Source organism: Kocuria sp. LUK, assembly GCF_021012935.1.
In the GTDB taxonomy this organism is placed as follows: domain Bacteria; phylum Actinomycetota; class Actinomycetes; order Actinomycetales; family Micrococcaceae; genus Kocuria; species Kocuria flava.
Genome location: NZ_JAJMZI010000007.1, coordinates 112,837 through 170,144 on the forward strand (window position 1 = coordinate 112,837; position 57,308 = coordinate 170,144).

Below are 57,308 nucleotides of genomic sequence, written 5' to 3' on the forward strand. Positions count from 1 at the left end.
AGGGTGCGCAGCAGCCAGTCCAGGGCCAGCTCGTAGCCCTGCGCCCCGGCCCCGGCGATGACGGCGTCCGCCTGCAGCGACACGTAGGAGGTGTGCCGGAACGCCTCCCGCCGGTGCACGTTGGACAGGTGCACCTCCACGACCGGCAGCTCGGCGGCCTCGAGGGCGTCGTGGACGGCGATCGAGTAGTGGGTGAGGGCCGCCGGGTTGATCACGATCGCGGCCCCCGCCGTGCGGGCCTCCTGGATCAGGTCCACGAGCACCCCCTCGTGGTTGGTCTGGTGGAAGGCGACCTCCCACCCGGCGGCGCCCGCCCGGGCGCGCACGGCGGCCTCGATGTCGGCCAGCGTCGTCGTCCCGTAGACCTCCGGGCGGCGGGTGCCGAGCAGGTTCAGGTTGGGGCCGTTGAGCACGTAGATGGGTCTGCGCATGCCCCCGATCCTGCCAGAGCCCCGCCCCGGACGCGCCGGAGGGCGGGGAACCGGCCGGTTCCCCGCCCTCCGGGCGGTCCTGCGGGGCCTACTCGGCCAGCGAGTCCACGATCTGCTGCATCACCGTCTGGTCGGCGAGGGTCGAGACGTCGCCGACCTCGCGCTCCTCGGCCACGTCCTTGAGCAGGCGGCGCATGATCTTGCCCGAGCGGGTCTTGGGCAGCTCGGGGACGATGAGCACCTTCTTGGGCTTGGCGATCGGGGAGATCTCCTTGCCCACGTGCGCGCGCATCTCCTCGGCGAGCTCGGCCTTGTCCCGGCCCTCGGCCTCGGCCTGGTCGGAGAGGATGACGAACGCGATGACCGCCTGGCCGGTGGTCTCGTCGGTCGCGCCCACGACCGCGGCCTCGGCGACCGACGGGTGGGAGACCAGCGCCGACTCGATCTCCGGGGTGGAGAGGCGGTGGCCCGAGACGTTCATGACGTCGTCCACGCGGCCCAGGATCCAGACGTCGCCGTCGGTGTCGCGCTTGGCGCCGTCCCCGGCGAAGTACATGTCGCCGAAGCGGGACCAGTAGGTGTCCACGTAGCGGTCGTCGTCGCCCCAGATGGTGCGCAGCATCGCCGGCCACGGCTCCCGGACCACCAGCAGGCCCGACTGCTCGTTGCCCAGCGGCTTGCCCTCGTCGTCGACCACGTCGACCTTGATCCCCGGCATCGGCACCTGCGCGGAGCCCGGCTTGGCCACGGTGACGCCGGGCAGCTGGGAGATCATGATCGCGCCGGTCTCGGTCTGCCACCAGGTGTCCACGATCGGGCAGCGGCCGCCGCCGATGACGCGGTGGAACCAGGTCCAGGCCTCCGGGTTGATGGCCTCGCCCACGGTGCCCAGCACGCGCAGCGACGAGAGGTCGTACTCGGCCGGGATCTCCTCGCCCCACTTCATCATGGTGCGGATCGCGGTGGGGGAGGTGTACATGATGCTCACCCCGTACTTCTGCACGATCTCCCAGAACCGGCCGCGGTGCGGGGAGTCGGGGGTGCCCTCGTAGATCACCTGCGTCGAGCCGTTGACCAGCGGCGCGTAGGCGACGTAGGAGTGGCCGGTGACCCAGCCGACGTCCGCGGTGCACCAGTAGACGTCCGTCTCCGGCTTGAGGTCGAAGACGTACTTGTGGGTGAAGGCGCCCTGGGTGAGGTAGCCGCCCGTGGTGTGCATGATGCCCTTGGGCTTGCCGGTGGTGCCGGAGGTGTAGAGGACGAACAGCGGGTCCTCGGCGCCCTGCTCGGACGGGGTGTGCTCGGTCGAGGCGGCGTCGACGACGTCGTGCCACCACACGTCGCGGCCCTCGGTCATCCCGACCTCCGCCTCGTTGCGGCGCACCACGAGCACGTGCTCCACCGAGGAGCCGCCCCGGGAGAGGGCGTCGTCGACGGCGGGCTTGAGCATCGAGGGCTTGCCCCGGCGGAAGGAGCCGTCGGCGGTGACGACCAGCTTCGCCTGCCCGTCCTCCACCCGCGAGCGCAGCGCGTCGGCGGAGAAGCCGCCGAAGACCACGGAGTGGATCGCGCCGATCCGGGCGCAGGCCAGCATCGCGATGACGGCCTCGGGGATCATCGGCAGGTACAGGGCCACGCGGTCGCCCTTGACCACGCCGAGGTCCGCCATCGCGTTGGCGGCCTTCGAGACCTCGTCCTTGAGCTCGGCGTAGGTGTAGCTGCGGCTGTCGCCGGGCTCGCCCTCGAAGTGGATGGCGACCCGGTCGCCGTTGCCGGCCTCGACGTGGCGGTCCACGGCGTTGTAGCAGGCGTTGAGGGTGCCGTCCTGGAACCACTTCGCGAACGGGGGGTTCGACCAGTCGAGGACCTCGGTGAAGTCCTTGGACCAGGTCAGCAGCTCGCGGGCCTGGCGGGCCCAGAAGTCGGTGCCCTCCGCCTCGGCCTGCTCGTAGAGCTCCGCGCCGGCGTTGGCCTGCGCGGCGAACTCGCGGCTGGGGGCAAAGGTCGTGGTCTCGACAGGAGCGGTCTCCGATGCCATCTGGCGTCCCTTCGTCGTGGCGCGCCGCGCACGGGCCGGAGCGGTCCCCGGCTCCGTGTCGCAGCTCACAGAATGTCGCTTTTCACCCTAGACGATGGACCGGGGCGCTTCCACAGCGGCCACGCCGCACGGGGTCACGGAAGCCGCCCGGCGGGCCCCGCCTAGAATCGGGGGCATGGCCGCCGCGACCCCCGTCCCCCCGCCCGCCCACCTGCGCGCCGTGGACCCCGCCCGGGCCCGGGCCGGGGCCGCGCGGCGGCGGCGGACCGGCGCCGCGGAGACCCCGCTGGCGCGCAAGCGCCGGGCCCGCCGGATCAACGCGGTGCTCGCCGAGGCCTACCCCTACGCGGTCGCCGAGCTCGACTTCGAGAACCCCTACCAGCTGCTCGTGGCCACGGTGCTCTCCGCCCAGACCACCGACGTGCGCGTCAACGCCACCACGCCCCGGCTGTTCGCGGCCTGCCCCACCCCCCGCGCGCTCGCCGAGGCCGACGAGGCGCAGGTGGAGCAGATCGTGCGCCCCCTGGGGTTCTACCGGGCCAAGACCCGGGCGATCCGCGCCCTCGCCCAGCGCATCGTCGACGACTTCGACGGCGAGGTCCCCGGCCGGCTCGAGGACCTGGTGACCCTGCCCGGGGTCGGGCGCAAGACCGCCAACGTGGTGCTCGGCAACGCCTTCGGGGTGCCGGGCCTCACGGTCGACACCCACTTCGGCCGGCTCGCCCGCCGCTTCGGCTGGACCGGGGAGGAGGACCCGGTGAAGGTCGAGCGCGACGTCGCGGAGCTGTTCGAGCCCCGCGACTGGACGGACCTCTCGCAGCGGCTCGTCTACCACGGGCGCCGGGTCTGCCACGCCCGCCGCCCGGCCTGCGGGGTCTGCCCGGTCGCCGACCTGTGCCCCTCCTACGGGGAGGGTCCCACGGGCACGGCCGAGGCGGCCGCGCTGCTGAAGTACGAGTTCGCCCCCGGCCGCGAGGCGCTGCTCGAGGGCTACCTCGCCGGGCGCACCCGGGCGCAGCTGCGGGCCGAGGGCTGGGAGCTCGCCCCGTGAGCCCCGCCCACGACGCCTACCAGGACCTGCTGCGCGTGGCCCGCGACGGCCACCTGCTGACCATGGAGGACCGGGAGCCCTGGCGGATCGGGCGGATCGAGCCGGACTACCGCCGCTCGGCCGTGCTCATCCTCTTCGGCGCCCTCGACGAGCTGCCCTCCCGGGCCCGGGGCGGGACCGAGGGCGTGGGCCGCGACCTCGACGTGCTGCTCGTGCAGCGGGCCGCGACGCTGCGCTCCCACCCCGGCCAGGTGGCCTTCCCGGGCGGACGCCTGGACCCGGAGGACGGCGACCCCGAGGAGCGCCTGGACCTGCCCGGCGGGACGGTCAGCGCCGCCCACGTGCGCGCCGCCCTGCGCGAGGCCGAGGAGGAGACCGGTCTGGACCCGCGGGGCGTGGAGGTGCTCGGCGCCCTGGCCCCCGTCCCGCTGCCGGTCTCCAACCACCTCGTGACCCCGGTGCTCGCGTGGTGGCACGAGAGCTCCCCGGTGGACGTGGTCGACCACGCCGAGAGCTCGCTGGTCTTCCGGGTGCCGGTCCTGGACCTGCTCGACCCCGCCAACCGCCACTACGCCGGGGTGACCCGCGGGTCGCAGACCTACCGCTCGCCGGCGTTCACCGTCCCGGTGCCGGGCACCTCCGGCACGGTCACCGTCTGGGGCTTCACCGGCGTGCTCCTGGACCGGGTGCTCACCGCCCTGGGCTGGGCGGTGCCGTGGGACACCCGGCGGGTGCTGCCGGCCCCGCTGTGACCAGGGCCGCCGTCGCCACCACCGGCCGGGCGGCGCGCCGGGCCCCGGCGCGTCCGGGGGGCCCGCGGCCACTACCGTGGGAGCTCCCCCGACCCATCCGAGGAGGTGCCCGGTGAGCCCGTCCGACCCCGGCCGGCCCCCGCTGGCCGAGCAGCTCAGCGCGGCCCGCCGCCGCCGCGGCCTGTCGGTGCGCGCCCTGGCCGCCGCCTCGGGGCTGCCGGCCAGCACCATCCAGGGCTGGCTCAGCGGCGCGCACCTGCCCGGCCCGGGCCTGCGCCGCGAGTTCACCGCCCTGCTCGAGGCCCTGGGGCTGACCGAGGAGCGCCCCGCCGGGCAGTGGTGGGCGGACGTGGCCCGCGCCCGCACCCCGGCCCAGCCGGCGACGACCCCCTACGTGGGCCTGCGCGCCTACCGCCCCGAGGACGAGGCCCACTTCTTCGGCCGCACCGCCGAGGTCGCCGAGCTCGGCGAGCGCGTGCTGGCCCTGGCCGGCGCCCCGGGGCCGCGGCTGCTCGCCGTGGTGGGCGCCTCCGGGGCGGGGAAGTCCTCGCTGCTGGGGGCCGGGCTGCTCGGCCGGCTGCGCGCCCCGGGCGGGCCCCTGCACGGGTGGACCGCGGCGGCGACCACCCCGGGCCGGGACCCGGAGGGGCGCCTGGACCGGGCGCTCGACCAGGACCCGCGGCTGCTGGTCGTGGACCAGCTCGAGGAGCTGTGGACGGACTCGCAGGACCCGCAGCGGCCCGGGCGGGTCCTGGACCGGCTGGCCGGGGCGGCTCGCGACCGGGTGGTCGTGGTGGGCCTGCGCGCCGACTTCTACGGCCGGGCGAGCCGCCACGCCGGGCTGCGCGCCGCCCTGGAGCGGCCCGTGCTGCTCGGGGCGCTGGACCGGGAGCAGCTGCGCCGGATCGTCGTCGGCCCCGCCGAGGCCGTGGGCGCGCGCGTGTCCCCGGACCTCGTCGAGGTGATCCTGCGCGACGTCGCCCCGCGCGGGACCGGCCCCGACGTGGGGCTGCTGCCGATGCTCTCCCAGGCGCTGCTGAGCACGTGGGAGCACGCCCGCAGCCGGGAGCTGACGGTCGCCGACTACCACGCGGCCGGCGGGATCACCGAGGCCGTGGACCGGCGCGCCGAGGAGGTGCTCGCGGGGCTGGGCCCCGACGGGCAGGAGGCGGCCCGGGCCGTGTTCCTGGGGCTCGTGCGGATCGTGGGCGAGGGCTCCGCGCGCAGCACGGTGGTGCGCACCCCGGTGCCGCGCGACCAGCTGCCCGAGGGCGGGGAGGCCGTGGTCGAGCACTTCGCCCGGGCCCGGCTGCTGACCCTGGACCGGGACGAGATCCAGCTCGCCCACGAGGCGCTGCTCGAGCACTGGGCGCGGCTGCGGCGTTGGATCGAGGACAGCCGCCGCGACCTCTACGTCCGCCAGCAGCTCCAGCGCGCGACCCGCATGTGGCTGGCCAACGACCGCGACCCCCTGGCCCTGATCCCCCTCGGGCAGCTCGCGTCCTTCCGCGACTGGACCGGGGACCCGCGCCAGCAGGCGCTGCTGAGCCCGGCCGAGCGCGAGTACCTCGAGGAGAGCGAGCGCCACTACGACGACGCCCTCGAGCGGGAGCGGCGCAGCGCCCGCCAGATCGAGCGCAGCGGCCGGATCGGGCTGGTCCTGCTGGCCCTGGCCATGTGCGCGGCCGTGGTCGCCGGGGCCCTGTTCCTGCGCGCCGAGAACTTCCAGCACCTGGCCGAGACCGCCCGCGACGAGGCGCTCTCGCGCCAGACCGCCCTGGAGGCCTCCCGGATCCGGGCCGAGTCGCCGAACCTCGCCGCACAGCTCGGGCTGCTGGCCTCCCGGCTGGCCCCCACCCGGGAGGGGGCCTCCGCGCTGCTGGACTCGACCGCCGTGGCCGTCCCCGAGCGGCTGCTGGGCCCGGAGGGCGCCTCCCGCCTGGCCGCGCTCGACGACGGGTCCGTGCTGGCCCGCGCCGCCGAGGACGGGACGCTGTCCGTGTGGCGGGGCGCCGGGCGGCTCGCGGAGGACCGGGAGGAGCTCTCCGTGGTGGAGGGACGGCCCGGACTGCGGGACGTGGACCTGGTCCGGCAGGGGGAGCGGGTGCTCGCCGCCGTCGGCGGGGAGGGCCACCTGAGCCTCTGGGACGTCACGCAGGCCCCGGCCCGGCGCCTGGCCGCGCTCGAGGTCGGCGCCGGCACTCCCGTGGAGGCGGTCGTGCTCTCCCCGGACGGGGAGCAGCTGCTGGCCGGCGGCGCGGGGCAGGTGCTGCGCTTCGCCGTCGAGGACCCCCGCGCCCCCGTCCGGCTGCCGCCCCTCGAGCTCGCCGGCGACGGGGCCGTCCCCGCCCTGGCCGCGGGGGCCGACGGCACCGTCTACGCGGCCGGGCCGGGCGAGGCCGTCGAGCGCTTCGCGACCGGCGGCGACGGGGTGCGGCGGCTGGAGCCCCTGCCCACCGGGCGCCCCGTGCTCTCCCTCGACGTCGACGCCGACCGGCTCGCCGCGGGCCTGGCCGCCCGCGAGGTGCGGCTGTTCACGCTGGAGGAGGACGGCCGGGCGGAGCCGGCCGGCTCCCTCGACGGCTTCGACAGCTGGGTCAGCGACGTCGACCTCGTGCCCGGCGGCGAGCGCATCGTCTCCGCCAGCTACGACCAGCGCGCCTACGTCCACCGCCTCCCGGACCGGACCCGGGTGGAGGTCTACCCGACCCCGGCGCGCGTCACCAGCGCGGTGGGCCGCGGCGACACCGTGGTCACCGCCTCCCAGGACGGGGCGACGCGCGCCTGGGACCGGCACGGCCCCGTGGTCCACCGCCGTGACGAGCCGGTCTACCAGCTCTCCGCCGACGAGGACGACACGCTGCTGAGCGTGGTCGGGATCGGGGAGGACGTCATCACGCTGCTGGACCTCACCGGGCACCGGCCCCGCGAGCTGCCCGCCCCGCGGGCCCCCGAGGGGGAGCGGCTGTGGTTCGCCGGCGCGCTCGCCCCCGACGCCTCCTTCCTGGTCGGCGGCACGGAGGACGGCGACGCGCTCGTGTGGCCGCTGCGGGAGGGCCGGCCCGGGGAGCCGGTGCGCGTCCCGGCCGTGGACGCCGGGGTCACCGGCGCCCGCACCACCCAGGACGGCACCACGATCGTGGTCTGGTCCGAGGTCGGCACCCGCATCGCGCTGCTCGAGCGCGAGTCCTCCGGGGCCGTGCGCCGCACCGCGGAGCTGCCCGTGGCCGGGACCGAGGCCGCCGGCTTCTCCGCCTCGGGCCGGGTGCTGGCCACCGCCGACGGCACCGGCGACGTCGTGCTGTGGGACCTGACCGGGCCGGAGCCCCGGCGGGCGGCGACGCTCGAGCTGGACTCCATCGTCACGGCCCTGGCCTTCGCCCCCTCCGGGGAGCGCGTGGCCGTGGGCACCGAGAGCGGCAGCGTCGAGCTGTGGGACCTCGCCGACCCCGACGCGCCGCGGCGGGAGTCCTCGTCCGCGGACGCGCTGTCCTCCGTGAAGGGGCTGCGCTTCTCGCCCGACGGCGAGGTGCTGGCCGGGGCGGCCGCGGACCGCTACGTGTGGCTGTGGCGCCCGGGGCAGGACGGCGGCCTCGAGGTCGTGGGCGCCCTCTCGGCCTCCGGGGACCGGATGAACGACGTCGAGTTCCTCGGCGACCGGCTGCTGGCCACCGGCGACGACGGCGCGGTGCGCGGCTGGATCTTCGGCGTGCAGCGGGCCGCCGAGCACATCTGCGCCACGCGCGGGGACCCGATCACCGACGAGGAGTGGCGCCGCCACGTCCCCGGCGCCGACCCGCGGGCGCTGTGCTGAGGCGCCGGGCTCACTTCGCCTCGGCGTAGGAGCCCACGACCGCGACCGTCACCGGGAACTCCACCGGGATCCGGCCGAAGACGATCCGGCCGGCCTGCGCGGCGGCCTCCCGCACGAGCCGCGCGGCCCGGTCGGCGTCGGCCTGCGCGCAGTGCAGCACGATCTCGTCGTGCAGGAAGAACACGAGCCGCGCGTCCAGGCCCCCCCGCACCAGGGCCGTGCGCAGGCTCCCCAGCCAGCACAGCGCCCACTCCGCGGCCGTGCCCTGGACCACGAAGTTGCGGGTGAACCGGCCCTGCGCGCGCGCCAGCGCCCCGGCGCGGCGCTCGCCCTCGGCGGTGCCCGTCTCCCGCTGGGCGGCGTCCCACTCCGGGCCCGGGGGCGGGGACCACCGGCCCAGGTGGGTGCGGACCTGCCCGCCGGTCTCCCCGACCCGGGCGGCGCGCTCCACGTAGTCCACGGCGCGCGGGAACATCCGGGCCAGGTGCGGCATCAGCCGCCCGGACTGCCCGGTGGTGGCCCCGTACATCGCCCCGAGCATCGCGAGCTTGGCCTGCGGGCGCTCGGTGAGCTCCGAGCCGCGCTCCTCGCCGAGGTCGGCGATCGCCTGGTAGAGGTCGCGCCCGCGGGAGGCCGCCGCGAGGGCGTCGTCCCGGGCGAGGGCCGCCAGCACCCGGGGCTCGAGCTGGGCGGCGTCGGCGACGACGAGCACCCGGCCGGGATCGGCGCGCACGGCGTCGCGCACCACGTGGGGGATCTGCAGGGCGCCGCCTCCGCGGGCGGCCCAGCGGCCGGTGACGACCCCGCCGACGACGTACTCGGGGTGGAACCGGCCCCCGTGCACCCAGGTCTCCAGCCAGTGCCAGCCGTTGGCCCCGAGCAGCCGGGCCTGCTTCTTGTGCTCGAGGACGGGCTCGACCAGCGCCTGCCGCCGGGCCGCCAGCGACGGGACCGACCGGGCCCACTCGACCAGCTCCCACTGACGGGTGCTCGCGACGTCGACCCCGGCCGCGCGCAGGGCCCGCAGCAGCTCCTGCGGGGAGTCCGGGTTGAGACCGGGCGCGTGCAGGACCTCGCGCACCCGCTCGACGGTGCGCTCCATCCGCTCGGGCCGCCGCCCCGGGGCCGGCTCGGGGCCGAGGGCCTCGGCGAGGATCCGCCGGTGCACGTCCTCCCGCCACGGGAGGCCCTCGTGCTGCATCTCCGCGGCGACCAGCGCCCCCTGCGACTCGGCGGCCAGCAGCACGGTCAGCCCGCGGGGGTCGGCGGCCCCGGCCACGGCCGCGAGCTGGGCCCGCAGCTCCGCGGCCAGCACCGCGGTCCCGGGCCCGGCGGCCCGGGGCAGGTCGAAGAGCCCCGCCTGCTCGGGGCCCGGGCGCGGGGGCGGCAGCAGCCCCGGCGCCTCGTCCGCGGGCAGCGGCTCGAGGACGGGGCGGTAGGGCAGCGGCCCGCCGGTCCCGGAGCCGTGGGCCGTGGCCGCGGTGGCGAGGACGGCCTGGACCAGGCGCAGGTCGTGGCAGCGCTCCACGCGCACCCCGGCGGCCAGCAGCCCCGGGTAGACGGCCGCGGTGCGCTCCCAGGTCCAGCGCGGCGGGGTCGTGCCCGCCTGCTGGGCGGCCGCCTCGTGCTGCGCGACGACGCCCGGCAGCCCGCCGGCGGGCACGGTGAGCTCGGCGCCGTCCGGCTCGCCCGAGCCGGTCAGCACCTGGAGCCGGTGCCCGCCGGCGGCCTCGTCCGCCGCCACCACGATGTGCATCCGCCCATTGTCCGGCACGGGTCCGTCATCACAGGCGCGCGCCCCGCCCCCGGGGGCCGGACTGCACACGGCTCCCGGGCCCGGGGTGCTCCCGGCGCCCGTCCACAGCCGGGTCCGGGCCCGCACCGGCCCCGGGCCCGCGGCCGGACAGTGGCCCCATGAGCACGAGCGCCGCCACCGCCTCCCCGTCCCGTCCCGCGGGCCCCGACCGGGCGCGCACCGTCCGGCTGACCAGCGACGACGAGGCCCTGCGCGGCGTCGTCGAGCACGTCTGCGCCGCCGCCGGGGCCCGGCTGCTGCCGGCCCCCGGGACCGGGGGCGCCCCGCCGGAGGGGGGCCCGGCCGCGGACCTCGAGCTGCTGGACGTCCGCGCCGCCGCGGGCCCGGCCCGGCCCGGCACCGTGCTGGTGGGCCGGTCCGAGGACCCCGGGCTGTGGGACCGGGCGGCCGAGCTCGGCGGGTGCCCCGTGGCCGTGCTGCCCGAGGCCGCGGGGTGGCTCGCCGAGCGCGTGGCCGGGGCCGACCCCGGGGCGGGCGGCGGTCCCGGCGGCGGGCGCGTCCTGGGCGTGCTGGGCGCGGTCGGCGGGGCGGGGGCCTCCACCCTGGCCTGCTGGCTGGCCGACGGCGCCGCCGGGGAGGCCCGCCCGGCCGTGCTCGTCGACGCCGACCGCGAGGGCTGCGGGATCGACGTGCTGCTGGGCACGGAGGAGCAGGACGGCCTGCGCTGGCCGGACCTGCTGCGCGTGGCCGGGCCCGTGCACGCCGAGCAGCTGTGGCCGGCCCTGGCCCGGACCGGGCCGCTGCGCTGGCTCTCGTGGGACCGCTCCCTCCCCGGGGACGGCCCCGCCCCCTACCCGGGGGTCCTCGAGGCGCTGCGCCGGACGGCGGGCCTCGTCGTCGTCGACCTGGGCCGGTGCGCCCCGGAGGCCGCGGCCACCGCGGCGCTGTGCGACGAGGTGCTCGTCGTCGCGCCCCGCACCGTGCGCGGGGTCCTCGCCGCCCGGCGCGCCGCGGCCCTGCTGGGCCCCGTCCCCGCCCGGCTCGTGCCCGCCGGGCTCGACGTCGCCGACGTCGACGACGCCTTCGCCGCCGCGACGACCGGGCTGGCCGTCGCCGGGCCGCTGCGCTTCGCCGGCTCCGTGCCCGGGGCCGCCGAGACGGGACGGCTGCTCGAGGCCGGCCGCGCCCGGCGCACCGCCCGGGACGTCGCACGCCTGCTGCGCGCGACGGGGGTGCTCGCGTGAGCGCCGGGGACGACGCGCTCCTGGCCGACGTCCGCGACCGCCTGCTCGCCCGGCCCGGACCGGTCACGGACGCCGACATCGCCGCGGCCGTGCGCGCCGGCGGGCGGGTGCTCGGCGCCGCCGGCACGCTGCGGGCCGTCCGCGCGGTGCGGGCGGAGCTCACGGGCCTCGGACCCCTCGAGCCGCTGCTGCCCGCCCGCGGCCTCACCGACGTCTACGTCAACGGCCCCGACCGGGTCTGGGTCGAGACCGCCGAGGGCACCCGGCAGGTGCCCTCGCCCTTCGCCGACGACGCCGAGGTCCGGGCCCTGGCCGTGCGCCTCGTGACCGCCGCGGGGCGCCGGCTCGACGCCGCCCACCCCTGCGCCGACGTCCAGTCCGCCGCCGGGTACCGGGTCCACGCCGTGCTCCCGCCCGTCTCCACCGGCGGCACCCTGCTCTCCGTGCGCTTCCGCAGCCCCGCAAAGCTGGGCCTCGAGGACCTCGTGGCCGCCGGGACGGTCCACCCCCGCACCGCCGAGCTGCTGCTCGGGGCCCTGCGCTGCCGGGCCGGCTTCCTGGTCAGCGGCGCGACCGGGGCGGGCAAGACCACCGTGCTCGACGCCCTGCTCTCGGCCTGCCCCGCCCACGAGCGGATCGTGCTCATCGAGGACGCCGCCGAGCTGCGCCCGTCCCACCCCCACGTGGTGGGGCTGCAGGCCCGGCACGCCAACGCGGAGGGGGCCGGGCGGATCGACCTCGCCGACCTCGTGCGCGAGGCGCTGCGCATGCGCCCCGACCGGCTGGTCGTCGGCGAGTGCCGCGGGGCCGAGGTCCGGGAGCTGCTCACGGCGCTGAACACCGGCCACGCGGGGGCGGGGACCGTCCACGCCAACTCCGCCGCCGCGGTCCCCGCCCGCCTCGCGGCCCTGGGCGCGCTGGCCGGGATGAGCCGGGAGGGCGTGGCCCTGCAGGCCGCCAGCGCCCTCGACCTCGTCGTGCACGTCGAGCGCTCCGGCGGGCGGCGCGAGGTGCGCTCCCTGGAGCTGCTGCGGGAGCGCGACGGCGTGCTGACCACGGTGCCCGCGGCCGTGCAGACCGGGGCCCGGCTGGAGCCGGGCCCCGGGTGGGACGCCCTGTGCCGGCTGCTGGACCGGCCCCTCCGGGACGCCGCCGAGCCCGCCCCGCCGGACCGGGGGCCGCGGGCGTGAGCGCCGTGCTGCTGGGCTGCGCCGTGCTGGGCTGCTGCCTGGGCGCCGCCGTGCTCGCCGGTCCGTCCCGGCGCAGGCTCCGTCCCGTCCCGGCCGCGGCGGGGGAGCCCGGGCCCGCCCGCCGGCTGCGGGACCGGCTGCTGCGGGACCCCGCCGCCGAGGCCGCCGAGTGGCCCGCGCTGCTGCGCCGGCTCGCGGCCCTGCTCGAGGCCGGGCGCTCCCCGGCCGCCGCGTTCGAGGCCGCGGGACCCCCCGCCGCGGCCACGGCCACCGCCCGGCACGTCGGCGGCCTGTGCACGGCCGTCGCCGCCGCCGCCCGGCTGGGCCTGACCGTCTCGGCGGCCCTGGCCGCCGCTCCCGCCCCGGCACTGGGCCGCCGCGACCTCGACCGGCGGGCGGTCGCGGCCACCGCCGAGCTCGCCCTGTGCTGGGACGTCGCCGAGCGCACCGGCGCCCCGCTCACGCAGCTGCTCGGCGGGCTGGCCGGCGCCCTCGAGGCGGAGATCGACGCCGAGGCCGCCCGCACCAGCGCCCTGGCCGGGCCGCGCTCGACCGTGCGGATCCTGGCCTGGCTGCCCGTGCTGGGCCTCGGCCTCGGCGCGCTGATGGGCGCCGACCCCCTCACGACGCTGCTGACCACCCCGTGGGGGCTGGCCGCGCTCGCCGCCGGTGCCGCGCTGACCGCCGCCGGGCGGGTCTGGACCCGGGCCCTGGTCGTCCGCGCCGAGGCGGTGGAGGCCCGGTGAGCGCCCTCGCCGCCCCCGCCGCCGGAGCGCTGCTGCTCGCCGCCGCGGCCGTGGCCCTGCTGCCGCCCCGCCCGCGCCTGCGCGGCCCGGGCCGCGGCACGGGCGGGCCGGGCCGCGGCCCGCAGCCCCACGTGTCCGCGGGCGTGCTCGTCGAGCTGACCGCCGCGATGCTCGACGCCGGGCTGCCGCTGGCCGAGGCCGTGGACGTGCTCGCCGGCGGGCGGGCGGACCGGGCCGCGCTGCGCGCCGTCGGCGCCGGGCTGCGCCTGGGCCTGCCCTGGGAGACGGCGTGGGCCGCCGCGGGGGAGCTGCCGCCGCACCTCGAGGACTACCGCCGGGCCCTCGCCTTCGCCGCGACCTCGGGGGCGCCCTCGGCCCGCGGGCTGCGGGCCCAGGGCGCCCAGGTGCGCCGGGCCGCCTACCGCCGCGCCGAGCGGGCCGCCGAGACCCTGGCGGTGCGCCTCGTGCTCCCGCTCGGGCTGTGCTCCCTGCCGGCGTTCGTCTGCTGGGGCGTGCTGCCCGTCCTGCTCGGGCTGCTCCCGGAGGTGCTCCGGTGAGCCCGCCCCGTCCCGCGCCCCGCAGCCGGGGGCCGCCGTCCCGGTCCGGAGCGCACCGACCGACCTGCCCGCCGACCCGCACGACCGGTGCCCGCACCGACCGCGGCCACCGCCGACCTCCTCCCGGAAGGACCCGTCATGTCCCGCACCACGTCCCTCAGCCCCCGCACCTCCCGCCCTCCGGCCCCTCCGGCGGTCCCGGCCGGCCGGGGCGGGCCCGGCCCGCGCCGGCCGCACGGACGCGCCCTGCGCGCGGCCGATCCCGACCTCGGGGCCAGCACCGTGGAGTACGCCATGGTCGTCCTGGCCGCGGCGGCCTTCGGCGGCGTCATGGCCGCCGTGCTCGCCTCGGGCCAGGTCCGCGAGCTGCTGACCGCCCTGATCACCAAGGCGCTGGGCGTCTGAGCCCGTCCGGACGGGGACCCGCCCACGGGCGCGGTCCCCGTCCGGGCGCCCCGCCGCACCGACCCCGAGGAGCTTCCCCGTGGCCCGTCCCCGTCCCGCCGCCGGTCCCGCCCGGCCGGCCCCCCGCCGCGCGCGGTCGCGCCGCGCGCCGTCCCGGGGCGCGCCCCTCCGCCGCGCCCCGTCCCGCTGCGCCCCGTCCCACCGGACACCGACCGGCCGTGCGCTTCTGCGCCGCGCCCGGTCCGGCCGCGCGCGGTCCGAGGCCGGCGCCGTCACGGCCGAGACCGCCGTGCTGCTGCCCGCGCTCGTGCTGCTGCTGGCCGTCCTCCTGGCGGCGGCCGCCGCCGGGGTGGATCTGATCCGCTACGAGGAGGCCGCCCGGGCCTCCGCCCGCGCCGCCGCGCGCGGGGAGCCGCCCGCGGTGGTCCGCACCACCGCCCTGCGCCTGGCGGGGGACGGCGCGGCCGTGACCGTCGCCCGGGACGCCCGCACCACCACCGTCACCGTCTCCGGGCCGGCCCCCGGCGTGCTCGGGCAGTGGGGCGGGTGGCGGCTCGGCGCCGAGGCCTCCGCCGCGACCGAGGCCGCACCCCCGGCGGGGAGCCCCGGTGGCTGACCCGCGCCCGGACCGCCGCGGCGGGCGCGGCGGCGACCGGCCCGACCGCGGCAGCGGCACCGTGCACGTCCTGAGCCTGACCGCCGTGCTCGCCGTGCTGCTGCTCGCGGTGCTCCTGCTGGCCCAGGCCGGCGCCGCCGCCCACCGCGCCGGACGGGCGGCGGACCTCGCCGCGCTCGCGGCCGCCGACACCGCCCGCGGGCTCGCCCCGGGCGACCCCTGCGGCGCCGCGCAGCGGGTGGCCCGGCAGAACGGGGCGGAGCTCGTGCTGTGCCGGCTGGCCGAGCCGGAGCGCGTCGTCGTCGACGTCCGCACGACCGTCGCCCTGCGCGGCCCCGCCGCGGCCCTCGGCCCGGCCACCGGCCTGGCCCGCGCCGGCCCGCCGGAGCACCTCCCGTGACCGCCGGCGGCGGCGCGCGGCGGTCAGGCCGGGGCGTCCGCCAGCAGGGCGTCGATCAGGCGCACCGCGCCCTGCTTGTCGAGCGGGCTGTTGCGGTTGCCGCACTTGGGCGACTGCACGCAGGAGGGGCATCCGTGCTCGCACTCGCACGAGGAGATCGCGTCCCGGGTGGCCCGCAGCCAGGTGGCGGCCGTGTCGTAGCCGCGCTCGGCGAAGCCCGCGCCCCCGGGGTGGCCGTCGTAGACGAAGACCGTGGGCAGCTCCGTGTCCGCGTGCAGGGCGGTCGAGAGCCCGCCCACGTCCCACCGGTCGCACGAGGCCAGGAGCGGCAGCAGTCCGATCGCGGCGTGCTCGGCGGCGTGCAGGGACCCGGGGACGTCGGGCTCCTCGACGCCCGCGCCCGCGAGCACCGCCGGCGGCACCGTGAACCACACCGAGCGGGTGAACAGGTCGCGGGCCTCGAGGTCGAGGGGCTCCTCGCCGAGCACCTCGTTGGAGACGACGGCCTTGCGCTGGAAGGAGACGACCTTCGTGGTCACCTGCACCCGGCCGAGGTGGACGGTGACGGCGCCCCACCGCTGCGCCTGCTCCTCGGCGACCACGGTGACCTGGGTGATGTCCCGGGCCGTCGTGTAGTAGTCCGGGTGCGCCCGGGTGACGGCCGCGACGGCCCCCTCCTCGTCGAGGTCGTCGACGACGTAGGTGCGGCCCTGGTGCACGTACACCGCCCCCGGGTGGGCCTGGTAGTGGGCCTGGCCCGCGTCGACCGTGCCGAGGACCGTGCCCGTGCCCGTCTCGACGATCCGGACCGGGCCGCCGGCCCCCGAGCGCAGCGAGACCAGCCCCGCGGCCGACTCCGCGGCCGTCCAGAACCACCCCGTCGGGCGGCGGCGCAGGTGGCCGCTGCGCTCGAGGGAGGACAGGACCTCCGGGGCCGTCGGCCCGAAGGCGGCGACCTCCTCGGCGCGCAGCGGCTGCTCCGCGGCGGCCGCGCACAGGTGGGGGGCCAGCACGTAGGGGTTCGTCGGGTCCAGGACGGTGGCCTCGACGTCGGTGTCGAAGATCGCCTCCGGGTGGTTGACCAGGTAGGTGTCGAGCGGGTCGTCCCCGGCCACGAACGCCGCCAGCGCCTCCTGGCCGGCCCGGCCGGCCCGCCCGATCTGCTGGAAGAAGGACGCCCGCGTGCCCGGCCAGCCCGCGACGACGACGGCGTCCAGCCCCGCCACGTCGATGCCCAGCTCGAGCGCGGAGGTGCTGGCGATCCCCAGCAGCCGCCCGTCGCGCAGCGCCTGCTCGAGGGCCCGGCGCTCCTCGGGCAGGAACCCGGAGCGGTAGGCGGCGACCCGGTGGGCGAGCGAGGGGTCCACCTCCTCGAGCTGGCGGTGGGCGATCTGGGCGATCGTCTCCGCCCCGCGCCGGGACGTGATGAACGCGATCGTGCGCACCCGGTGCAGCACGAGGTCGGTGAGCATGTCGGCGGCCTCGGCCACGGCCGTGCGCCGGACGGGGGCGTCGTTCTCCCCGACCCCGCCGGTGTGCTCGGGCTCCCACAGCACCACGGTCACCGGCCCGTGCGGGGAGAAGTCATCGGTCACCGGCGTCACCTCGGCCTCCGGAACGCCGATCAGCCGGGCGAAGGACGCGTGCGGTGCCGCGGAGGTCGCGGAGGCGCCGACGAACACGGGATCCGCGCCGTAGCGGCGGCAGACCCGGCGCAGCCGGCGCATCAGCAGCGCCACGTGCGAGCCGAAGACCCCGCGGTAGGAGTGGGCCTCGTCGACGACCACGTAGCGCAGCCGCCGGAAGAACCGGGACCAGCGGGCGTGGTTGGGCAGCACCCCGTGGTGGAGCATGTCCGGGTTGCACAGCACGACGTCCGCGTGCTCCCGCACCCACCGGCGCTCGGCGGGGTCGGTGTCGCCGTCGTAGGTCGCCGCGCGCAGCCCCGGCAGACCGAGGGCGCGCAGCCCGCCGAGCTGGTCGGCGGCCAGCGCCTTGGTGGGGGACAGGTACAGGGCGGTCGCCTCGTCGGGGTGGTGGACGACCCCGGGGTGGGCGAGGGCGGCGAGGCGCCCGCGGTGCACCGCGTCGGCGACCGGGGCCTGGTAGGCCAGGGACTTGCCCGAGGCGGTGCCGGTGGCGACGACGACGTGGCGGGGCGCCAGCATCGCCCGGACCTGGTGCAGGTAGGGCCGGTGCACGCCGAGCCGCTCCCAGGCCGCGACCACGTCCGGGTGCAGGTGCTGCGGCCAGGGCGCCGTCACGGCCTCGCGCTCCGGCAGCTCCCGGACGTGGCGCACCTGCTCGGGCGCGTCGCCGCGGCCGAGCAGGGGGATCAGGGAGGCGTGGTCGGAGGACGGCACCGGATCATTGTGCCACCGCGGCCCCTCCCGGGGCGGGGCCGCGGTGGCGGCTCAGCATCCGTCCGGGCCGCCCAGGACCCGCCGGTGCACGCGGGCCTCCCACGACTGCAGCCGCCCCTCGTCGCCGGGGGCGACGACGCCGGCGCGGTTGCCGAGCACCATCTCGGTGCCGGCCCAGCCGTCGGCGCCGGGCAGGTCGAGACGGACCTCCTGCCCGGAGACGTTGCACAGGACCAGCAGCTCCACGTCGCCGAGGCGGCGGGTGAAGGCGTAGACCTGCTCGTGGCCGGGCACGAGCATCGTGAAGTCGCCCAGGGCGACGACGGGCTCGGTGTGGCGCAGCGCGATCAGGCGCCGGTAGTGGTGCAGCACCGAGGAGGGATCGGCGCGCTGGGCCTCGGCGTTGACCGTGACGTGGTCCGGGTTGACCCCGATCCAGGGGGTGCCCGTGGTGAACCCGGCGTGCTCGCCGCCGGTCCACTGGACCGGGGTGCGGGCGTTGTCCCGGCCGGCCCGGCGCAGCCCGTCCAGCACCGTGTCCGGGTCGGCGCCGGCGGCCACGGCGTGGCGGAAGTGGTTGACCGACTCGATGTCGCGGAAGTCCTCGATCGACCCGAAGGGGGCATTGGCCATGCCCAGCTCCTCGCCCTGGTACACGTAGGGCGTGCCGCGGTGCAGGTGCAGCAGCGTGGCCAGGCACGTGGCCGAGGCGACCCGGTGCTCGGGGGAGTCGTCGCCGAAGCGGGAGACCGCGCGGGGCTGGTCGTGGTTGTTCCAGTACAGGGAGTTCCAGCCCACGTCCTCCAGCCCCTCCTGCCACCGGCCCAGGGAGGCCTTCAGGTCCGTCAGGCGCAGCGGGCGCGGGTCGAACTTCCCGCCGGGGCCGTGGTCGAGGCCGACGTGCTCGAACTGGAAGACCATGTCCACCTCCGCCCGGGCCGGGTCGGTGAACAGCCGGGCCTGCTCGACGGTGACCCCGGGCATCTCGCCCACCGTGATCAGCTCGGCGTCCCGCCCGGCGAAGACCTCCCGGTGCATCTCCTGGAGGAACTCGTGGATGCGGGGGCCGCAGAGGTAGGACCCGGACCCGTCGCCGTACGGGGTGCCCTCCACCGGCGGTCCGTCGTGCAGGGCCCCGTCGTCGTCGACGGCCTTGCTGATCATGTTGATCACGTCCATGCGGAAGCCGTCCACCCCGCGGTCCAGCCACCAGCGCATCATGGCGTGCACGGCCGCCCGCACCTCGGGGTTCTCCCAGTTGAGGTCCGGCTGCTTGCGGGAGAACAGATGCAGGTAGTACTCGCCGGAGGCCGGATCGAGCTCCCAGGCGGGGCCGGAGAAGAAGCTGACCCAGTTCGTCGGCTCCGCTCCCGGTGCGCCGGCCGCCATGCCCCGGCGCGGGGGCCGCCACCAGTACCAGTCCCGCTTCGGGGAGTCGGGGGAGGAGCGGGCCTCCACGAACCAGGGGTGCTCGTCGGAGGTGTGGTTGACCACCAGGTCCATCACCAGCTTCATGCCGCGGGCGTGCACGGCGTCGAGCAGCTCGTCGAACTGCTCGAGGGTGCCGAAGGCGGGGTCGATGTCCTGGTAGTCGCTGATGTCGTAGCCGTTGTCGTCCTGGGGGGACCGGTAGACGGGGGAGAGCCAGAGGACGTCCACCCCCAGCTCCTGCAGGTGGTCCAGGTGGGCGGTGACGCCGCCGAGGTCGCCGATCCCGTCGCCGTCCGAGTCGGCGAAGGAGCGGGGGTAGATCTGGTAGACGACCGCGTCCGTCCACCAGGCGGGGGCCGTGCGGGCGTCCGCCCGCGGGTGCTGGTCCGTGCTGCTCATGGGGCTGCTCCTCGGGCAGGGCGCGGGTCGGGGGCGGCGGCCCCCGGGCCCATCCTGCCGCACCCGGGGCGCCGCCGTGCCACCGGCGCGGACAGTGGCATGCAACCGCCGTCCGGGCGCATCGTGGGTTCCGTGGCCCGACGGTGCCGCCGGGCTGGACCCCGCGGCGGCGGAGCTGCTGAGCCACCACGTCCCCGACCTGCGACTGGAGCCCGTCCGATGACCCCGTCCCTGCCCGCCGAGCGCGCGACCGCCCGCCCGATCCTGCACCGGACCCACCACCTGGCCGACGGGCGCGAGGCCGTGTTCTTCAGCGACCGCGGCGCCCCGCCGGTCGAGCAGGTGAGCGATCCCCGCCCCCTCGATCCTCGCTCGGGGCACGGCGAGGTGCGCTTCGACCGCCTCACGGGGGAGTGGGTGGCCGTGGCCGCCCACCGCCAGACCCGCACCTACCTGCCCCCGGCCGACCAGTGCCCGCTGTGCCCGAGCACCGGGGACCGGGAGTCGGAGATCCCGGCCGAGGACTTCGACGTCGTGGTCTTCGAGAACCGCTTCCCCTCCCTCGGGCCCGACCTCGGCGTGCTGCCGGGCACGGAGCCGCCGGCCCAGCGCAGCCTGTGGGGGCGGCCGTCCCCGGCGGTGGGCCGCTGCGAGGTCGTCGTGTTCACCCCCGAGCACCGGGGCTCCTTCGCGTCCCTGCCCTTCGAACGGGCCCGCACGGTCGTGGAGGCCTGGGCCCGGCGCACCGAGGCGCTCTCGGCCATGACGGGGGTCCGCCACGTCTTCCCCTTCGAGAACCGCGGGGAGCAGATCGGGGTGACGCTGCACCACCCGCACGGGCAGATCTACGCCTACCCCTACCCGGCCCCGCACGCCGCCCGGCTCGCCGCCCGGTCGCGGGCCCACCTCGAGGCCACGGGCCGGCCGCTCATGGGCGAGCTGCTCGCCGACGAGACCGCCGCCGGGGACCGCATGGTGGTCGCGGGGGAGCACTTCTCCGCCTACGTCCCCTACGCCGCGCGCTGGCCCCTGGAGGTCCACCTCGTCCCGCACCGGCAGGTCCCCGACCTCGCCGCCCTCGACGGCGAGGAGCGCGACGAGCTCGCCGTGCTCTACCGCGACCTGGTCCGGCGGGTGGACCGGCTCTGGGCGACGCCCACCCCCTACATCGCCGCCTGGCACCAGACCCCGGTCACGGCCGCCGACCGGGAGGCGGGCTGGCTGCACCTGCAGCTGACCAGTCCGCGCCGGTCGGAGGACAAGCTGAAGTTCCTCGCCGGGTCCGAGGCCGCCATGGGCGCGTTCATCAACGACGTGCCCGCCGAACAGACCGCCGCACGCCTGAGGGAGGCCGCACGATGAGCACGCAGGACCAGCGGGAGCACGACCGCGCCGAGGCGCTCGCGGCCCGCTTCGCGGAGGTCTTCGGGCACGCCCCGGACGGCGTGTGGCGGGCCCCGGGCCGGGTGAACCTCATCGGGGAGCACACCGACTACAACGACGGCCTCGTGCTGCCCTTCGCGATCGACCGGTCGGCCCTCGTGGCCGTCCGGCTGCGCCGCGGCGGCGGCCCGGAGGGCGACGTCGTCGACCTGGCCTCGACCTGGGCGCCCGCGGAGGACGAGCTCTCCCGGGTCCGCTTCCGCACCGGCGGCCTCGTCCCCGGCGCCGTGCCGGGCTGGGGGGCGTACCCGGCCGGGGTCGTGCACGTGCTCGCCGGTCCCGACGGTGTCGAGGTCCCCGGCTTCGAGCTGCTGCTCGACTCGACCGTGCCGGTCGGGGCGGGCCTGTCCTCCTCCCACGCGGTGGAGGTCGCCACGGTCGTGGCCCTGGACGAGCTGCTGGGCCGGGGCCTGGACCGGCCCGCCATGGCCCGGCTGACCCAGCGGGCCGAGAACGAGTTCGTGGGCGCGCCCACGGGCATCATGGACCAGTCCGCCTCCCTGCTGGGCCGGGCCGGGGCCGCACTGTTCCTCGACTGCCGCGACCTCGCCGCCGAGTCCGTGCCGCTGCCCCTGGCCGAGCAGGGCCTGGCCGTGGTCGTGGTCGACACGAAGGTCGCCCACTCCCACGCCGACGGCGGCTACGCCGCCCGCCGCGCAGCCTGCGAGCGCGGGGCCGCCGCCCTCGGGGCGGGTTCCCTGCGGGAGGTCCCCGACGACGCCGACCTGGGGGTCCTCGACCCGGAGACCGCCCGGCGGGTGCGCCACGTGCGCACCGAGAACCGCCGCGTGCTCGCGGCGGTCGCCCGGCTGCGCGCCGGGGACGTGCGGTCCGTGGGCGAGCTGCTCACCGCCTCCCACGCCTCCCTGCGCGACGACTACGAAGTCTCCTGCCCCGAGCTCGACCTCGCCGTGGACACCGCCCTGGCGGCCGGGGCCCTGGGGGCGCGGATGACCGGCGGCGGCTTCGGCGGCTCGGCGATCGCCCTGGTCCCGGCGGAGCGGGCCGGGGCGGTCGCCGCCGCGGTGGAGCGCGCCTTCGCGGCGGCCGGCCTGCGCCGCCCGGCCGCGTTCACCGTGGTCCCCGGGGACGGCGCCGGCCGGGTGCGCTGACCGGGTGCGCATCGGCACGGGGCGGACGGGGCGCGCCCGGGCAGCGGGCCGGCCGGTCGGGGAGAGGAGCGCCCGGCCGGTCGCGCCGGGCGGGACCGGGGTGCGCGGGGGGTGCGGTGCGCCGCCGCGCGGGCGGCGGTCACGAAACCCCGCGCACCCGGGCCCGCCCGGGCCCCCGTGCCAGAATGACGCCATGAGCAACCCCATGAACATCTCCGGGCACAACCCCGAGAAGGCGCAGCGGGCCGGACGCCCGCCCGTCACGGAGCTGACCCAGGAGCAGTGCTGGGACCACCTCGCGAGCGCGCGCTTCGGGCGGATCGCCACGATGGACGGGGACGAGATCGAGATCACCCCGATCAACCTCGTGGCCGACGACGGGCGGATCTACTTCCGCACCGCCCCCGGCACCAAGCTGCTCCACCTGCTGCTGCACGACCGCGTGGCCGTGCAGGTCGACCACGCCCAGGGCGGGGAGGCGTGGTCGGTGATCGTGCGCGGCACCGCCCGGCTGCTCACCGACCCGGAGGAGACCCGCCGCGTGGACGAGCTGCCGCTGCGGCCGTGGCTGGACACCGTGAAGCTCGAGTACGTCGAGGTCGTGCCCACGAAGGTCACCGGCCGGCTCTTTCGCCTCGGCCACTGACCGTGCCGGCCTTCGCCCGCGTCCCCGGCGTCCCCGCCTCCGACGACGCCGCCCTGCTCGCCCGGCTGGCCGCCGCCCTGCGGCGCAGCGGCTTCACCCACGACGGGGTGGCCGGGCTGCTCGGCCCCGGCGCCACGTCCGCCCTCGAGCGCGACCAGGCCGTGCCCGCGCTGCGCGTGCTCGAGCCCGTGCTCGCCGACGAGGCGGCGCCGGGGCGCGGCCTGGCCGCCGTCGTCGTCCTCTTCCTCCTCGGGCGCACCGCGCCCGCCGCCGCCCTGGCGCAGGCCCTGGCCCCGCTGGGCCCGGCCGAGCTCGTGGGGCTGGGGCTGGCCGAGACCGTGCCCGGCGGGCTGCGCGCCCTCGTGGACCTGCGCCCGCACGCCGCGGACGACGGCACGGAGCTGTGGGTCGCCAGCGACCTCGGCGCCTCCCAGCGCCCCGGCGTGCTGCGCCGCGACCACGTGCTCGGCATCGGCCAGGCCTCCCTGACCCTCGCCCAGACCACCGACCGGCGGGCCGTGGACCGCGCCCTGGACCTCGGCACCGGCTGCGGCATCCAGACCTTCCACCTGCTCGCCCACGCCCGCCACGTCACCGCCACGGACGTCTCCGACCGGGCCCTGGGCTTCACCCGCTTCAACCTCGTGCTCAACGCCGCGGCCCTGGACCTGGACCCGGAGCGGCTCGAGGACCGGGTGGACCTGCGCCGGGGCTCGCTGCTCGAGCCCGTGGCCGGGGAGCGCTTCGACCTGGTCGTCTCCAACCCCCCGTTCGTCATCACCCCTCGCCGGCCCGGCGAGACCGCGGAGCAGCGCTGGACCTACCGCGACGGCGGCCTGCCCGGGGACCGCCTCGTCGCCGACCTCGTGGGCGCGCTGCCGCAGGTGATGGCCCCCGGGGCCACCGCCCACCTGCTGGGCAACTGGGAGGTGTCCCGCTCCGGGGACGGCACGCCCGCCGCCGACCGGTGGGCCGAGCGGCCCGCGGCCTGGGTGGCCCCGGGCACGGACGCGTGGGTGATCCAGCGCGAGCTCGTCTCCCCCGAGGAGTACGCCGAGACCTGGCTGCGCGACGCCGCCGAGTCCCGCGACCCGGAGGGCTACGAGCGGGCCTACCGCGACTACCTCGACGACTTCGCCGCCCGCGGGGTCGAGGCCGTCGGCTTCGGCATGGTCCGGCTGCGCCGGCCCGGGCCGGAGCGTCCCGCGGGGGAGGGCCGGCGCCGCTTCGAGCACCTCCCGCACCCCGTCCAACAGCCCCTGGCCCCCGTGCTCGCCGCCGCCGAGCGGCGCGCCGACTGGCTCGAGGACCGCGCCGGGGACTGGACCGGCGCGCACCTCGTGGTCCCCGAGGACGTCACCGAGGAGCGCCACCAGCGCCCCGGCGCCGAGCACCCCGGGGTGATCCTCCTGCGGCAGGGGGCCGGGCTGCGCCGCACGGTCGTGCTCACGAGCGAGGCCGCCGGCCTCGTGGGCGCCTGCGACGGCGAGCTGAGCACCGCGCAGGTCCTCGCCGCGCTCGCGGGCCTGCTGGGCTGGACCGGCGACGAGGCGCAGCGGCTCACGGAGGAGGTCCGCGCCCTCGTGCGCGACGGCTTCCTGGTCCCGGCGCAGGACGGGACCGCCGGCTGAGCGCGGCCCGTGTGGGCGGATGAGCGCGCGCGCCGCAGGGCCCGCAGGTGGGAGAATGGGACCATGAGCACCGATGGAACCGTCCACCCCGTCAAGACCCTCGACAAGGCCGCCGTGTGGGAGCTGCTCGAGAAGCACCCCTACGGCCGGCTCGCGACCGAGGCGGCGGGCCTCGTCGACATCTTCCCCGTCAACTACGTGGCCCACCAGAACAAGCTCTACTTTCGCACAGCCCAGGGCTCGAAGCTCTCGAGCCTCGTGGTCAACGACCAGGTGGCCTTCGAGATCGACGAGGTCAGCCCGGAGAGCGTCGTGCGCTCGGTGGTCGTCCACGGCAGGGCCCGCCGGCTCGAGACCCGCGCCGAGATCGAGGCCGCCGAGGAGCTGCCGCTGAAGCCGTGGGCCCCCACGCTGAAGTACAACTTCGTGGTCATCGACGTCGAGTCCGCCACCGGCCGCGAGTTCACGATCGGGGAGGAGCCCGAGCGCTACCCGGTGTGACCGGGCGGCCCCCGGCCCGGGTCCCCGCCGCAGCGGGCCGGGCCGGGGCCGCCGCGGCGGTGCACGAGGGCGGTGCCCCGCCGCGGCGACGCGTTATGGTGGAGCGCAGCGGCGGGCGCCCGGCCCGCCGGACCGACGTCCAGCAGCGCCGCGGCCGCCAGCGGACCGCATCAAGGAGTACCGTGCCAACCAAGGCCCCCAAGAGCCCGGGAACGGGCAAGAGCCTGCTCATCGTGGAGTCCCCCTCCAAGGTCAAGACCATCGCGGGGTACCTCGGTGACGCCTACGAGGTGGAGTCCTCGATGGGGCACATCCGGGACCTGCCCCAGCCCTCCGAGCTGCCCGCCGAGCTGAAGAAGGGCCCCTACGGCAAGTTCGCCGTGGACGTCGAGCACGGCTTCGAGCCCTACTACGTGGTCAACCCGGACAAGAAGAAGAAGGTCACCGAGCTCAAGCGCAAGCTCAAGGACGCCGACGCCCTCTACCTCGCCACCGACGGCGACCGCGAGGGCGAGGCCATCGCGTGGCACCTGCTCGAGGTGCTCAAGCCGAAGGTCCCCGTCTACCGGCTGACCTTCCCGGAGATCACCCGCGAGGCCATCGAGCGCGCCTTCGGCGAGCTGCGCGAGCTGGACCAGGACCTGGTCGACGCGCAGGAGACCCGCCGCATCCTGGACCGGCTCTACGGCTACGAGATCTCCCCGGTGCTGTGGCGCAAGATCGCCTCCGGCCTGTCCGCGGGCCGCGTCCAGTCCGTGGCCACGCGCCTGGTCGTGGAGCGCGAGCGCCAGCGCATGGCCTTCGTGCCCGCCGACTACTGGGACCTCAGCGGGACCTTCGCCCGCACCGACGGCGAGGACGCCGGCACCGCCTTCGCCGCCCGGCTGTCCACCGTGGACGGCAAGCGGGTGGCCGGGGGCCGGGACTTCGGCGACGACGGCGTGCTCAAGGGCGCCGCCGGCAAGCTCGTGCACCTGGACGAGACGGCCGCCCGGGAGCTGGCCGCCGGGCTCGAGGACGCCGAGTTCGCGGTCCGGTCGCTGGAGACCAAGCCCTACACCCGCCGCCCGGCCGCGCCGTTCACCACGTCCACGCTGCAGCAGGAGGCCGCCCGCAAGCTGCGGTTCACCTCGCGCACCACCATGCAGGTGGCCCAGAAGCTCTACGAGAACGGCTACATCACCTATATGCGCACCGACTCCGTGGCGCTGTCCGACCAGGCGGTCTCGGCCGCCCGGCGGCAGGCCGCGGAGCTCTACGGCTCCGACTCCGTGCCGGGCTCCCCGCGCGTGTACAGCTCGAAGTCGAAGAACGCCCAGGAGGCCCACGAGGCCGTGCGCCCCGCCGGGGACTCCTTCCGGACGCCGAACCAGGTCCGCGGGGAGCTCTCCGCGGACGCCTACCGGCTCTACGAGCTGATCTGGAAGCGCACCGTCGCCTCCCAGATGGCCGACGCCAAGGGCTCCACGGCCACCGTGCGGCTCGGGGCGACCTCGTCCACCGGGCACGACGCCGAGTTCTCCGCGTCCGGCACCGTCATCACCTTCCGCGGCTTCCTCGCCGCCTACGAGGAGGGCCGCGACGAGGAGCCGGCCGAGAGCAAGGACGGGGACAAGCGGCTGCCGCGCATGGCGGAGGGCGACCGGCTCGAGGCCGACGGCGTCGCCGCGGACGGCCACCGGACCTCCCCGCCGCCGCGCTACACCGAGGCCTCGCTCGTGAAGACCCTCGACGAGCTGGGCATCGGCCGCCCCTCCACCTACGCCGCCGTGATCTCCACGATCATGGACCGCGGCTACGTGCGGGTGCGCGGGTCCGCGCTGATCCCGTCCTGGACCGCGTTCTCCGTGGTGCGCCTGCTCGAGGAGCACTTCTCCGACTACGTGGACTACGACTTCACCGCGGAGATGGAGGAGGGCCTGGACCGCATCGCCCGCGGCGAGGAGGACTCCACCGGCTGGCTGCAGGGCTTCTACTTCGGCGCCGGCGAGCAGGACCACGGCCTCAAGCCCATCGTCGACGACCTCGGGGAGATCGACGCCCGCGCGGTGAACTCGATCCCCGTCACCGAGGACATCACCCTGCGCGTGGGCAAGTTCGGCCCCTACCTCGAGCAGGCCGGGTCCGTGGACCCGGAGACCGGCGAGCTCACCGACCCGGTGCGCGCCAACGTCCCCGAGGACCTCGCCCCCGACGAGCTCACCCCCGAGAAGGCGCGGGAGCTCATCGAGGTGGGCAAGGCCGACGGGCGGGAGCTCGGCACCGATCCGGGCACCGGGCGCACGATCGTGGCCAAGGACGGCCGCTACGGCCCCTACGTCACCGAGGTGATCCCCGAGCCCACCGCCGAGGAGCTCGCCGCCCAGCCCGTCGAGTACTACAAGAACGGCAAGCCCAAGCCCCCGAAGAAGCCGGCCAAGCAGAAGCCGCGCACGGGCTCCCTGCTCTCCTCGATGACCCTCCAGGACGTCACCCTCGAGGACGCCCTGAAGATCCTCTCCCTGCCGCGCTCGCTGGGCACCGCCCCGGACGGCGAGGAGATCACCGTCCAGAACGGCCGCTTCGGCCCCTACCTCAAGAAGGGCTCGGACTCCCGGTCGCTGCAGTCCGAGGAGCAGCTGTTCACGGTCACGCTCGAGGAGGCCCTGGCGATCTACGCCCAGCCCAAGCAGCGCGGCCGCGGCGCGGCCAAGCCGCCGCTGGCCGACCTCGGGGCCGACCCCATCACGGAGCGGCCCATGGTGATCAAGGACGGCCGCTTCGGCCCCTACGTCACCGACGGGGAGACCAACGTGACGGTCCCGCGCGGGGAGACGGTCGAGCAGATCACCGCCGCCCGCGCCAGCCAGCTGCTCGCGGAGAAGCGGGCCAAGGGCCCGGCGCCCAAGAAGACGGCGGCGCGCTCGGCGGCGAAGGCCACGTCCTCCACCGCGAAGAAGTCCCCGGCCCGGAAGCCGGCCCGCGCCGGGAAGTGAGGACCGTCCGGCCGCGGGCCGGACGGCGCAACGCGAAGGAGCACCACAGCATGCGGCTCGGAGTCCTCGACGTCGGATCGAACACGGTCCACCTCCTCCTGCTCGACGTCTACCCGGGCTCGCGCCCGGAGCCCTACGCCTCCCACAAGATGCCGCTGCAGCTCGTCCAGCACCAGGACGAGCAGGGCCGGATCACCGACGCCGGGCGGGACGCCCTGACGGCGTTCGTGGTGGAGGCCCGGGACTTCGCCGTCGAGCACGGCGCCGAGGACCTGCTGGCCTTCGCGACCTCCGCGATCCGCGAGGCCGGCAACGGCGCGGCGGTCCTCGACCACGTCCAGTCCCGCTCCGGGGTCACCCTCACCGAGCTCGCGGGCGACCAGGAGGCGGCGATCACCTTCTTCGCCGTGCGCCGCTGGTTCGGCTGGGGCGCCGGCACGGTCCTCGACCTCGACATCGGCGGCGGGTCCTTCGAGATGGCCCTCGGGCCCAACGCCCTGCCCACGGCCGCGACCTCCGTGCCGCTGGGCGCCGGGCGGCTCACCCGTGCCTTCGTCGCCGGGGACGTCGCCACCCCGAAGGAGGTCAAGGCGATGCGCAAGCACGTGCGCACCACGCTGGGCCCCGCCGTCGAGCGGGTGCGCGCCGCCGGGACGCCGGACTTCGTGGCCGGGACCTCCAAGACCTTCCGCTCCCTGGCCCGGATCTGCGGGGCGGCCCCGTACGCGATGGGCCTGCACGTCCCGCGCACCCTGCACGTCGAGGACCTGCGGCTGTGGAGCCGGCGGATGGAGGCGATGACGGTCGCCGAGCGCGCGCAGCTGCCGGGGGTCTCGCCCGCCCGGGCCCGCCAGATCCTCGCCGGCTCGGTCGTCGCCGAGGCCGCGATGGACGCCTGGGGGGTGGAGAAGCTCTACATCTGCCCCTGGGCCCTGCGCGAGGGGCTGATCCTGCGCCGCCTCGACCGGCTCAGCACCGGGGCCGAGACCCGCACCGTGGACCCCAAGCAGCTGGTCGGTGCCGCGTGAGCGCCCCCCGCGACCCCGGGCGGCCCGGGGACACCGCCCCGCACGGGTCCGCGGCCCCGGACCCGTCCGCCGTGCCCTCCGCCCCGGCGGACGCCGCGGGGCCCTACCGGGCGCACGTGGCGCTGTCCACGAGCTCGCTGTACCCGCTGGGGGTGCCCGAGACCTTCGAGGCGGCCGTGGAGCTGGGCTACGACAGCATCGAGGTGCTCGTCACCCACGAGCGGATGAGCCAGCTGACCCACCAGCTGCAGGACCTCGTGCAGCGCCACCAGCTGCCGATCTCCACGATCCACGCCCCGACCCTGCTGCTGACCCAGCAGGTCTGGGGCAAGTCGTGGACGAAGATCCAGATGGCCGCGGCCCTCACGGAGCAGGTGGGCGCCGAGGTCGTCGTCGTCCACCCGCCGTTCCGGTGGCAGCGCAAGTACGCCGCGAACTTCGTGGAGGGCGTGCGTGTGGTCTCCCGGGCCACGGGGGTGAAGATCTCCGTCGAGAACATGTACCCCTGGCGGGTCCGCGGCCGCGACACGGTCGTCTACGCCCCCCACTACAGCCCGCTGGGCCAGGACTACGACTGGGTGACGTGGGACTTCTCCCACGCCGCGACCGCCCGCATGGACTCCCTGGCGGCGATCAGGGAGCTCGGCCCGCGGCTGGGGCACGTGCACCTGACCGACGGCTCGGGGGAGACCACCGCCGACGAGCACCTGCTGCCCGGCCACGGCGTGCAGCCGGTCGCCGAGTCCCTCCACCACCTCGCCGCCACCCGGTGGCGGGGCGTCATCGGCGTGGAGGTCTCCACCCGCCGGGCGAAGACCCCCGAGGAGCGCACGGCCTGGCTGGCCGAGTCCCTCGAGTTCGCCCGCCGCCACACCACCGCGCCGGAGGACCCCCGCCCGGGCACCGGCGCCCAGGACCCGATCCCCGATCCCGAGAGGACCCCATGACCCCCGTGCTCGCCTTCCTCGGCTGCGGCTCCATGAACGGCTCGATCCTGCGGGGGGTGCTGGCCTCCGGCGTGCCCGTCGAGCAGGTCCGCGCCACCGTCCGCTCCGCCGGGAGCGCCCGCCGGCTCCAGGAGGAGACCGGGGTGCGCGCCTACGTCACCGGGGAGGACCCCGAGGCCAACCGCCGCGCCGCCGTCGAGGCCGACGTCGTGCTGCTGGGCGTCAAGCCCGTCGGCATCGTCGAGCTCGCCCGCGAGATCGCCCCCGCGGTGCGCCCCGGCACGGTCGTGGCCTCGGTCGCCGCCGGCATCTCCGTGGGCGCCCTCGAGCGGGCCCTGCCCGAGGGGCAGCCGGTCGTGCGGACCATGCCCAACACGCCCTCGAGCGTGCGGCGCGGGGTCGTGTCCGTGACCCCCGGCTCCGCCACCACCCCCGAGCAGACGGCCGCGGTGCGCCGGGTGCTCGAGGCCGTCGGGACCGTCGTCGAGGTCCCCGAGGAGCAGGTCGACGCCGTCACGGGCGTCTCCGGCTCCGGGCCCGCCTACGTGTTCCTGCTCGCCGAGGCGCTCCAGCAGGCGGGGGAGCGGATGGGCCTGCCGGCGGAGACCGCCCGCGTGCTCGCCCGCGAGACCGTCTCCGGGGCCGGGGAGCTGCTGCGCCCGGCCGAGGCCGACCCCGCCGCGCTGCGCCGGGCCGTCACCAGCCCCAAGGGCACCACCGACCGCGCGATCCGCACCTTCCAGGACAACGGCTTCGAGGAGCTCGTCGCCCGCGCCGCCCGGGCCTCGGCCGAGCGCTCCGCGGAGCTGACCCGGGAGCTCAGCGGCGGGTGAGCGACGGCCCCGGCGCCGGGAGGCCGGCGCCGGGGCGGTGTCCGCACCGACCGCCGCGGGGGCCTCAGGGCCGGGCCGCGAAGCGCTCCAGCAGGTCCGTGTGGCCCGAGACGATCAGCAGGTCCCGCGAGGTGACCTTCGTCTCCGGGCGGGCGTAGGTGAAGTCCTCGCCCGGGGACTTCACGCCCACGATCGTCACCCCGTACTTCGAGCGCACGTGGGACTCCCCGAGGGTGAAGCCCTGCACCTCCCGCGGCGGGTGCATCTTGACGATCGCGAAGTCGTCGTCGAACTCGATGTAGTCCAGCAGCCGCCCCGAGACCAGGTGCGCGGTGCGCCGCCCGGCGTCGGCCTCCGGGAAGATCACGTGGTGGGCGCCGATCCGGGAGAGGATCTTGCCGTGGGCCGGGGTGATCGCCTTCGCCCAGATCCGGCTCACCCCCAGGTCCACCAGGTTCGCGGTGATCAGCACGCTCGACTCGATGGAGGTGCCCACCCCCACCACGGCGGCGCTGAACTCGGCGGCCCCCAGCTGGCGCAGGGCGTCGATGTCGGTGGCCTCGGCCTCGACCACGTGGGTGAGCTGGCCGGAGAGCTTCTGCACGAGCTGCGCATCGCGCTCCACGCCGAGCACCTCGCGGCCCTGCCGGGCCAGCTGCAGGGCCGTGGCGGTGCCGAAGCGGCCGAGCCCGATCACCATGACCGGGACGTTGTGGGCGGGACGGTCAGCCAATGATGGGCCTTTCCTCGGGGTAGTTGTACAGCCGGCGGCGGGAGCGCAGCGCGAGGGCCGCGGCGACCGTGGTGGTGCCGATGCGCCCGATGAGCATGGTCGCCACGAGCACGTACTTGCCCGCCGGCGGCAGCTCCCCGGACAGCCCCACGCTCAGCCCGCACGTGGCGTAGGCGGAGATCACCTCGAACAGCACCCGGTCCAGCGGGGCGTCGGTGAGCGAGAGCAGCAGCCCCGAGGCCACGAGCACCACGGTCGCCCCCATCATGATCACCGAGATCGCGATCCGCAGCGCGTCCTCGGGGATGGTGCGGTAGAACGCGATCACGGAGCGGTCGCCGCGGGCCTCGGCGAGGATCGCGAGGAACACCACGGCCAGCGTCGTCACCTTGATCCCGCCCGCCACGGACGCGGGGCCGCCGCCGGCGAACATCAGCGCGTCGGTCATCAGCAGCGTCACCGGCTCGAGCTCGTTCATGTCCACGAGGTTGAACCCGCCCGAGCGCACCATCACGGAGTGGAAGAAGCCCTCGAAGACCTTCTGGCTGCCGTCCATGTCCCGGATCGTGCGCGGGTTGGCCCACTCGAAGGCCAGGAACAGCGCCCAGCCCACGACCAGCAGCACCGTGGTCGTCACGAGCGTGAGCTTGGTGTTGAGGTTCCAGCGGGAGAAGCGCAGCCCCGCCTGGCGCAGCACGAGCACCACGGGGAAGCCCAGCGAGCCCAGGAACACGCCCAGGGCGATGGGGAACAGGATCAGCGGGGCGTCGTCGTAGGGGACGAGCCCGTCCGTGTGCGGGGTGAAGCCGCCGTTGTTGTACGCCGAGACGGCGTAGAAGACCCCGTGCCACAGGGCGGTCGGCAGCGGCTCCCCGGCCGCGAGGAAGCCCACGGTGAGCACCGCGGCCAGCACCGCCTCGATCGTCACGGACATCACCACGATGATCTGCAGCAGCGAGCCGACCTCGCCCAGGCGCCCGATGTTCAGCGCCTCCTGCGTGATCAGCCGCGACTTCAGGCCCAGCTTCCGCCCGATCGCCAGCGCCAGGATCGAGGTCATGGTCAGCGTGCCGAGACCGCCGATCTGCATCGCCACGACGATCACCACGTGGCCGAAGAAGGACCAGTTCGCGGCGGTGGACACCGAGGTCAGCCCCGTGACCGTCACCGCCGAGGTCGCGGTGAACGCCGCGTCCTCGAGCGTGGTCGAGACCCCCGGTGCCGAGGCCACCGGCAGCAGCAGGAGCAGGGTGAAGGCGGTGACGACCACGGCGAAGGAGAAGACCGCGAGACGGGCGGGGGAGCCGGCCGCGATCCGGTCGACGAGGTCGCGCAGCGCGGTCAGCGGCCAGAAGCGCCCGCGCTCGCCGGGCGGCATCCAGGGGCGGTGCTGCGAGAGGGTCAACGCCCCTGCCTCCTCCCTGGCCGGCGGGCCGTCCCGCGGCCGGGGACGGGGGCGGCGGGTGCCGCGACCGCTGACAGTATCCCACTGCCGCCCCGGGCCGCAGGGTGTCACACGGTCCCGGCGCGGCCGGCCCGGCCCGGGCTCCCGGGCCCGGAAGTGGTCTAATGGCCGTGTGACCTCTGCGACAACCGGTGGCTCCCGGCCCACCCGACTGTACTGGGACCCGGCCCTGCTCGAGTACAACTTCGGCGACCACCACCCCATGCACCCCTCGCGCCTGGACGTCACCTACCGCCTGGTCCAGCAGTTCGGGCTGGACCGGCGGGACAACGTCGTCGTCGAGGCCCCCGAGGTGGTCCCGGACGCGGTCCTCAACCTCGTCCACCCGCAGTCCTACGTCGACGCCGTGCGCGCCGTCAGCGCCGACCCCACCGCCGAGCGCCCCGGCAGCGGGCTCGGCACGGAGGACACCCCCGCCTACCCGCGCGCCCACGAGGCCAGCGCCCGGCTGGTCGGCGGCAGCTACCAGGGCGCCGCCGCGATCCTCTCCGGGGAGGCTGTGCGCGCGGTGAACTTCGGCGGCGGGATGCACCACGCCCACGCCGACCGGGCCAGCGGCTTCTGCATCTACAACGACTGCGCCGTCGCGGTCCGGCACCTGCTCGACCAGGGGGTGCGGCGGGTCGCCTACGTCGACGTCGACGGCCACCACGGGGACGGGACGCAGTCGATCTTCTACGACGACCCGCGGGTGATGACGATCTCCCTGCACGAGACGGGGATGACCCTCTTCCCCGGCACGGGCTTCGCCAACGAGACGGGACGGGGCGAGGCCGAGGGCACCGCGGTCAACGTGGCCCTGCCCTCCCGGGCCGACGACGCCATGTGGCTGCGCGCCTTCGACGCCGTGGTCCCCCCGCTGCTGCGGCAGTTCCGCCCCGAGGTGCTCGTCACCCAGCACGGCTGCGACTCCCACTTCGCCGACGAGCTGACCCACCTGCGGGTCAGCGTCGACGGGCAGCGGCAGGCGGCCCTGTCCCTGGCGGGCCTCGCCGACGAGCTGTGCGAGGGCCGCTGGCTGGCCACGGGCGGGGGCGGCTACAACTGCCACGACGTGGTCCCGCGCTCCTGGACCCACCTCGTGGGGATCGTCGCCGGGCACCCGGTGGCCGTCGGCGCCGCCGTGCCCCAGCCGTGGCGGGAGCACGTGCTCGCGACCTACGGGGTGGAGGCGCCCCGGACGATGGGCGACGACGTCGACCTGTGGTGGCGGTCCTGGGAGGTCGGTTTCGACCCCAACGACGAGACGGACCGGACCGTCATGGCCACCCGCAAGGAGGTCTTCCCGACCTGGGGCCTGGACCCCTGGTTCGACTGAGCCCCCGGGCCCCGGGCCCCGGGGGAGGGAGCCGCGCCGCTGCGGGGACCCGGCGCGCACCGCGTCTACAGTGATCGGATGGGCAGTGATCGTATGGGCAGCACCGACGTGTTCGCGGTGATCGCCGACAAGACCCGTCGGGCGATCCTCACCGCGCTCAAGGACGGCGAACGACCCGTGGGGGAGCTCGTCGCCGAGCTCGGGGTCGCCCAGCCGACCGTCTCCAAGCATCTGAAGATCCTCCGCGAGGCCGGTATGGTGTCCATGGAGGCGCAGGGCCAGCGGCGTCTCTACGCCGTGGAGCCCGGGCCGCTGACCGTGGTCACCGAGTGGGTCCAGGACGTCGTGGGGGGCCAGGCCGACCGGCCGCGGACCCCGGGGACCGACGGCGTGGAGCGCGCGGCCCGGCCGAGCCCGGAGACCACCGGGACCCCGGCGGGGACCGGGACGGCCCCCGGGGCCGGACCGGACCCGGGCACCGGGACCGTGCCGGCGCCCCCGGAGACCGTGCCCGCGGAGCCGGTGGCGCCCGTCGCCCCGGAGCCCGCGGCGCCCGCCGTGCCCGCGGCGGCCGGACCCGCGGCCGCCCCGGAGCCCGGCCCCGAGCTGCCGGCCGCGGCGGCACCCGCCCGCCCCGGCCGGGGCGCGGGGGGACTGCTCTCCACCCTGACCGGCCTGCGCCGCCGCGGCAAGCACGCGCGGAGGTGACCGGCCCGACCGACCACCCGAACGAGGAGCACCATGCACGAGGACCTGATCCCGATCCGCCAGGCGGTACTCGCCCGCAACCCCGGAGAAGACGAGTTCCACCAGGCGGTGGACGAGGTCTTCGAGTCCCTCGGCCCCGTCGTCGCCCGCCACCCCGAGCTGCTCGACGCCGCCGTGCTCGAGCGCATCTGCGAGCCCGAGCGCCAGATCATCTTCCGGGTGCCGTGGACCGACGACCAGGGCAACGTCCACATCAACCGCGGCTTCCGCGTCGAGTTCAACTCGGCCCTGGGCCCCTACAAGGGCGGGCTGCGCTTCCACCCCTCCGTCTACCTGGGGATCGTGAAGTTCCTGGGCTTCGAGCAGATCTTCAAGAACGCCCTGACCGGCATGCCCATCGGCGGCGGCAAGGGCGGGTCGGACTTCAACCCGAGCGGGCGCTCCGACGCCGAGATCATGCGCTTCTGCCAGTCCTTCATGACCGAGCTCTACCGCCACATCGGCGAGTACACGGACGTCCCCGCCGGTGACATCGGCGTGGGCGGGCGCGAGATCGGCTACCTCTTCGGGCAGTACAAGCGCATCACCAACCGCTACGAGTCCGGGGTCCTCACCGGCAAGGGCCTGACCTGGGGCGGGTCGCTGGTGCGCACCGAGGCCACGGGCTTCGGCACCGTGATGTTCGCCGAGGAGATGCTGCGCACCCGCGGGCAGTCCTTCGACGGCCAGACCGTGCTCGTCTCGGGCTCCGGCAACGTGGCCATCTACGCGATCGCCCGGGCCCAGGCCCTCGGCGCGACCGTGGTCACCGCCTCCGACTCCAGCGGCTACGTGGTCGATCCCGACGGCATCGAGCTGGACCTGCTGCGCGAGATCAAGGAGGTCGAGCGCGGCCGCATCGCCGACTACGCCGAGCGCCGCGGCGGCCGGGCCCGCTTCGTCGCCAAGGGCTCCGTGTGGGACGTCCCCGGCACGGTCGCGCTGCCGTGCGCCACCCAGAACGAGCTGGACGGCTCCCACGCCAAGAAGCTCGTGGGCCACGGCGTGCTGGCCGTGGCCGAGGGTGCGAACATGCCCTCCACCGGCGAGGCGATCCGGCTGTTCCGCGAGGCGGACGTGCTCTTCGGCCCGGGCAAGGCGGCCAACGCCGGCGGCGTGGCCACCTCCGCGCTCGAGATGCAGCAGAACGCGTCGCGCGACTCGTGGACCTTCGAGTACACCGAGGAGCGGCTCGAGCAGATCATGCGCTCGATCCACGACAGCTGCGCCGAGACCGCCGAGGACTACGGCATGCCGGGCAACTACGTGGCCGGCGCCAACATCGCCGGGTTCATGAAGGTCGCCGGGGCCATGGTGGCCCAGGGCCTGATCTGATCCCCGCGGGCCCCGTGCCCGCACCACCTCTGCCCCCGCCGCGGCGGGGGCAGAGGCGCACCCGCCACACGGACGGCGCGGCGGAGGTCCCCCGACCCGTCCCCGAGGTCCTACCCTGGAGACTATGGCAACGCATCGACAGGTCCTGCAGTGGCTGGAGAACGAGCTGTTCGACGGCAACCTCGTGCTGGGGCAGCAACTGCCGTCGGACCGCGACCTCGCCGCGATCCACCGCGTCTCCCGCGCGACCATGCGCGAGGCGCTGAAGACCCTGGAGGCGCAGGGCATCGTGCGGCTCTTCGACGGGCCGCGCAAGTCGATCCTGCCCATGCTCGTGCGCGAGCCCGCGGCCTCCGCCGGCCCGGCCCTGCAGCTGCACATGGCGACCTCCGACTACCCGCTGCGCGACATCGTCCAGACGCGGGTGCTGCTCGAGACCTGGGCGCTGGAGCGCGCCGACCCGCAGCACCCGGCGATGGCCGAGCTGCGCGGGCTGCTCGAGCAGATGGCCCGGGAGGACCTCTCCCTCAAGGAGTTCCACCACCTGGAGGTCAGCTTCCACATCGCCCTGTGCAAGACCGCCGGCAACTCGGTGGTCTCCGCGCTGATGTCCTCGCTGCGCGACTCCATCTACGAGTACACGATGGCGCTCGTGGGCCACGTCCCGCTGTGGAGCGCGACCTCCGAGCGGCTGCGCGCCGAGCACCGGGCGATCTACTCGGCCCTCGAGGCCGGGGACCGCACACTCGCCGCCCGGCTCGTCGCCGAGCACGTCGAGTACCAGTACCAGGAGGCCGGGGTGGACCCGGACCAGGAGCAGCGCACCCCGGGCCCGGCCCCGGACGCCCCGACCGAGCTGCCGACCGCCCTGTCCGAGGACGCCTTCGAGCCCGCCCCCGGGCAGGAGGACCCGGCCGGCGGGCCGGAGCGGCGCGACGTCCCGCGCATCGCCTGAGCCGCCCGGGCGGCGGGGCCCGCCCCGCCGCCCGGGCCGCCGGTTGCCGTCCGGCGGGCTCGAGACGGTAGGGTGTTCCCTGAACATCTGCCGTGCCCCCTCCCGGGGCCGGCACCGGCCCCGCTCGCCGCGCGTCAGCGGCCGGGCCACCACCGACACACCGAGATGCGAGGGATCCCTATGGGTTCAGTGATCAAGAAGCGCCGCAAGCGGATGTCCAAGAAGAAGCACCGCAAGCTGCTGCGCAAGACCCGCCACCAGCGCCGCAACAAGAAGTGACCGCGCGCTGAGCGCAGCACCGGGGCCGCCGTCCTCCTCCCCGAGGACGGCGGCCCCGGTGCGTGCCCGGCCGTAGCATGGGCCCATGAGCACGCTTCCCGCCGGCCCCGCCGTGACCCTGCTGACCCGCCCCGGCTGCCACCTGTGCGAGGCCGCCCGCGCGGCCGTGGCCCGCGTCACCGGGGACCTGGGCCTGGGGTGGACGGAGCTCGACGTCGACCAGGACCCCGAGCTCGCCCGCCGCCACGCCGAGGAGATCCCCGTGGTGCTCGTCGACGGCGTCCCCCGCGACTTCTGGCAGATCGACGAGCGGCGCCTGACCCGGCTGCTGCGCGAGCGCCTCGCGGGCTGAGCCGGCCCGCTTTTGGGCCCGCCCCGCCCGTCTGGGATCATGGGGGCCATGCCCTCCACGACCGTCCACCTGCTGCGCCACGGCCAGGTGCGCAACCCCGACCGCATCGTCTACGGGCGGATGTCCGGCTACGGCCTCACCGAGCTCGGCGCCCGCATGGCCGAGGCGGCGGCGGCCGAGCTCGCCGGGCGGGTGCGGGACGGCGCGCGGATCGTCCACCTCGTCTCCTCGCCGCTGCAGCGGGCCCGGGAGACCGCCGAGCCCGTCGCCCGGGAGCTCGGGCTGGCCGTGCACCCGGACGAGCGGATCATCGAGGCGCACAACCACTTCGAGGGCCTGCACGTGGACGCCGCGCAGCTGCTGCGCCCCCGGCACTGGCCGCACCTGCTCAACCCCCTGCGCCCCTCGTGGGGCGAGCCCTACCGGCGGCAGGTCGCGCGCATGGCCGAGGCCGTGCTCGACGCCGGGCGCGCGGCGGTGGCCGCCGGCGGGGACGGGGCCGAGGCCGTGCTCGTCTCCCACCAGCTGCCCATCTGGCTGACCCGCCTCGCCGCCGAGGGCCGGCCCCTGCCGCACGACCCGCGGCGGCGCCAGTGCAACCTCGCGTCCCTGACCTCCCTCGTCTTCGAGGACCTCGACGCCGGGCGCCCGCCCCGGGTGCGCTACAGCGAGCCCGCCGCCCGCTACTACCCAGGGGTCAACCAGCTTCCCGGTTCATAATGGCCGGGCCCCGCCGTCGTCCGTCCCCTTGACCTCCCAGGTGATCTCCTCGTGCCCTCCCCGTACTCCTCCGCCCGCCCGTCGCGCCGCAGCGTGCTGTCCCTGGCCGCCGTGGGCGTGCTCGGGCTCGCCCTCGCCGGTTGCGCCGAGGAGGACTCCCTGGCCGAGCAGGCCAACTCGGGGGACCAGAAGGGCTACATCGCCGGGGACGGCTCCGTGACCGAGTACCCGGCCGGCGAGCGCGGGGAGCCCGTGCAGTTCACCGGGGAGCTCTTCGACGGCACCGCGGTCGGCGCCGAGGACCTGCGCGGGAAGCCGGCGCTGCTGAACTTCTGGTACGCCGGGTGCGCTCCCTGCCGGGTCGAGGCCCCGGACCTCAAGGAGTTCGCCGAGCGCTACGAGGGCCGGGTCGCGTTCTACGGGGTGAACCTGCGCGACGAGCGGGCCACCGCCGAGGCCTTCGAGCGCACCTTCGAGATCCCCTACCCCTCGGTGCGGGACAAGGACGGGGGCGTGCTCCTGGCCCTGAGCGAGTACGTGCCCCCGCAGGCGGTGCCCACGACCCTCGTGCTCGACGCCGAGGGCCGGGTCGCCGCCCGCATCCTCGGCATCGCCGACCCCTCCGTGCTCGGGACGCTCCTCGAGGACACGGTGGCCGCGTCGGCATGAGCGGCGGCAACCCCTTCGCCGAGATCGTGCTCGACGGGTCCCTGCTCGCCGCGCTGCCCGTGGCGCTGCTGGCGGGGCTGGTCTCCTTCGCCTCCCCGTGTGTGCTCCCGCTCGTGCCCGGCTACCTCGGCTACGTCACCGGGCTCACCGGCGCGGACCTGCGCGAGCAGCGCCGCGGGCGGGTGCTCGCGGGGATCAGCCTGTTCGTGCTCGGCTTCTCGGCCGTGTTCCTGCTGATGTCGGTGCTGCTGGCCCAGCTGGGCGCCTACGCCTGGTTCCTGGGCCAGGGGTGGCTGACCGTGGTCCTCGGCGCCCTCGTGCTGCTGATGGGCGTCGTGTTCCTCGGCGGGATCCCCTTCTTCCAGCGCGACCGCAAGATCGAGCACCGTCCCCCGCCCGGGCTGTGGGGCGCCCCGCTGCTGGGGGTCACCTTCGGCCTCGGCTGGGCGCCCTGCATCGGCCCGACCTTCGCCGCGGTGCAGGCCCTCGTCTACGTGGACGGCGCCTCGACCGGCAAGGCCGCGGTGCTCACGGTCGCCTACTGCCTCGGCCTCGGCGTGCCGTTCCTGCTGCTGGCCCTCGCGCTGCGCCGCGGCATGGGCGCCACCGCCTTCTTCCGCCGGCACCGCCTGGCCCTGCAGCGCGCCGGCGGCGGGCTGCTCGTGGCCGTGGGCCTGCTCATGATGACCGGCGCCTGGACCGCCTTCGTCTCCTGGGTGCAGGCCGAGCTCGTCACCGACTGGGTGATGCCGATCTGAGCGCCAGCGCCCCCCGCACCGACAACCGAAAGGCCGGCATGAGCACCCCAGCGCCCCCGTCGTCGGGCTCCTCCACCGCCTCCCCGGGCCCCTCCGGGCGGGGGGACGCCGAGCTGCCCGCCCTCGGGCCCCTGGGCATGGCCCGCTGGGCGTGGACCCAGCTGACGAAGATGAACACCGCCCTGTTCCTGCTGCTGCTGCTCGCGGTCGCGGCGGTGCCGGGCTCGATCTTCCCCCAGCGCATCCAGGACCCGGCGGCCGTGCAGGACTACATCGACTCCCGCCCCGTCCTGGGGGAGTGGCTGGACCGGCTGCAGTTCTTCGACGTCTTCTCCTCGGCCTGGTTCTCGGCCGTCTACATCCTGCTGTTCGTCTCCCTGGTCGGGTGCGTGCTGCCGCGCGCCGCGAAGCACTGGCGGGCGTGGCGGGCTCAGCCCCCGCGCACCCCGCGCCGGCTCGAGCGGCTGCCCGAGCACGGGCGGCTGGCCCTCGGGGCCGCCGGCGGGGACGCACCGGCGCCCGACGAGGTCGTCGCCGACGCCGCCCGGCTGCTGCGCCGGCGCGGCTACCGCGTCGCCGTGCGCGACGCGGGCTCCGGCGCCCCGTCCGTGGCCGCCGAGCGCGGGATGTGGAAGGAGGTCGGCAACGTCGTCTTCCACCTGGCGCTGCTGGGCGTGCTCGTCTCCGTGGCCGTGGGCTCCCTGTTCGGCTACAAGGGCCAGCGCGTGGTCGTGGAGGGCGAGTCCTTCGTGAACACCCTCATCGGCTACGACTCCTTCACCCCCGGGACCAACTACGACGCCGACTGGCTCGAGCCGTTCTCGGTCCGCCTGGACAGCTTCGACGCGGAGTTCAACCGGGACACCGCCGTGCCGGAGAACTACGGGGCCCCGCTGGACTTCACCGCCGAGGTCACCGTCCGGGACGAGCCCGGCGCGGAGCCCCGCGAGGAGGTCCTGAAGGTCAACAAGCCGCTCGACGTGGGCGGGACGAAGGCCTACCTCGTGGGCAACGGCTACGCCCCGGTCGTGCGGGTCACCGACGGCGACGGCGAGGTCGCCTACGAGGGCCCCGTGGTCACCATCCCCAGCGACGGGGTCTACACCTCCTCGATGGTGCTCAAGGTCCCGGACGCCCGCCCCGACCAGCTCGGCTTCGTGGGCCTGCTGCTGCCCACGGCCGTCGGCGGGGAGGGGGAGATGCCCCGGTCCGTGGACCCCGGCCTCGCCAACCCGCGGCTGATCCTCTCCGCCTACCACGGGGACCTCGGCCTGGACACCGGCGAGCCGCAGAACGTGTTCGTCCTCGACGTCGAGGGCCTCACCGAGCTCAACGCCATGAACAACCCCAACGGGGCGATCGTGCTCGACGCCGCGAACCCGCGCCACGAGCTGCCCGACGGGAAGGGCGCCGTCGAGTTCCTCGACGTCAAGCGCTACGTGGGCCTGGACGTCCACTACGACCCGGGCAAGACCGCCGCGTTCGTCTCCTTCGTGGCCGCGTTCACCGGTCTGCTGATGTCGATGTTCATCGCGCGCCGCCGCGTGTGGGTGCGCGCCACGGCCGGGACCGACGACGACGGGCGCGCCGCGACCGTGCTCGAGTACGGGCTGCTGGCGCGCGGGGAGGACCCCCGCCTGCGCACCGAGGCCGAGCGCCTGCAGGAGCTGTGGACCGCGCACTGGGCCGGCGAGGACCCGCGGGCCGCCGCCCCGCAGCGCACGACCCGGGCCGGCGACCGGCCCGGCAACGAGTGAGAGGATAGGGCCCATGCCCGTCAACGACACCCTCGGCACCTGGAGCCAGCTGTTCATGCTCCTGGCCGCCATGACCTACCTGGTGAGCTTCGTGGCCTTCGCGTGGGACATGGCCGCCCACTCCCGGGTCCTCGGGGCCCGGCGGGCCCGGGACCGCGAGCAGGCCCTGGTGGGCGCCGGCGCGCCCCCCGCCGCCGGCCGCGGGACGGAGCGCGCCGCGCTGGCCGGCGAGGTCGCCGACGACGAGATGCGCTACACCGGCGGCCGCCGCCCCGCCGCCCGGGTGGCCGTGGCCGTGATGGCCCTCGCCTTCGTGGTGCACGCCGCCGCGGTCCTCGCCCGGGCCGTCGCGGCCGGGCGCGTGCCGTGGGGCAACATGTACGAGTTCTGCACCACCGGCGCCCTCGTGGTCGCCGGCGTGTACCTCGTGGCGCTGGTGCGCCGCGACCTGCGCTTCGTCGGCACCCTCGTCACCGGCCTCGTGATCATCATGCTGTGCGCGGCGACCATCGGCTTCCCGACCCCGGTCGGCCCGCTGCAGCCGGCCCTGCAGTCCTGGTGGCTCGTGATCCACGTGTCCATCGCCGTGGCCGCCTCCGGGGTGTTCACCCTCACCTTCGCGATGGCGGTGCTGCAGCTGCTGCAGACCCGGCGCGAGCGGGCCCTGCTGGCCGGGGAGCAGCCCGGCGCGGCGTTCCTGCGCATGGTGCCCTCGGCCCGGGCGCTCGAGGACCTGTCCTTCCGGCTCAACGCGGTCGGCTTCGCGTTCTGGACCTTCACCCTTGCCGCCGGCGCGATCTGGGCCGAGCAGGCCTGGGGCCGCTACTGGGGCTGGGACACCAAGGAGGTGTGGACGTTCGTGATCTGGGTCGTCTACGCGGCCTACATGCACGCGCGCGCCACCCGCGGCTGGACCGGCAGCCGCTCGGCGTGGCTGTCGATCGTCGGCTACCTGTGCGTGATCTTCAACTTCACGGTGGTCAACACGGTCTTCCCGGGCCTGCACTCCTACTCGGGCCTCTGACCCGCACGCGGGACGCACGACCCGCCCCTCCCGCGGGAGCCCCTCACGACGACGGGACCCCGTGCCGCACGCGCGTGCAGCACGGGGTCCCGTCGTCGCCGTGGGGTCTCACGAGAGCGGTGTCCCGCGGCGGGGACGGTCGTGGGGCGGCGACGGTCCCCGGGGTGGGGACGGTGTGCCGCTGCGGGGCGGGGTCAGTCGCGGCGCGGCGGGCGGCCCGGGCGGCCGTCGGCGTCCCGGTCCCCGCCGTGCCCGGCGCCGCCGGTCCCGTCCCCGGAGTCCCGGGGGTCCGCGGCCGAGGAGCCGCCCCCGTCCGCCGGCGCACCGGGGGCGGGGCTCCGCCCGCCCGGGGGAGGCGCGGAGCCGTCGCCGGCGGCCGGGCCGCCCTTGCGGCGCAGCTCCTCCTCCCAGCGGCGCAGCTTCTCCGCCTGCTGCTGCTGGCGGCGGCGCTCCTCGAGGTTGCGCAGGAACTGGGGGTCGTCGTCGGGCCCCTTGGCGCGCGCCGGGCCGCCGGTCTCCTGGGCCGCCCTGGGCCGGCCCAGGAACAGCCACAGCAGGGCGCCCACGAGCGGCAGCAGCAGGATCACGGCGATCCAGCCGCCCTTGCGCAGGCCCCGCATCGCGACGCTGTCGGTGCGCGCGCACTCGATGAGGGAGTAGACGATGACGCCGACCGCGAGGGCGGCGGCGCCGATGATGAGGATCGCTCGGCCCATGCCGACAATCCTAGGGGAGCAGCCTGGGCACCGGCTCCACGCGGGCTCCCAGGCGGGCTCGGTAGACTGGGCGGGTGCACTTCCTGACGTACTCCCTGCTCCGCCTCGCCGTGCTCGTGGCCGTGTTCCTGCTGAGCATGTGGCTGGGGGTGGGCCTGATCCTCTCCGGGATCGCCGCCGTGGCGATCTCCTTCGCGGTCTCCTACCTCTTCTTCCCCCGGTTGCACGCCGCGGCCGGCGACGAGTTCCGCGGCTGGATCTCCCGCACCCCGAGGCCGCGCAACCGCGTGGCGCTGGAGGACCAGGAGGTCGAGGACGCCTACGTGGATCGGCGGCTGCGCGAGGAGGGCCGCGAGTCCTGACCGGACCCGGTCACACCCACTGCCGCAGCAGCACCGCGAGCAGGAACAGCAGCGCCCACCCCACGTTGAGCACCCCGCACTGCTTGAGCACCGGCACGAGCAGGCGCCGGTCCCCGGCCCGCAGCACGGTGGCCACCGGCGGCACCGCCGCCGGGACGAGCAGCAGCACCAGCAGCATCCAGGGGTTGGCCGGCACCAGCAGCAGGACCAGGGCGAAGGCCACCGCGATCTCGGCGGCGAAGACCGCGCGGGCCCTGCGGTCGTCCAGCCGCACGGCGAGGGTGCGCTTGCCGGCCTCGCGGTCCGTGGGCAGGTCCCGGACGTTGTTGGCCATCAGCAGCGCGCACGCGATCAGTCCCGTGGCCGCCGCGGCGACCCACGCCTCGGCGTTGAGGGTCCCCGCCTGGGTGAGGGTCGTGCCGAGCACGGCGACGAGGCCGAAGTAGACGAGGACGAACAGGTCGCCCAGGCCCAGGTAGCCGTAGGGCATCCGCCCACCGGTGTAGCCCCAGGCGGCGAGCACGGCGGAGAGCCCGACCGGGACGAACCACCACTGCCGGCTGAGCACCACGAGCACGGCCCCGGCCACGGCGGCGAGGCCGAAGCACAGCAGCGCCGCGGCCTTCACGTGCTGGGGCCGCGCGGCGCCGGAGCCGGTGAGCCGCAGGGGGCCGACGCGCTCGTCGTCGGTGCCGCGGATCCCGTCGGAGTAGTCGTTGGCGTAGTTCACCCCGACCTGCAGCAGGAGGGCCACGAGCAGGGCCAGCAGGGCGCGGAGCAGGTCGAAGGAGTGCAGCGCCTGGGCGGCGGCCGAGCCGGCGAGCACCGGCGCGAGGGCCATGGGCAGGGTCCGCAGCCGGGCTCCCTCGATCCACTGGGCGGGCGTGGCCACGGAACTACCTCCGGTCGGGGCGGGACGCGCACGGGGCGCGGCCCGTCCGAGCGGCGGGCCGCCGGTCATTGTCTCACGCACCCGCCGGCGCGGCGGACGCGCCCCGGCGGAGGCAGGGACCGGTCAGCCGCGGCCCTCCAGCAGCCGGGCGGCGGCGGCCCGGTCGGGCTTGCCGGTCGCCAGCAGCGGCAGCTCCGCGGGCCACGCCCAGAGCCGGGGGACCGCCGCGGGCCCGTGGGCGGCGCGCACGGCGCCGGCGAGCTCGGCGCGCAGCAGGGCGGGGTCCGCCCCGGGGGCGGGCTCCACCACCGCGCCGACCGCCTGCCCCCACTCGGGGTCGGGCACGCCGAGCACGAGCGCCTGCCGCACGCCGGGGTGGGCTGTGAGGACCGCGGCGACCAGGCCCGCGGAGACCTTGACCCCGCCGGTGTTCACGACGTCGTCGACCCGGCCGTGGACCCGCAGCCCGCCCTCGGGGGTGAGCTGCCCGAGGTCGTCGGTGCGGTACCAGCGGACCCCGCCGGCGGTGCGGAAGTGCCGGGCCGTCAGAGCGGGGTCGCCCGCGTAGCCCTCGGCGACGACGTCGCCGCCCAGCCAGATCCGCCCCGGTCCCGTCCCGCCCGCCGGCCCCCCGCCGGGGACCTCGCCGGGGGCGCGCTCGAGGTGGACCCGCACCCCCTCCAGCGGCAGGCCGTCGTAGACGCACCCGCCGCAGGTCTCGGACATCCCGTAGGTGGTCACGACCCGCACGCCGGCCTCCCGCGCGGCGGCGAGCAGCCGGGGCGGGGCGGCCGAGCCGCCGAGCAGGACCGCCCGGAAGCTCCTCAGCGCGGCCACGGCGTCCCCGTCGCGCACCCCGGAGGCGGGCTCGAGGATCCGCTGCAGCTGCGTGGGCACCAGGGACGTGAAGCGCTCGGGGTCCTCCAGCTCCGCGGCCGCCGCCGCGAAGGCCGCCGGGGTGAAGCGGGCGGCCGGGTCCAGGACCACGGGGGTCGTGCTCGCGTAGAGGGAGCGCACGAGCACCTGCAGCCCGGCGACGTGGTGGGCCGGCAGCGCCAGCAGCCACTGGCCCACGGCACCGGTGCGCCGGGCGGTGGCCATGGCGGACGCGGCCAGCGCGTCCGTGGACAGCACGGTCGCCTTCGCCCGGCCGGTGGACCCGGAGGTGCGCACCACGACGGCGGGCCCCGGCCGCCCCAGCGCCCGGGTCAGGCCGGGCAGCAGCCGCAGCGGGTCCCCGGCCACGGGGCCGTCGAGGACCACGGCGTCGCCGGGCACGGCCGGTCCGTCCACGTCCGCTCCTAGAAGTGGTAGGGGAAGGCCGACCAGTCGGGCTCCCGCTTGCCGAGGAAGGCGTCGCGGCCCTCGACGGCCTCGTCGGTCATGTACGCCAGGCGGGTGGCCTCGCCGGCGAAGACCTGCTGGCCGACCATGCCGTCGTCGGGCAGGTTGAAGGCGAACTTCAGCATCCGGACCGCCTGCGGGGACTGGGCCGTGACGTCCCGGGCCCACTCGAGCGCCGTGGTCTCGAGCTCGGCGTGGGGGACGACCGCGTTGACGGCGCCCATCCGGTGCATCGCCTCGGCGTCGTGCTCGCGGGCGAGGAAGAAGATCTCGCGGGCGAACTTCTGCCCGACCTGGCGGGCCAGCAGCGCCGAGCCGTAGCCGGCGTCGAAGGAGCCCACGGTCGCGTCGGTCTGCTTGAACATCCCGTGCTCGCGCGAGGCGATCGTGAGGTCGCAGACCACGTGCAGGGAGTGCCCGCCGCCGGCGGCCCACCCGGGCACCGCCGCGATGACGACCTTGGGCATGGTGCGGATCAGCCGCTGCACCTCGAGGATGTGCAGCCGCCCGGCGCGGGCCGGGTCGATGCTCTCGGCCGTCTCCCCCTCGGCGTAGCGGTAGCCGTCGCGGCCCCGGATGCGCTGGTCGCCGCCGGAGCAGAAGGCCCAGCCGCCGTCCTTGGGGGAGGGGCCGTTGCCGGTGAGGACCACCGCGCCCACGTCGGAGCTGGTGCGGGCGTGGTCCAGGACGCGGTAGAGCTCGTCGACCGTGGAGGGGCGGAAGGCGTTGCGGACCTCGGGCCGGTCGAAGGCGACCCGCACCCACGGCAGGTCCCGCACGACGCCCCCGTCGGCGCCGCGGGCCACGCCGCGGTGGTAGGTGATGTCCTGGAGGTCCCCGAAGCCCTCGACGGCGCGCCACTGCGCCGGGTCGAAGATCTCCGAGACGCGCTCGGGCAGGTCGGTGGGGGTCGATGCAGTCACGCCCCCGAGTCTACGACGGCCCGGCCGTGCCCGGGCGGGCGCAGGGGGCCGGACCCCGATAGGCTCGGGGGATGGCTGAGCACCCGACGACCACCGTGCACACCACCCGCGTGGGCGACGACGGCGAGGGCGTCGTCTTCCTCCACGGCCTGTTCGGCCGGGGCAAGAACTTCACCCGGGCCGCCAAGGACCTGCAGCCGGAGCACCGGAGCCTGCTCGTGGACCTGCCCAACCACGGCCGCTCCGCGTGGACGGACCGGGTCGACTACGACCAGATGGCCGACTCCGTGGCCGAGGCCCTCCGGGCGGACTTCGCCGCGGAGGGCCCGGTCGCCGTCGTCGGGCACTCCCTCGGCGGGAAGGTCGCCATGGTGCTCGCCCTGCGCCACCCGGAGCTCGTCTCCCGGCTCGTGGTGGTCGACATCTCGCCCGTGCGCACCGGGGGCGGGGAGGGCGAGTTCGCCCACCTGCTGGACAGCCTCGCGGCCGTGGACCTCGGCTCCCTCGAGCGCCGCGCGGACGCGGACGCGGCGCTGAAGGAGCCCATCCCGTGGGACACCACCCGCAGCTTCCTGCTGCAGAACCTGCGCCACGGCCCGGAGGGCTTCTCCTGGGAGCCGAACCTCGAGCTGCTGCGCACGAGCCTGGAGGCCGTCGGCGGCTTCCCCGACACCGGCGAGGCCGTCTACGAGGGCCCGGTGCTGTGGGTCGCCGGCGGGCGCTCCGACTACGTCAAGGACGAGCACGCACCGCAGATGCGCCGGCTCTTCCCCCGCGCGCACCGCGTGACGATCCGCGAGGCCGGGCACTGGGTGCACTCCCAGGCGCCCGAGAAGTTCGCCGAGGTGCTGCGCGGGTTCCTCGAGCACACGGAGCCGTGAGCGCCGCGCCCTTCGACCTCGACCGGATCGGCGCCGGCCTGCCCGTCGCGGGGGCCGCGGGCGCCCTGCGCGCGGCCCTCGCCGGCGGTGCCGCGGTGGTCCAGGCCCCGCCCGGCTCCGGCAAGACCACCCTCGTGCCGCCGCTGGTCGCCGCGCTGCTGCACGAGCGCGGGGACGGGCCGGCCACGGTCGTCGTCACCCAGCCGCGCCGGGTCGCCGCCCGGGCCGCCGCCCGGCGCCTGGCGCACCTGAGCGGCACCAGGGTGGGGGAGCGCGTGGGGCACACCGTGCGCGGGGACCGCCGGGCCGGGCCCGGCACCCTCGTGGAGTTCGTGACCCCGGGGATCCTGCTGCGCCGCCTGCTGCACGACCCCGGGCTGCCCGGCACCGGCGCCGTGGTCCTGGACGAGGTGCACGAGCGCGGCCTCGAGACGGACCTGCTCACGGGCATGCTCGCCGAGCTGCGCCAGCTGCGGGAGGACCTCGTGCTCACGGCGATGTCCGCGACCGTCGACGCCGTCCGCTTCGCGGGCCTGCTCGGCGGCGGCGAGCCGGCGCCCGTGGTCGACAGCCCCGCGGTCCTGCACCCCCTGGGCCTCGAGTGGGCACCGGCCCCCGGCCGGCGCACCGACGGGCGCGGGGTCACCCCGGCCTTCCTCGACCACGTCGCCCGCACCGCGGCCGCCGCCCACGCCCGGGCCCTGGCGGCGGACCCCGGCACCGACGCCCTCGTCTTCCTCCCCGGGGCGTGGGAGGTCGCCCAGGTCGCCCGCCGCCTGCGCCAGCACGCCCCCGGCACCGAGGTCCTCGAGCTGCACGGGCGGACCGGGGCCGCCGAGCAGGACCGCGCCACGGCCGGGCGCGCCCCGGGCGGGCCCCCGCGCGCGGTCGTGAGCACCGCCCTGGCCGAGTCCTCCCTCACCGTCCCGGGGGTGCGCCTGGTCGTGGACTCCGGGCTCGCCCGGGAGCCCCGCCGGGACGCGGGCCGCGGGATGACCGGGCTCGTCACGGTCGCGGCCTCCCGCGCCTCCGCCGAGCAGCGGGCCGGGCGCGCGGCCCGGCTCGGTCCCGGCACCGCCGTGCGCTGCTACGACGAGCGCACGTGGGCGGGCATGCCCGCCCACGGCACCCCGGAGGTCGCCGCCGCCGACCTCACCGGCGCCGCCCTGCTGCTCGCCTGCTGGGGCTCCCCGGGCGGGCGCGGCCTGGCCCTGCCCGACCCGCTCCCGCCCGCCGCCCTCGCCGAGGCGGAGTCGGTGCTGCGCGGGCTCGGCGCGGTCGACGCCGGGGGCCGGGCCACCGCGGCCGGGCGCGCGCTCGCCCGGGTGCCGGCCGACCCCCGCCTCGCCCGCGGGCTGCTGGACGGGACCCGGCTCGTCGGGGAGCGGGCCGCCGCGGAGGTCGTCGCGGCGCTCGCCGACGACCACCGGGCCCCGGACGGGGACCTGGCCCGGCTGCTGGCCGGGCTGCGCTCGGGCCGCGACCCGGGCGCCCGGCGGTGGGCGGAGGAGACGGAGCGGCTCCGGCGCGCCGCCCGCGAGGCCCGCGCCGCGGCCGGCGGGAGCGCCCGCGAGCGGCCCGCCCCGGCGGGCGGGGACCCGGTGCCCGCCGAGCTGGTGCCCGGGGCCGTGCTCGCCCTCGCCTTCCCCGAGCGGATCGCCCGCCGCTCGGGCGGGACGTGGTAGCTCGCCTCCGGGACCCGGGCCGGGCTGCCCGAGGGCAGCCCCCTGGCCGGGGCCGAGTGGCTGGCCGTCGCCGAGGCGACCCGCGCCGCCGGCCGGGCCGCCGCCGGCACCGGGGCCGTGGTCCGCACCGCCGCCGCCCTCGACCGGGCCACCGCCGAGCGCTGCGCCGAGCACCTGCTCACCGACACGGTGCGCGCCTCCTTCGACGGCACCCGGGTCACCGCCCGCCGCACCCGCGCCCTCGGGGCGATCGAGCTCTCCGCGACCCCGGTGCCCCCGCCGCCCGGGCCGGCCCGCGAGGCCGTGCGCGCCGCCGTGGCCGCCCGCGGGCCCGGCCTGCTCGGCTGGTCGGAGGCCGCCGACCGGCTGCGCCGCCGCCTGGCCCTGCTGCACGACCGGCTCGGCCCGCCCTGGCCGGAGGTCTCCGACGCCGCCCTCACCGCCGCCCTCGAGCAGTGGCTGGCCCCGGAGCTCGACGCCCTCGCGGCCGGGGCGCGCGGGGCGGACCTCGCCGAGCCCCTGCGCCGGCTGCTGCCCTGGCCCGAGGCCTCCCGCCTCGAGGAGCTCGCCCCCGAGCGCCTGGCCGTGCCCAGCGGCTCCCGCGTGCGGATCGACTACCCGCCGGCCGACGACCCGGCCGGGCGCCCGGTGGTGGCCGTGAAGCTGCAGGAGTGCTTCGGCTGGGCCGCGACCCCGGCGGTGGCCGCCGGACGGGCCCCCGTGCTCTTCCACCTGCTCTCCCCGGCCGGGCGGCCACTGGCCGTCACCGGCGACCTCGCCTCCTTCTGGGCCGGGCCCTACGCGCAGGTCCGGGCCGAGATGCGCGGACGCTACCCCAAGCACCCCTGGCCCGAGGACCCGTGGACGGCCCCGGCGACCGCCCGCACCACCCGTCCCGCGCGCCGGGGCTGAGCCGCCGCGGTGGCGCCGCGCCTGTGAGCTGCGTTACGATCGGGTCACCGCACCTGCCGCGCCCTGATCCAGGGCGCACGGGCACCGGCCCGCCCACCTGGCGGCCCCCGGGCCCGACGGCACGGCACCGAGGAACGGGCCCGCGGTCCCGGCACCCACGCCGCACCGGGGCCCCGCAGGACCCCGTCCTCCCGTCCGGGCCCCTCCGCCCCGGCCCCCCCGATGCACCGCTGTTCGCAGCACGACACGGAACGAGTACGTCCTCATGACTGCCACCTCGCTCGAGAGCCCCTCGACGACCACGTCCACCCCGCCCGCCCCCGCCCCGGCGGTCGGCCCCGAGCTCGCCCGCTCCTGGCTGCTCGTCAACGGCGCCCAGACCGAGCGCTTCGCGGCGGCCCGGGCCAGCGCGGCCGACGTCGTCGTCCTGGACATCGAGGACTCCGTGGCGCCCAAGGACAAGGAGCGCGCCCGGCACAACGTGGTGCGCTGGCTCGAGGGCACGGCCGAGGACGGCACCCCGCAGCGGGCGTGGGTGCGCGTCAACGGCTTCGGCACCCAGTGGTGGGAGGACGACCTGCGCGCCCTCGCCGGCGTGCGCGGCCTGGAGGGCGTCATGCTCGCCATGGTCGAGTCCCCGGAGCACGTCACCCGCACCGCGGAGCTGCTGAAGGACACCCGGATCGTCGCGCTCGTCGAGACCGCCCGCGGGGTGCAGAACCTGCAGGCCATCGCCGGGGCGCGCTCCACCTACCGGCTCGGCTTCGGCCTCGGCGACTTCCGCCGCGACACCGGCTTCGGCGAGAACCCCATGACGCTGGCCCACACCCGCTCGCAGTTCACGATCGCCTCGCGGGCCGCGAACCTGCCCGGGCCCATCGACGGCCCGGCCGTGGGCGCCCTGGGCCCCAAGCTCGCCGAGGCCACGGCCGTGACCCTCGAGTTCGGCATGACCGGCAAGCTGTGCCTGATGCCCGAGCAGACCGCCACGGTCAACGAGGGGCTCAGCCCGTCGCTGTCCGAGCTGTCCTGGGCCACCGAGTTCCTCCAGGACTTCGACGCCGACGGCGGGGAGATCCGCAACGGCTCCGACCTGCCCCGCCTGGCCCGGGCCCGGAAGATCCTCGGCCTGGCCGGGGCCTTCGGCCTGAGCATCCCGGAGGGCTACGACGTCCACTTCGAGGCGCCCACCGACACCTACCACTGCTGAGCGGTCCGCCGGTCCCGGCCGCGCCCGGGACCCGCGCAACACGGCGTTGCAGGGGTCCCGGGCGCGGCCGCACCGGACTAGGGTCGGTCCCGATGCGCACCTCCTCCCGCTCCCGCGCCGCGGCCGCCGGCCTCGGCCTCACCGTCCTCCTGCTCCCGGCCGGCTGCGGCGCGCTGCCCGACGGCGCCCGCGACGCCGCCGAGGGCGTCGCCGCGGGCCTGGACGCCGGGGACCTCACCGGCACCGCGCTGCCCGCGCAGGCCCAGGAGGAGCTCGAGCGGATCACCGCCCACCTGGGCGGGGCCGACCCGGCCGTGGCGCTGGCCGGGGTCGAGGAGACGGGGGAGGACGGCCGCGAGGCGGTGCTCTCCTGGACCTGGGACCTGCCCGGCGAGCAGGACTGGTCCTACGACGCACGCCTGCCCCTCGAGCAGGACGCGGACGGGCAGTGGCGGGCCCGGTGGTCCCCGGCCGTCGTCGAGCCCTCCCTGGGCCCGGACGAGGGGCTGCGCCTGCGCACCCTGCCCGCCGACCGCGGGGACGTCACCGGCGCCGGGGGAGAGGTGCTCGTCACCGAGCGCCCCGTCCACCGGATCGGCATCGACCGCGGGCGGCTCGGGGAGGCCGACCCCGCCCGCGCCGCCCGGCAGCTCGTGGCCGCGCTCGAGGACGTCGTCGAGCTCGACCCCGCCGCCTACGCCGCATCGGTCGAGCAGGCCGGTCCGGAGGCCTTCGTGGCGGCGGTGACCCTGCGCGAGGACGACTTCCGCGCCCTGCCCGCCGGCCGGACCTCGGCCGTGCCGGGGCTGCGCGTGGTGGACGACGAGCAGCCGCTGGCCCCCTCCCGCGGCTTCGCCCCGGCCCTGCTCGGTGCGGTCGGACCGGCCACGGCCGAGGACCTCGAGCGCTCCGGCGGGGAGCTCGCCGCCGGGGACGTCGTCGGCCGCGGCGGCGTGCAGGAGGCCTTCGACGACCGGCTGCGCGGGCGCCCCGGCGCCGTCGTCGAGCGGATCGGCCTGCGCGCCGACGGCGGGCCGGCCCCCGGTGCCGCCGCGCCCCTGCACGAGGTCGCCCCCGTGGACGGGCAGCCCGTCGCGCTCACCCTCGACCGCGGCCTCCAGGAGGCCGCCCTCGAGCAGCTGGAGGGCGTGGGGTCCCCGTCCGCCGTCGTGGCGCTGCGCCCCTCGACGGGCGAGGTCCTCGCCGCCGCCGACGGCCCCGGCTCCGAGGGCTACCCCACGGCCCTGCAGGGCCGCTACGCGCCCGGGTCGACGTTCAAGGTCGCCACGGCCCTGGCCATGCTCCGCGAGGGCGACGACCCGTCCACCGAGCACCCGTGCCCGCCCTCGCTGACGGTCGAGGGCGCCGAGTTCCGCAACGCCCCCTCCTACGACCCCGCGGCCACGGGCTCCATCCCGCTCACCGAGGCCATGGCCCAGTCCTGCAACACGTTCTTCGCCGGCCAGCACGAGCGCGTCACCCAGGAGGAGCTCGCCGAGGCGGCCGCGGCCCTCGGCACGGGCATGGAGGTCCGGCTCGGCGTCGAGGCGTTCCTCGGCTCGATCCCCGACGAGGAGCCGCCCGTCCAGCACGCCGCGGCGCTGTTCGGCCAGGGCCGCACCCTCGTCTCCCCGCTGAGCATGGCCGTGCTGGCCGCCTCGGCCGCCGACGGCGGGCTCGTCACCCCCCGCCTCGTGGCCACCGACGGCCTGGTCGACGACGCCCCCGCCCGCCCGGCCACGGACGCCCCGCTCACCGCCGAGGAGGCCGCGCAGCTGCGCACCACGATGCGCGCGGTCGTCACCGAGGGCCACCTCGACGGCCTGCGGGCGCTGAGCCCGGACACGGCGATCGGCAAGACCGGCACCGCCGAGTACGGCACCGAGGACCCGCCCCGCACCCACTCCTGGGTGATCGCCGCCCACGAGGACCTCGCCGTCGCCGTGTTCGTCGAGGACGGCGACCTCGGCTCGGTCACCGGCGGGCCGATCGCCCTCGAGGTCCTGCGCGCCGCCCGCCCCTGACCCCCGTCCCCGCCGCTGCCGTCCCGAGGAGGACCCCGTGCCGCAGACCGCTCCCACCGCACGCACGAGGATCGGGGTGGTCGGCGCCGGCGCCGTCGGCACCTCCCTCGCCTACGCCGCCATGATCCGCGGGTCCGCCCGGGAGATCGCCCTGTACGACCTCGACGCCGACCGGGTCCGGGCGGAGGCCCTCGACCTGGCCCACGGCACCATGTTCACCGGCGGCGCCCGGGTCACGGGCTCCGACGACGTCGCCGTGCTCGCCGGCTCCGACGTCGTGGTGGTCACCGCCGGGGCCAGGCAGCGCCCGGGCCAGACCCGGATGGACCTCGCGGCCGCCAATGCCGCGATCCTCGGGTCCCTGCTGCCCCGCCTGCTCGAGCAGGCCCCCGACGCCGTGTACGTGCTCGTGACCAACCCCTGCGACGTCCTGACCGTCGTGGCCCGGCGGATCAGCGGGCTGCCCGCCGGGCGGGTGCTGGCCTCGGGCACCGTGCTCGACACCTCCCGGCTGCGCTGGCTGCTCGCCGAGGAGGCCGGCGTGGCCACCGGCAGCGTGCACGCCACGATCGTGGGCGAGCACGGGGACAGCGAGTTCCCCCTGTGGTCCTCCGCGACCATCGGCCAGGTGCCCCTGCGCGAGTGGACCGTGGACGGGCGGCGGCCCTTCGACGAGCAGCACCTGGCCGCGCTGGCCGAGCGCGTGGTCGGGGCCGCCGACGAGGTGATCGCCGGCAAGGGCGCCACCGACCACGCGATCGGCCTGGCCGGGGTGCGGGTGGTCGAGGCCGTCCTGCGCGACGAGCACGCCGTGCTGCCGGTCTCCACGGTCCTCGAGGACTACCACGGCATCAGCGGGGTGGCCCTGTCCGTGCCCTCGGTCGTGGCGCGCCCCGGCGTCGTCGGCCTCCCGCCCGTGCCCATGGACGACCGGGAGCTGACCCTGCTGCGCCGCTCGGCGCAGGCGATCCGCGCGACCCTGGCCTCGATCGGGCACTGAGGCCCGGCACGGCAGGAGGGGCCCGTTCCGGTGCGGAACGGGCCCCTCCTGCCGTGCCGGGGAGCGGGCGGCTCAGGCCTCGGCGGGCCGGGCCTTCTTCTCGGCCGCCATCTCGTCCTGGGCCGCGTGGGCCAGGCGGGCGGCGTCGTCGAACTCCTGGTCGACGACCGGGTCGTGACGGTGGGTGGCCAGGGAGACCGCCACCGCGGCGATCGTGCACACGACGAACCCGGGGATGATCTCGTAGAGGTCCGCCCACGGGGTGACCGTCCACGCGAAGACGGTCACCGCGCCCAGGACCATGCCGGTGATCGCCCCGGCGGCGGTGAGCCTGCGCCAGAACAGGGACAGGATCACGATCGGGCCGAAGGCCGCGCCGAAGCCGGCCCACGCGAAGGCCACGAGCCCGAGGATCGTGTTGTTCTGCTGCCAGGCGAGCAGCACCGCGACCAGGGCCACGGCGGCCACGCCGGCGCGCCCGAGCCAGACCTGCCGGCGGGGGGAGGGGGTCTCCTTGACGGTCAGCTTGTAGAGGTCCTCGACGAGGGCCGAGGAGGAGACGATCAGCTGGGAGGAGACGGTGGACATGATCGCCGCGAGCACGGCCGCGAGCACGAAGCCCGCGATCACGGGGTGGAACAGCACCTGGGAGAGGTCGAGGAAGACCGACTCCGGGTCGGTGGGGGACTCCTCGGGGCGGTTGCCGTAGTAGGCCATGCCCACGAGCGCCGTCGAGATCGCGCCGATCACGCTGAGGACCATCCAGCCGATGCCGATCCGGCGGCCGTACTTGGCGTCGGAGGGCGAGCGCATCGCCATGAAGCGCACGATGATGTGCGGCTGGCCGAAGTAGCCCAGGCCCCACGCGAGGGCCGAGACGATGCCGATCACCGAGCCGCCCGCCACGAGGGACAGGGCGTCGGGCTGGACCGCCCGGATGTTCTCGGCCATCGCGCCGAAGCCGCCGACGTTGATGATCCCCACGATCGGCACGAGCAGCAGCGCGGCGAACATCATCAGCCCCTGCACCACGTCCGTGTAGGTCGCCCCGAGGAAGCCGCCGAAGAGGGTGTAGCCGATGGTCACGGCCACGACCAGCAGCAGGCCGGTGTGGTAGGTCGAGCCGAAGGAGGACTGGAAGAACAGCCCGCCGGCGACCATGCCGGAGGAGACGTAGAACGTGAAGAACACGAGGATCACGACGCCGGAGACGATGCGCAGCGGGCGCCCGCCGCCCTTGAGCCGGTTGTCGAGGAAGGAGGGGATCGTGATGGAGTTGTGCGAGACCTCCGTGTACGAGCGCAGCCGCGGGGCGATGAACTTCCAGTTCAGCCAGGCGCCGACGGTCAGGCCGATCGCGATCCAGGCCTCCACGAGCCCCGAGAGGAACACGGCCCCGGGCAGGCCCATGAGCAGCCACCCGGACATGTCCGAGGCCCCCGCGCTGAGCGCGGCGGTGCCGGGCTTGAGGTTGCGCCCGCCGAGCATGTAGTCGTCGAGGTCGTTGGTCCGGCGGTTGGCGTACAGGCCGATGCCGATCATGGCCGCGAAGTAGATGACGATCGCGACCGTCTGGGCTATCTGCTGGGTCATGCTGTCCTTTCCGCCCGGCGCCGGCCCGGGACGAGCGAGGCTGCCGGGGGACGGGTGGAGAACAAAGGTCTGGGCAGACTTTACGCCCGCTCCCGGCGTGTTGCCAGCCGGGCCGGGCCCCGTGCGGGGCCTCAGCCGCGGTCGTGGGCGGCCAGGAACTCGTAGACCTCCCGCTCGTCCACGCCCGGGAACGCGCCCTCCGGCAGGGCCGCGAGCACGTGCGAGTGGGCCCGGGTGTTCGGCCACGCGTGCCCGGCCCACACGCGGCGCAGCTCCTCCGGGGGCCGGCGGCAGCACGCCGGGTCGGGGCAGGTCGAGACGGTCCGGTGCGGGGTGTCGCGGCCGCGGAACCACCGGGCGTCGGTGAACGCCACGCCCACCCCGATCGAGAACGTCCCCTGGCCCGAGAGCTCGGTGCGCGTCGAGCACCAGTAGGTGCCGGAGGGGGTGTCCGTGTACTGGGCGAAGGCGGTGAACTGGTTGGGCTGGTCGAAGACCGTGCGCCCGGACCACTTGCGGCAGGAGATCTGCCCCTCGATCGCCCCCGTGTGGTCCATCGGGAAGACCAGCCCGTTGTTCTCGTAGGCCTTGTGGATCACCCCCGAGGAGGAGACCTTGTGGAAGTGGGTGCGGATCCCCAGGTGGCGGGTGGCGAGGTTGGTGAAGCGGTGCCCGGCCGTCTCGTGGGAGACCGCGAAGCGGTCCTTGAGGTCCTCCAGGAACAGCGCCCGCTGCTTCTTCGCCTCGGTCAGGAACGGCACGGCCTTCTCCTCGGGCATCACCACGGCCGCGGCGAAGTAGTTGGCCTGGACCCGCTGGAAGAGGAACTCGGCGTAGTCCCTGGGCGGCTCGTGGCCGAGCACCTGGTGGCCCACCGCCTGCAGCAGCACCGCCCGCGGGTCGTGGTCGGCCCGCGGGCTCTGCACCAGGTAGATCCGCTTGTTGAGCAGGTCCGTGACCGAGCGGGTGGAGTGCGGCAGGTCCGTGACGTGGTGGATGCTGTAGCCGAGGCGGCCGACCATCTCGGCGATGACGGAGTTGGAGACCGGTCCCGAGGAGTAGCCACCCAGGGCCAGCAGCTCCTTGGCGGCCTGCTCGAGGTCGGGGAAGTAGTTGTCCTGCTCCCGCATCAGCCGCCGCAGCTGCACGTTCGCCCGCCGGGCCTCCTCCGGGGTCGCGGAGTTCTTCTCGAGCGCCTGCCCGAGCCGGTCCTGCAGGGCGACCAGCGCCTCGAGCACCTCCGTGGACAGCGCCGAGCTGACCCGCACCGTGGGCAGGCCCAGCTGCTCGTAGAGCGGGGAGCGCTGGGCCCGCTCGAGCTGGACCTCCAGCGCCTCGCGCCGGT

48 protein-coding genes and 1 pseudogene (2 of these 49 only partly in view) are annotated in these 57,308 nt (G+C 76.4%); 36 read left to right on the forward strand and 13 right to left on the reverse strand.

Annotated elements, in window-relative coordinates; all coding sequences use genetic code 11:
- Both aroQ and acs read right to left on the reverse strand, forming a co-directional pair.
- Positions 1-431: the 5' portion of a type II 3-dehydroquinate dehydratase gene (aroQ, locus tag LQU92_RS13235; RefSeq protein WP_101851829.1), read on the reverse strand. 22 nt of this gene lie to the left of the window's left edge; the window shows 431 of its 453 coding nt (coding positions 1-431); its start codon is at positions 429-431; the stop codon falls past the left edge of the window.
- An 88-nt stretch (positions 432-519) separates the two neighbouring features.
- Positions 520-2,469, reverse strand: coding sequence for an acetate--CoA ligase (gene acs / locus LQU92_RS13240; RefSeq protein WP_230781247.1), 1,950 nt, complete (start codon positions 2,467-2,469; stop codon positions 520-522).
- Positions 2,470-2,644: 175 nt separating this feature from the next.
- On the opposite strand from acs, the gene nth reads away from it, so the two are divergent.
- From nth to LQU92_RS13255, 3 genes are all read left to right on the forward strand, one after another.
- Entirely contained in the window at positions 2,645-3,520 is an 876-nt protein-coding gene (gene nth, locus LQU92_RS13245; protein WP_058859478.1) for an endonuclease III, read from the forward strand.
- 62 nt (positions 3,521-3,582) lie between these two features.
- Positions 3,583-4,272 carry a CoA pyrophosphatase gene (locus tag LQU92_RS13250; RefSeq protein WP_083529608.1) on the forward strand — a complete coding sequence of 230 codons (690 nt, stop codon included), beginning with the start codon at positions 3,583-3,585 and terminating at the stop codon, positions 4,270-4,272.
- 112 nt (positions 4,273-4,384) lie between these two features.
- Positions 4,385-8,086 carry a helix-turn-helix domain-containing protein gene (locus LQU92_RS13255; RefSeq protein WP_230781248.1) on the forward strand — a complete coding sequence of 1,234 codons (3,702 nt, stop codon included), beginning with the start codon at positions 4,385-4,387 and terminating at the stop codon, positions 8,084-8,086.
- Positions 8,087-8,096: 10 nt separating this feature from the next.
- On the opposite strand, the gene LQU92_RS13260 is transcribed toward LQU92_RS13255, so the two are convergent.
- A complete protein-coding gene (locus tag LQU92_RS13260) occupies positions 8,097-9,842 on the reverse strand; it encodes a bifunctional 3'-5' exonuclease/DNA polymerase (protein WP_230781249.1) in 1,746 nt (581 codons plus the stop codon).
- A gap of 158 nt (positions 9,843-10,000) precedes the next feature.
- Here LQU92_RS13260 and ssd point away from each other — a divergent pair, with 158 nt between their 5' ends.
- The 7 genes from ssd to LQU92_RS13295 all read left to right on the forward strand — a co-directional run bounded on the left by ssd (position 10,001) and on the right by LQU92_RS13295 (position 15,000).
- A complete protein-coding gene (gene ssd / locus LQU92_RS13265) occupies positions 10,001-11,086 on the forward strand; it encodes a septum site-determining protein Ssd (RefSeq protein ID WP_230781250.1) in 1,086 nt (361 codons plus the stop codon).
- Positions 11,083-12,276 (forward strand): TadA family conjugal transfer-associated ATPase, encoded by a 1,194-nt coding sequence (locus LQU92_RS13270; RefSeq protein ID WP_230781251.1) that lies wholly within the window; start codon positions 11,083-11,085, stop codon positions 12,274-12,276. The genes ssd and LQU92_RS13270 overlap by 4 nt, the downstream gene beginning before the upstream one ends.
- Positions 12,273-13,022 carry a type II secretion system F family protein gene (locus LQU92_RS13275; RefSeq protein WP_230781252.1) on the forward strand — a complete coding sequence of 250 codons (750 nt, stop codon included), beginning with the start codon at positions 12,273-12,275 and terminating at the stop codon, positions 13,020-13,022. The genes LQU92_RS13270 and LQU92_RS13275 overlap by 4 nt, the downstream gene beginning before the upstream one ends.
- Positions 13,019-13,579 carry a type II secretion system F family protein gene (locus tag LQU92_RS13280; protein WP_230781253.1) on the forward strand — a complete coding sequence of 187 codons (561 nt, stop codon included), beginning with the start codon at positions 13,019-13,021 and terminating at the stop codon, positions 13,577-13,579. Before LQU92_RS13275 ends, LQU92_RS13280 begins: the two co-directional genes overlap by 4 nt.
- 138 nt (positions 13,580-13,717) lie before the next feature.
- Entirely contained in the window at positions 13,718-13,984 is a 267-nt protein-coding gene (locus LQU92_RS13285) for a DUF4244 domain-containing protein (RefSeq protein WP_230781254.1), read from the forward strand.
- 289 nt (positions 13,985-14,273) lie between these two features.
- Positions 14,274-14,600 carry a TadE family type IV pilus minor pilin gene (locus tag LQU92_RS13290; protein ID WP_230781255.1) on the forward strand — a complete coding sequence of 109 codons (327 nt, stop codon included), beginning with the start codon at positions 14,274-14,276 and terminating at the stop codon, positions 14,598-14,600.
- Positions 14,593-15,000, forward strand: coding sequence for an Rv3654c family TadE-like protein (locus tag LQU92_RS13295; protein WP_230781256.1), 408 nt, complete (start codon positions 14,593-14,595; stop codon positions 14,998-15,000). Before LQU92_RS13290 ends, LQU92_RS13295 begins: the two co-directional genes overlap by 8 nt.
- A gap of 23 nt (positions 15,001-15,023) precedes the next feature.
- On the opposite strand, the gene LQU92_RS13300 is transcribed toward LQU92_RS13295, so the two are convergent.
- A complete protein-coding gene (locus LQU92_RS13300) occupies positions 15,024-17,363 on the reverse strand; it encodes a DEAD/DEAH box helicase (protein WP_230781257.1) in 2,340 nt (779 codons plus the stop codon).
- A gap of 51 nt (positions 17,364-17,414) precedes the next feature.
- On the reverse strand, positions 17,415-19,193 hold the full coding sequence (locus LQU92_RS13305) for an alpha-glucosidase (RefSeq protein ID WP_230781258.1): 1,779 nt from the start codon (positions 19,191-19,193) through the stop codon (positions 17,415-17,417).
- 219 nt (positions 19,194-19,412) lie between these two features.
- Here LQU92_RS13305 and galT point away from each other — a divergent pair, with 219 nt between their 5' ends.
- From galT to proC, 9 genes are all read left to right on the forward strand, one after another.
- Entirely contained in the window at positions 19,413-20,555 is a 1,143-nt protein-coding gene (gene galT, locus LQU92_RS13310) for a galactose-1-phosphate uridylyltransferase (protein ID WP_101851841.1), read from the forward strand.
- On the forward strand, positions 20,552-21,748 hold the full coding sequence (gene galK / locus LQU92_RS13315) for a galactokinase (protein WP_230781259.1): 1,197 nt from the start codon (positions 20,552-20,554) through the stop codon (positions 21,746-21,748). The genes galT and galK overlap by 4 nt, the downstream gene beginning before the upstream one ends.
- Before the next feature lie 193 nt (positions 21,749-21,941).
- Entirely contained in the window at positions 21,942-22,394 is a 453-nt protein-coding gene (locus LQU92_RS13320; protein WP_230781260.1) for a pyridoxamine 5'-phosphate oxidase family protein, read from the forward strand.
- 2 nt (positions 22,395-22,396) lie between these two features.
- Entirely contained in the window at positions 22,397-24,025 is a 1,629-nt protein-coding gene (locus LQU92_RS13325) for a methyltransferase (protein ID WP_230781261.1), read from the forward strand.
- A gap of 63 nt (positions 24,026-24,088) precedes the next feature.
- Positions 24,089-24,526 (forward strand): pyridoxamine 5'-phosphate oxidase family protein, encoded by a 438-nt coding sequence (locus LQU92_RS13330; RefSeq protein ID WP_230781262.1) that lies wholly within the window; start codon positions 24,089-24,091, stop codon positions 24,524-24,526.
- 182 nt (positions 24,527-24,708) lie between these two features.
- Entirely contained in the window at positions 24,709-27,501 is a 2,793-nt protein-coding gene (gene topA, locus LQU92_RS13335; protein WP_230781263.1) for a type I DNA topoisomerase, read from the forward strand.
- A gap of 50 nt (positions 27,502-27,551) precedes the next feature.
- Positions 27,552-28,529, forward strand: coding sequence for a Ppx/GppA phosphatase family protein (locus LQU92_RS13340; protein ID WP_101851845.1), 978 nt, complete (start codon positions 27,552-27,554; stop codon positions 28,527-28,529).
- Between the two features lie 71 nt (positions 28,530-28,600).
- Positions 28,601-29,476 (forward strand): sugar phosphate isomerase/epimerase, encoded by an 876-nt coding sequence (locus tag LQU92_RS13345; RefSeq protein ID WP_230781324.1) that lies wholly within the window; start codon positions 28,601-28,603, stop codon positions 29,474-29,476.
- Positions 29,473-30,309, forward strand: a complete 837-nt coding sequence (gene proC / locus LQU92_RS13350) for a pyrroline-5-carboxylate reductase (RefSeq protein WP_230781264.1) — start codon at positions 29,473-29,475, stop codon at positions 30,307-30,309. The genes LQU92_RS13345 and proC overlap by 4 nt, the downstream gene beginning before the upstream one ends.
- A gap of 64 nt (positions 30,310-30,373) precedes the next feature.
- Here proC and LQU92_RS13355 read toward each other — a convergent pair whose 3' ends face one another.
- Complete coding sequence (locus tag LQU92_RS13355; protein WP_058859978.1) at positions 30,374-31,009, reverse strand: TrkA family potassium uptake protein; 636 nt, start codon at positions 31,007-31,009, stop codon at positions 30,374-30,376.
- A 25-nt stretch (positions 31,010-31,034) separates the two neighbouring features.
- Entirely contained in the window at positions 31,035-32,420 is a 1,386-nt protein-coding gene (locus tag LQU92_RS13360) for a TrkH family potassium uptake protein (protein ID WP_058859977.1), read from the reverse strand.
- Between the two features lie 199 nt (positions 32,421-32,619).
- On the opposite strand from LQU92_RS13360, the gene LQU92_RS13365 reads away from it, so the two are divergent.
- From LQU92_RS13365 to ccsB, 11 genes are all read left to right on the forward strand, one after another.
- Positions 32,620-33,825, forward strand: coding sequence for an acetoin utilization protein AcuC (locus tag LQU92_RS13365; RefSeq protein WP_180814651.1), 1,206 nt, complete (start codon positions 32,620-32,622; stop codon positions 33,823-33,825).
- A gap of 78 nt (positions 33,826-33,903) precedes the next feature.
- On the forward strand, positions 33,904-34,533 hold the full coding sequence (locus LQU92_RS13370; protein ID WP_230781265.1) for a helix-turn-helix transcriptional regulator: 630 nt from the start codon (positions 33,904-33,906) through the stop codon (positions 34,531-34,533).
- Between the two features lie 33 nt (positions 34,534-34,566).
- Positions 34,567-35,907, forward strand: a complete 1,341-nt coding sequence (gene gdhA / locus LQU92_RS13375) for an NADP-specific glutamate dehydrogenase (RefSeq protein WP_101851846.1) — start codon at positions 34,567-34,569, stop codon at positions 35,905-35,907.
- A 124-nt stretch (positions 35,908-36,031) separates the two neighbouring features.
- A complete protein-coding gene (locus LQU92_RS13380; protein WP_230781266.1) occupies positions 36,032-36,862 on the forward strand; it encodes a FadR/GntR family transcriptional regulator in 831 nt (276 codons plus the stop codon).
- 180 nt (positions 36,863-37,042) lie between these two features.
- Positions 37,043-37,141, forward strand: coding sequence for a 30S ribosomal protein bS22 (locus LQU92_RS13385; protein ID WP_005504750.1), 99 nt, complete (start codon positions 37,043-37,045; stop codon positions 37,139-37,141).
- An 85-nt stretch (positions 37,142-37,226) separates the two neighbouring features.
- A complete protein-coding gene (locus tag LQU92_RS13390; RefSeq protein WP_058859453.1) occupies positions 37,227-37,493 on the forward strand; it encodes a glutaredoxin family protein in 267 nt (88 codons plus the stop codon).
- Between the two features lie 48 nt (positions 37,494-37,541).
- Positions 37,542-38,213, forward strand: coding sequence for a histidine phosphatase family protein (locus LQU92_RS13395; protein ID WP_180814652.1), 672 nt, complete (start codon positions 37,542-37,544; stop codon positions 38,211-38,213).
- A gap of 51 nt (positions 38,214-38,264) precedes the next feature.
- Entirely contained in the window at positions 38,265-38,882 is a 618-nt protein-coding gene (locus LQU92_RS13400; RefSeq protein ID WP_230781267.1) for a TlpA disulfide reductase family protein, read from the forward strand.
- Entirely contained in the window at positions 38,879-39,640 is a 762-nt protein-coding gene (locus tag LQU92_RS13405) for a cytochrome c biogenesis CcdA family protein (RefSeq protein WP_101851849.1), read from the forward strand. The genes LQU92_RS13400 and LQU92_RS13405 overlap by 4 nt, the downstream gene beginning before the upstream one ends.
- A 38-nt stretch (positions 39,641-39,678) precedes the next feature.
- A complete protein-coding gene (locus LQU92_RS13410) occupies positions 39,679-41,397 on the forward strand; it encodes a cytochrome c biogenesis protein ResB (RefSeq protein ID WP_230781268.1) in 1,719 nt (572 codons plus the stop codon).
- Between the two features lie 13 nt (positions 41,398-41,410).
- The gene (gene ccsB / locus LQU92_RS13415; protein WP_230781269.1) at positions 41,411-42,421 is read left to right on the forward strand and encodes a c-type cytochrome biogenesis protein CcsB; all 1,011 of its coding nucleotides are present in this window, start codon (positions 41,411-41,413) and stop codon (positions 42,419-42,421) included.
- A 194-nt stretch (positions 42,422-42,615) separates the two neighbouring features.
- Here ccsB and LQU92_RS13420 read toward each other — a convergent pair whose 3' ends face one another.
- Positions 42,616-43,137, reverse strand: a complete 522-nt coding sequence (locus tag LQU92_RS13420) for a PLDc N-terminal domain-containing protein (protein WP_230781270.1) — start codon at positions 43,135-43,137, stop codon at positions 42,616-42,618.
- 74 nt (positions 43,138-43,211) lie between these two features.
- Between LQU92_RS13420 and LQU92_RS13425 the strand changes: the two genes are divergently transcribed.
- Positions 43,212-43,499 carry a DUF4229 domain-containing protein gene (locus tag LQU92_RS13425; protein WP_058859447.1) on the forward strand — a complete coding sequence of 96 codons (288 nt, stop codon included), beginning with the start codon at positions 43,212-43,214 and terminating at the stop codon, positions 43,497-43,499.
- A 10-nt stretch (positions 43,500-43,509) separates the two neighbouring features.
- On the opposite strand, the gene LQU92_RS13430 is transcribed toward LQU92_RS13425, so the two are convergent.
- From LQU92_RS13430 to LQU92_RS13440, 3 genes are all read right to left on the reverse strand, one after another.
- The gene (locus LQU92_RS13430) at positions 43,510-44,391 is read right to left on the reverse strand and encodes a 1,4-dihydroxy-2-naphthoate polyprenyltransferase (RefSeq protein WP_230781271.1); all 882 of its coding nucleotides are present in this window, start codon (positions 44,389-44,391) and stop codon (positions 43,510-43,512) included.
- Between the two features lie 123 nt (positions 44,392-44,514).
- On the reverse strand, positions 44,515-45,684 hold the full coding sequence (locus LQU92_RS13435; RefSeq protein ID WP_230781272.1) for an AMP-binding protein: 1,170 nt from the start codon (positions 45,682-45,684) through the stop codon (positions 44,515-44,517).
- 8 nt (positions 45,685-45,692) lie between these two features.
- Positions 45,693-46,658, reverse strand: a complete 966-nt coding sequence (locus LQU92_RS13440; RefSeq protein WP_230781273.1) for a 1,4-dihydroxy-2-naphthoyl-CoA synthase — start codon at positions 46,656-46,658, stop codon at positions 45,693-45,695.
- A gap of 71 nt (positions 46,659-46,729) precedes the next feature.
- Here LQU92_RS13440 and LQU92_RS13445 point away from each other — a divergent pair, with 71 nt between their 5' ends.
- From LQU92_RS13445 to LQU92_RS13465, 5 genes and pseudogenes are all read left to right on the forward strand, one after another.
- Positions 46,730-47,539, forward strand: a complete 810-nt coding sequence (locus tag LQU92_RS13445) for an alpha/beta fold hydrolase (protein ID WP_230781274.1) — start codon at positions 46,730-46,732, stop codon at positions 47,537-47,539.
- Positions 47,536-50,136: pseudogene (hrpB, locus tag LQU92_RS13450) on the forward strand (ATP-dependent helicase HrpB). The gene LQU92_RS13445 and the pseudogene hrpB overlap by 4 nt, the downstream one beginning before the upstream one ends.
- 265 nt (positions 50,137-50,401) lie before the next feature.
- The gene (locus tag LQU92_RS13455; protein ID WP_101851854.1) at positions 50,402-51,346 is read left to right on the forward strand and encodes a CoA ester lyase; all 945 of its coding nucleotides are present in this window, start codon (positions 50,402-50,404) and stop codon (positions 51,344-51,346) included.
- Between the two features lie 92 nt (positions 51,347-51,438).
- Entirely contained in the window at positions 51,439-53,370 is a 1,932-nt protein-coding gene (locus LQU92_RS13460; protein WP_230781275.1) for a penicillin-binding transpeptidase domain-containing protein, read from the forward strand.
- Positions 53,371-53,407: 37 nt separating this feature from the next.
- Positions 53,408-54,370, forward strand: coding sequence for an L-lactate dehydrogenase (locus tag LQU92_RS13465; RefSeq protein ID WP_230781276.1), 963 nt, complete (start codon positions 53,408-53,410; stop codon positions 54,368-54,370).
- Between the two features lie 72 nt (positions 54,371-54,442).
- Here LQU92_RS13465 and putP read toward each other — a convergent pair whose 3' ends face one another.
- Complete coding sequence (putP, locus tag LQU92_RS13470) at positions 54,443-55,963, reverse strand: sodium/proline symporter PutP (protein ID WP_230781277.1); 1,521 nt, start codon at positions 55,961-55,963, stop codon at positions 54,443-54,445.
- Positions 55,964-56,094: 131 nt separating this feature from the next.
- Positions 56,095-57,308: the 3' portion of an XRE family transcriptional regulator gene (locus tag LQU92_RS13475; protein ID WP_112255233.1), read on the reverse strand. 277 nt of this gene lie beyond the right edge of the window; 1,214 of the gene's 1,491 nt are visible here — the last part of the coding sequence; its start codon lies beyond the right edge, outside the window; the stop codon is at positions 56,095-56,097.

Excerpts from the sequence above, each read along its gene's own strand:
- acs (WP_230781247.1), bottom strand. The coding sequence starts at position 2,469 with ATGGCATCGGAGACCGCTCCTGTCGAGACCACGACCTTTGCCCCCAGC.
- nth (WP_058859478.1), top strand. The coding sequence starts at position 2,645 with ATGGCCGCCGCGACCCCCGTCCCCCCGCCCGCCCACCTGCGCGCCGTG.
- LQU92_RS13250 (WP_083529608.1), top strand. The coding sequence starts at position 3,583 with ATGGAGGACCGGGAGCCCTGGCGGATCGGGCGGATCGAGCCGGACTAC.
- LQU92_RS13260 (WP_230781249.1), bottom strand. The coding sequence starts at position 9,842 with ATGCACATCGTGGTGGCGGCGGACGAGGCCGCCGGCGGGCACCGGCTC.
- ssd (WP_230781250.1), top strand. The coding sequence starts at position 10,001 with ATGAGCACGAGCGCCGCCACCGCCTCCCCGTCCCGTCCCGCGGGCCCC.
- LQU92_RS13285 (WP_230781254.1), top strand. The coding sequence starts at position 13,718 with ATGTCCCGCACCACGTCCCTCAGCCCCCGCACCTCCCGCCCTCCGGCC.
- LQU92_RS13305 (WP_230781258.1), bottom strand. The coding sequence starts at position 19,193 with ATGAGCAGCACGGACCAGCACCCGCGGGCGGACGCCCGCACGGCCCCC.
- galT (WP_101851841.1), top strand. The coding sequence starts at position 19,413 with ATGACCCCGTCCCTGCCCGCCGAGCGCGCGACCGCCCGCCCGATCCTG.
- galK (WP_230781259.1), top strand. The coding sequence starts at position 20,552 with ATGAGCACGCAGGACCAGCGGGAGCACGACCGCGCCGAGGCGCTCGCG.
- LQU92_RS13320 (WP_230781260.1), top strand. The coding sequence starts at position 21,942 with ATGAGCAACCCCATGAACATCTCCGGGCACAACCCCGAGAAGGCGCAG.
- LQU92_RS13330 (WP_230781262.1), top strand. The coding sequence starts at position 24,089 with ATGAGCACCGATGGAACCGTCCACCCCGTCAAGACCCTCGACAAGGCC.
- LQU92_RS13340 (WP_101851845.1), top strand. The coding sequence starts at position 27,552 with ATGCGGCTCGGAGTCCTCGACGTCGGATCGAACACGGTCCACCTCCTC.
- proC (WP_230781264.1), top strand. The coding sequence starts at position 29,473 with ATGACCCCCGTGCTCGCCTTCCTCGGCTGCGGCTCCATGAACGGCTCG.
- LQU92_RS13355 (WP_058859978.1), bottom strand. The coding sequence starts at position 31,009 with ATGGTGATCGGGCTCGGCCGCTTCGGCACCGCCACGGCCCTGCAGCTG.
- LQU92_RS13360 (WP_058859977.1), bottom strand. The coding sequence starts at position 32,420 with ATGCCGCCCGGCGAGCGCGGGCGCTTCTGGCCGCTGACCGCGCTGCGC.
- LQU92_RS13370 (WP_230781265.1), top strand. The coding sequence starts at position 33,904 with ATGGGCAGTGATCGTATGGGCAGCACCGACGTGTTCGCGGTGATCGCC.
- gdhA (WP_101851846.1), top strand. The coding sequence starts at position 34,567 with ATGCACGAGGACCTGATCCCGATCCGCCAGGCGGTACTCGCCCGCAAC.
- LQU92_RS13380 (WP_230781266.1), top strand. The coding sequence starts at position 36,032 with ATGGCAACGCATCGACAGGTCCTGCAGTGGCTGGAGAACGAGCTGTTC.
- LQU92_RS13385 (WP_005504750.1), top strand. The coding sequence starts at position 37,043 with ATGGGTTCAGTGATCAAGAAGCGCCGCAAGCGGATGTCCAAGAAGAAG.
- LQU92_RS13390 (WP_058859453.1), top strand. The coding sequence starts at position 37,227 with ATGAGCACGCTTCCCGCCGGCCCCGCCGTGACCCTGCTGACCCGCCCC.
- LQU92_RS13395 (WP_180814652.1), top strand. The coding sequence starts at position 37,542 with ATGCCCTCCACGACCGTCCACCTGCTGCGCCACGGCCAGGTGCGCAAC.
- LQU92_RS13405 (WP_101851849.1), top strand. The coding sequence starts at position 38,879 with ATGAGCGGCGGCAACCCCTTCGCCGAGATCGTGCTCGACGGGTCCCTG.
- LQU92_RS13410 (WP_230781268.1), top strand. The coding sequence starts at position 39,679 with ATGAGCACCCCAGCGCCCCCGTCGTCGGGCTCCTCCACCGCCTCCCCG.
- ccsB (WP_230781269.1), top strand. The coding sequence starts at position 41,411 with ATGCCCGTCAACGACACCCTCGGCACCTGGAGCCAGCTGTTCATGCTC.
- LQU92_RS13420 (WP_230781270.1), bottom strand. The coding sequence starts at position 43,137 with ATGGGCCGAGCGATCCTCATCATCGGCGCCGCCGCCCTCGCGGTCGGC.
- LQU92_RS13445 (WP_230781274.1), top strand. The coding sequence starts at position 46,730 with ATGGCTGAGCACCCGACGACCACCGTGCACACCACCCGCGTGGGCGAC.
- LQU92_RS13455 (WP_101851854.1), top strand. The coding sequence starts at position 50,402 with ATGACTGCCACCTCGCTCGAGAGCCCCTCGACGACCACGTCCACCCCG.
- LQU92_RS13460 (WP_230781275.1), top strand. The coding sequence starts at position 51,439 with ATGCGCACCTCCTCCCGCTCCCGCGCCGCGGCCGCCGGCCTCGGCCTC.
- putP (WP_230781277.1), bottom strand. The coding sequence starts at position 55,963 with ATGACCCAGCAGATAGCCCAGACGGTCGCGATCGTCATCTACTTCGCG.